The organism is Micromonospora qiuiae, from assembly GCF_016863555.1.
Classification (GTDB): Bacteria; Actinomycetota; Actinomycetes; order Mycobacteriales; family Micromonosporaceae; genus Micromonospora; species Micromonospora qiuiae.
In genome coordinates, this window is record NZ_BOPC01000015.1 from 56,796 (window position 1) to 108,206 (window position 51,411).

A 51,411-nucleotide genomic window follows, 5' to 3' on the forward strand; every position below is an offset into this window, starting at 1 on the left:
CGGCTTCGACACGTACGACTCGTGTGCCCGCGCCAAGCGGATCTTCGGGGTGGAGCGGGCGACCGTGGTAACCCAGCAGTTTCACCTGGCCCGTGCCGTCACGATCTGCCGGCACCTGGGCGTGGACGCCATCGGGGTGGGCGACGAGACGACCCGGGAGTACGGCCGGGCCTGGCAAATCGCCTCCGCCCGGGAGTACGGCGCCAGCGTGAAGGCCGCGCTGGACGTAATCTCCCACCGCGACCCGGTGCATCTCGGACGCCGCGAAACCGGCATCGACGACGCCCTCCGCAACGGCTGATCCGTCGCCGGCTGACGGCTGGTGCCGCGCCATGGACGTTGGTCGGGTCATCGTTTGGTGAGCCCGACTCGCCGTATTCGCCTGATTGATACAGAAAGTCTCCGTAGGCTCACTGCCAGACGTGCTGCCAAGGGTCTGGAAGGAGGTTGCGTCATGGCCGATGACCAGGTCGCCCGCAACCTGAAGGGCATGGACGAGCTCGACTTCAAGGGGTGGAACCCGGCGGACTGGAATGGGGTGTTCGCTCACTACCACACCGATGACGTGCTCGTGGACCTGAAGGGGCAGCCACCGACCCACGGCATCCAGGAGCACATCGACGCCATGAAGGCATTCGCCCAGCAAACCGGCGGCACACCCGTGCAAATCAAGTCCCACCCCATCGGTTTCGGGTCGGGCGAATGGACCTGCGTGGTGGGCGAGTTCGAAGACGGCAGCCGGATGGTGACGGTGGCGAAGTGGCGCGATGGCGCCATCGCTGAGGAGTACATCTGGATGTGACCACCCGGCTCCGGTGGGGTCGGCCAGCGAACAGCGGAGTGCCGAAAACAGGTGGGAAGCCGCCTCGGCTGATGGAGATCTTGGTGCGATAGCGCCCTCCCGGGGGCACTTTCGCACCAAGATCCCTGCTGCGGCTGGGTTCAGGTCACCACCACTGGCGGACTGTGACGAACGGGCCGCCGCCGTTGTCGTAGACGTTCGTGTCGTTGATGCCGAACTGCAGCTTCGGCGCGGTGATACCCCCGGGCACGTCGATGAAGCGGATGCCGAGGCAGCCGCTGTGGGCACCCACCGGGAACCACTCCTCCGGCTCGTAGTAGCGGTTCCGCACGTGATGCCACACATAGCCGGAGGTGAGTCTGGCCATCAGCATGTACTGCCGCTCGCCGGGCAGCGGCCACCCGGCGGGTGCAAGAGTCGGGTCGCCCTCGACATTCTTGTTGGTCCCCCAGTAGTCGATGCGCGTCGTACCCGTCGCGGTGATGCGCAGCCCGTCCCCGTCGCCGAGGCCGTACGGCGCCCGCCACACGTCGAAGTAGTTGCCCCTGGCCTGCCACGGGTCGACATCCACGTATTTCGGCCGGAGGTTGGTGAGGCAATCGTTCACGTGCGCCGGAGTCGCCGCGGCGGGCGAGGCGGGCAGCACGGCAAGAGCTGATGTGGTCAATGCGACGGTGGCGGCGGCGAGGGCCTTCATCAACGAGCGCCCGCGGCGCTTGGAAGTCGTGGCTGTCACGATGGTCTCCTTGTGCGGGATACGGGTTTGTCGGTTACCACCACTGGCGGACCGTGACGTACGGGCCGCCGCCGTTGTCGCCGATGTTCGGGTCGTTGATGCCGAGTTGCAGCTTCGGCGTGCCGCTCACCGAGAACCTGACGATGCCGAGGCAGCCGCTGTTGGCGCCCACCGGGAACCACTCCTCCGGCTCGTAGTAGCGGTTCCGCGCGTCGTGCCACACGTAGCCGGTGGTGAGCCGGCCCATCAGCATGTACTGCCGCTCGCCGGGCAGCGGCCACCCGGCGGGAGCCAGGTGAGGGTCGCCCTCGACGTTTTTGTTGGCGCCCCAGTAGTCGATGCGGGTGGTGCCGGTCGCGCTGATCTGGAGCGCGTCCCCGCTCCGGATGCCGTAGGGTGCCCGCCACGCGTCGGTGTAGTTGCCCCTGGCCAACCACGAGTTGACGTCCACGTAGCTCGCCCGGGCGTTGGTGCGGCAGTCGTTCAGGTGCGCCGGCTCGGCCGAGGCCGGCGACGCGGGCAGGATCGCAAGGGCTGATGCGGTCACCACGGCGGTGGCGGCGGCGAGGGCGGCTCTCGCGGGTCGGCGCCCGCTCCGTACGGAAGTCGTGGTCGTCAACCGGGGCCTCCTTGGAAGATGCGATACCGACAGAAGAGGCGGCCGGCGCTCGCGCTGCCGGCCGTCTCTCCGATGTGGACGCTAGGCCCTGGTGTCAATCTTGCATCAGGCCACTGGAATCGGCTGAAAGATCACCCGGCGAAAAGGGCTCCGAGCTCCTTGTACGCCAGGTCGAAGCGAGCCATCGCCTCCTTGATGCTGGTCTCCGGATGCACGTCGAGAAGCGACTTCTGCATCAGCCCTAGCCCGGCCACCAGGTGCTGCCCGCTCGCTTCCAGGCTCGGCTGCGGAGTCGGGTCAGCGTAGAACTTCCCGTTCTTCAGATCCGCCCAGCCGACCTGGGCGAGTTTCACCGCCGAGCCGTTCAACAGCTTCGCCGACGACAGGAAGCTCTCCGTCGCCAGCTTCCGCAGGGCCGCCGCCTTCCCGGGATCCCCGCACTGCGCCGCCTCCCCCAACAACGACAGCCCTCGACCCAACTGGTCCAGATACGCGACACGCTCCTTCGGGTGGATCTGGTCCCACAGGTCGAAGACCGGCGGACAGGACAGGCATCCGTCCGGTCCGATCGGCTTCGGCTTGAAGTCCGGCAGCACAATCGTGTGGCAGTCGAAGATCGGCATGCCGTTGAACTCGCCGACCCGGAAACAGATCGTCACCGGCTGGCCAGCGGCGCTGGCCGACGTCGCTGGCACCAGCAACGTCGCGGTGACGGCGAGCGCCATCGCGAGCAGTATCCGCCGAGCGATGCCCATGTGCCCCTCCTTGAATAGGAATCAATGGCTGCCATGGTTGCCGGTCGATGCAATCAGCGCCGCCTCTACCGCCTCGACTGATGCAGATCTTGCTGCGACAGACGGCTATCGGGCTACGATGCGGATGGCGACGGCTAGCAGGAAGAAGGCGGATATGGCCGCGATCAGGTACGCGCCACCGCCGAGGAGCAGCAGCGCACCACCGACGCCGGCCACAGTCGCCCGAAGGGCCGGACTCAGACGTTGAAGCGGAACTCCACGACGTCGCCGTCCTGCATGACGTACTCCTTGCCCTCGATGCGGACCTTGCCCGCCGCCTTCGCCGCCGCCATGCTGCCGGCCGCAACCAGGTCTTCGAAGGAGACCACTTCGGCCTTGATGAAACCGCGCTGGAAGTCGGAGTGGATCACCCCTGCGGCCTCCGGCGCGGTCGCGCCGATCGGGACGGTCCAGGCCCGCGCCTCCTTGGGCCCGGCGGTGAGGTACGTCTGGAGCCCGAGCGTGCGGAAGCCGACCCGCACCAACTGGTTCAGCCCCGGCTCGGACTGCCCGATCGATTCCAGCAGTTCGCGGGCCTCCTCCTCGGGCAGGTCCACCAGCTCGGATTCGATCTTGGCGTCCATGAAGATCGCCTCGGCCGGGGCGACCAGCGCCCGCAGCTCGTCAAGGAACTCGGCGTTGTTGAGCTCGGCCTCGTCGACGTTGAAGACGTACAGGAACGGCTTGGTGGTGAGCAGGTGCAGCTCCCGCAGGTGCTCCAGCTCGATCCTGGCGGCGGCGGCACCGGCGTACAGGGTGGTGCCGTTGTCGAGGACCTCGACGGCGGCCTTCGCGGCGGTCACGGCGGCGGCCCGGTCCTTGCGGAGCTTGGCCTCCTTCTCCAGCCGGGGCAGCGCCCTCTCCAGCGTCTGGAGGTCGGCGAGGATCAGCTCGGTGTTGATCGTCTCGATGTCGTCCGCCGGGGAGACCTTTCCGTCGACGTGCACCACGTTCGGATCGGAGAAGGCGCGTACGACCTGGCAGATCGCTGAGGCGTCACGGATGTTGGCGAGGAAGGCGTTGCCTCGCCCCTGCCCCTTGGAGGCGCCGCGCACCAGCCCGGCGATGTCGACGAACGACACCGGGGCGGGGAGCACCTTCTGCGAACCGAAGATCTCGGCGAGCTTGTCCAGCCGCTCGTCCGGCAGCCCGACCACGCCGACATTGGGCTCGATTGTCGCGAACGGGTAGTTCGCGGCGAGCACGTCGTTCTTGGTCAGCGCGTTGAACAGGGTGCTCTTGCCGACGTTGGGTAGGCCCACGATGCCGATGGTGAGACTCACGACGAGCCAGCTTACGCCGCTGCCCGACGCTGATGCCCAGCGGTGGGCGACTTCGCCGCCCACCCCGGCGTCCCTCCACCGGATCGGTGACGGCTGAGCTACTCGCTCGACGGCGTGTCGCGCGGCTGGGCCGTCAACGATCAGGGTTCGGGTGGGGTTTTCGGGGGGAAGGTATGCCGATGGGGAGTGCGGTGGGGGCCAGGTCGGTGGGGGCCAGCTCGGCGGCGGCGGCCAGCGGCAGTGTGAACCTGGCGTCGGCGGCGGAGCCGGCCGTGCGTGACTCGCGAAGCATCCAGTTGATCTCGTCGGCCGTCCACCCCAGCCCCGGTCGGCCGGCGATTTCCCGGAGCAGCCGGAGCCCGGCTCGGGTGTCGTCGTCGTAGAACCGCATGCACCAGTGGTGCACCCACATGCCCAGCGCCCGTACGCCGTCCCGGTCCAGCGAGCGCAGCAGCCGGCCGCAGGCGGTGTCGCCGAAGGCCCGGCCCGGGTCACCGGCGCGGTCCCGCTCGATGGCCCCGACGGCGGCGGGAGCGACCGCCCGCATCCGGTCGTAGAAACCTTGGACCACGGCTGTGTCCAGCGGTGGGTGCCCGTCTGTAGACGCCGCCGCCCGACCCGCCACGCTCACCATCGCCGTACCCCTTCTTGAGTTGATGGCCGCACGCTACCGACCACAACCGACACTTTCCCGTACGCCGCACACGTGTACCCCCCACCGCCCTGTCGAGCTGAACCGTTGGCGCCATCACGGAAGGGCTGCTCGTCGCTGCCGGTCACTGCCGGAACGCCCGCCGCACCGCACGCCGCACGGCGCACGCCGGTGCCGGTGCCGGTGCCGGTGCCCGTGCCCGTGCCCGTGCCGGTGCCCGTGCCGATGCCGATGCCCGTGCCCGTGCCGATGCCGGTGCCGGTTGTTAATACGGGGCCCTTCCTCTACACGAGGCGTTAATAAGGTGCCCTTCCTTACACAACGGCCAGGTCTGAAAGCCGCCAGATGCGGGTTCGGGGGTGGGCGCATGATCGGTGGTGTGGAGTTGGACTTTGAGCGGTGCTACCGGGCCGTCGACAGCCGTGACCAGCGGTTCGACGGCTGGTTCTACACCGGCGTGACCTCGACCGGGATCTACTGCCGGCCGTCCTGTCCGGCGATGACACCGAAGCGGCAGAATGTCCGATTCTTTCCCTCGGCGGCGGCGGCGCAGAGCGCAGGGCTGCGGGCCTGCCGGCGGTGTCGGCCGGACGCCTCCCCCGGCTCCCCGCAGTGGGACGTCCGCGCCGACGTGGTGGGGCGGGCGATGCGGCTGATCGCCGACGGGGTGGTCGACCGCGACGGGGTGCCGGGGCTGGCGGCTCGGCTCGGGTACACCGAACGGCACCTGCACCGGATGCTGCGGGCCGAACTCGGTGCCGGGCCGTTGGCGCTGGCCCGGGCCCAACGCGCACAGACCGCCCGTACGCTGATCGAGACCACCGGGCTGGGCCTGGCCGAGATCGCGTTCGCCGCCGGGTTCGGCAGCGTCCGGCAGTTCAACGACACGGTCCGCGAGGTCTACGGGGTGGCACCGTCGCAGTTGCGCGCTGGCCGTCGGGCGACGATCGGTGGGGCGGGCACGGTCACCCTGCGGTTGGCGTACCGTCCTCCGCTGCACGCCGCCGCGCTGCTGGATTTTCTCGCCCGACGCACGCTGCCCGGGGTGGACGAGGTACGCGACGGGACGTACCGCCGGGGGTTGCGGCTGCCGAACGGCACCGGCGAGGCGGCCCTGACCCCGGCGGACGGGTATGTCGCGGCCACGCTGCGCCTGACCGACCTGCGCGACCTGGCCCCCGCCGTGGCCCGTTGCCGGCGCCTGTTCGACCTCGACGCGGACCCGGTCGCCATCGACCAGACCCTCGCCACCGCCCCGGCCCTGACCCCGGCGGTGGCCGCCGAACCCGGCGTACGCGTTCCCCGCGCGGTCGACGGCTTCGAGATCGCCGTCCGCGCCATCGCCACCCAGCAGGTCTCCCTCACCTCAGCCCGCACCACCCTCACCCACCTCCTCGCCCACCTTCCCACCCCCCGGACCGCCGCCCAGGGCGTTGTTGATCAAGAGGATTGCGTTCAGAATCGCCGCGCCGATGACGCAAACCACTTGGTCAACAGCGGTGAGGGTGAGTCCATGCGGGGGTTTCCTGGTGCGGAGGAGGTGCTGCAGGTGCCGGACTCGGGGTTTCGGATGGCGGTGGGGCGGCGGGAGGCGATTCGGGGGGTGGCCCGGGCGGTGGTCGACGAGGGGCTCGATCTGGCGCCGGGCGGGGACCGGGAGGAGACGGTACGGCAGTTGCTGGCGATCCCCGGAATCGGGCCGTGGACAGTGGGCTACCTGGCGATGCGTGCGCTCGGCGACCCGGACGCGTTCCTCTCCACCGATCTTGCGGTGCGCCGGGGCGCCGCCGCCCTCAGCCTCCCCGACTACCCGAAGGCCCTTGACGCGTACGCCGCCCGTTGGCGTCCCTGGCGTTCGTACGCGGTGATTCGACTCTGGAGAGCAGCGTGAACACGACTTTGGAGGAAAGCGTGCGCAGCACGTTCATCGACAGCACCACCCTCGGCACTCCCGCCGGCCCGTTCACCATCCTCGCCGGCCCGGACGGCGCGGTACGGGCCGCCGGCTTCACCCCTGATCCGGCGGACCTGCTGCCGTTGATCCACGCGAGCCTGCGCGGCGAACTCCGCCAGCGCCCCGATCTCGGCCCGGTCACTGCGGCCGTCGCGGCGTACCTCGACGGTGAGCTGACCGCGATCGACGCGGTACCGGTCGAGCAGCACACGGGCGGGGCGTTCATGTCGCACGCCTGGGAGGTGCTGCGCGGGGTGAAGCCGGGCCAGCCGGTCACCTACACCGGGTACGCCGCACTGGCGGGCCGTCCGGCTGCGGTGCGTGCCGCCGCGGCGGCCTGCGCCCGCAACGCCGCCGCCCTCTTCGTCCCCTGTCACCGGGTGCTGCGCACCGACGGGACGCTGGGCGGCTACCGCTGGGGGCTGCCCGTGAAGGAATGGCTGCTCGCTCACGAAGGCCGCGACTAGCGCCACGCGGCCACCCGGCCACCCGGCCACGCGGCACCCCGCCACCCCGCCACCCCGCCACCCCGCCGCACGGCACCGCGCCGCCCCGCCACCCCGCCACCCCGCTACGCGGCCACCTCGCCACGCGGCCACGCCGGCCACGCGTCAACCATCCGGCTGAGGGCGTCACCCTCATGTTCTCGCTACCGTCGGATGGTGGCTGCGCGGAGCGACAGCGGCCCGGCCGACCGGGGCGAGGTCGGACGACATCCGCTGCGCAATCTCTGGCGGCTGCGGCACTACCTGCGCCCGCACGCCGTGCAGTTCGGCTGGCTGATGTGGGCCGGGTTCGCCGCCACCGGGGCGGGCATCGCTGTGCCTCTGGTGGCGCAGCAGGTGGTTGACGGGCCGGTGGCCCGGCGGGATCTGGCCGGACTGTTCCAGTTGGCCGGGCTCGCGCTGCTGTTCGGCCTGGCCGAAGCCCTGCTGATCTTCGTACGCCGGTGGGTGCAGTCGTCCTCCTCGGTGGCCATGGAGGCGGCCATCCGCGACGACGTCTACGCCCACCTGCAACGGCTGCCGGCCAGCTTCCACGACCGGTGGCCCTCCGGTCAGCTGCTCTCCCGGATCACCAGCGATCTGTCGGTGCTGCGCCGGTTTCTCTCCTTCGGCCTGCTCTTCCTCGTCCTGAACCTGGTCACCTACCTGGTCGTGGTGGTGCTGCTGATCCGGCTGCATCCGGTGCTGGGCCTGCTGGTGGCGGCCAGCGCGGCGCCGCTGTTCCTGATCGCCCGCCGCTTCGGCCGGCACTACCACACCGCCTCTCGGCGGATGCAGGACCAGCAGGGCGACGTGGCAACCCTGGTCGAGGAGACCGCGCAGGGGTTGCGCACCATGAAGGCGTACGGCCGGGGGCCACAGTTGATTGACCGGTTCGTCGCCGACACCCGGACGCTGCACGACATCGGGGTCGGCAAGGGTCGCCTGCTCGCCCGTACCTCCGCCCGGCTCGATCTGGTGCCCAACCTGACCCTGGGCATCGTGCTCGTGGCGGGCACTGCGGCGGTCGCCGACGGCCGGCTCACCGTCGGCCAACTGGTCGCCTTCGTCAGCCTCCAACTGATGCTGATCTGGCCGGTGCAGTCGCTGGGCTGGATCATCGCCAACGGTCAGGAGGCGGCCACCGCCGCCGACCGCATCCAGGAGGTGCTGGACAGCCCACCGGCCATCATGGACGCCCCGCACGCCGTCGCCCTGCCGCGCTGCGCGGTACGCGGCCGGCTTTGCTTCGAGGGCGTCACCTTTCGCTACCCGGGCACCACCGAGCCGGTGCTGCGCGGCATCGACCTGACCGTCGAACCCGGCGAGACCATCGCCGTGGTCGGTGCCACCGGCAGCGGCAAGAGCACTCTGCTGTCGCTGGTGCCCCGGCTGCACGACGTCGAGGCGGGCCGGCTCACCCTCGACGGGCACGACCTGCGCGACCTGCGGTTGGCCTCGCTGCGCCAGCTGGTCGCGATGGCCTTTGAGGAGCCGACGCTGTTCTCCATGTCGGTGTGGGAGAACCTCACTCTGGGCCGCCCCGACGCCGGCGAGGACGAGGTGCGGGCGGCGCTCGTGCTGGCCCGGGCCGAGTTTGCGTACGACCTGCCGTGGGGCCTGCGGACCCGGCTGGGCGAGCAGGGCCTGTCGCTCTCCGGAGGTCAGCGGCAGCGGCTGGCTCTGGCCCGGGCGGTGCTCGTCCGGCCCGCGGTGCTCGTGCTCGACGATCCGCTCTCCGCGCTCGACGTGCACACCGAGGCGGCGGTGGAGTCGGCGTTGAAGGGGGTGCTGCGGGACATGACCGCCCTGCTGGTGGTGCACCGGCCCTCCACCATCGGCCTCGCCGACCGGGTGGCGCTGCTGGATGACGGCCGGATCACCGCCGTCGGGCCACACACCGAACTGCTGGCCACCGTGCCGGCCTACCGCGCGCTGCTCACCGCCGAGCCGGCGTCCGCGCCACCTCCCCGGGCACCGGCCAAGCCGGCACCGGACGGTTGCCCGCTGGTGCGCTCATGACCGCCGCCCACTGGCGGGGGGTCGCCGCCGATCCGCACGCCGACCGCAGCCTGGCCGAGGAGACCTCCCCGGAGGCGGTGGCCCGGCTACGCGCCCGCAGCCGGGCGCTGCTGGCCGACGTGCTGCGCCCGCACCGCAGGCGGCTGGGCGCGGCCGTCGCGCTGCTGCTGACCCAGAACGCTGCGGCCATGTCCGGGCCGTACCTGGTGATGCTCGGCATCGACCGGGCGATCGAACCGCTGCGGGCCGGCCGTCCCGGCCCGCTGGTCGCCGTCGCCGCCGCGTTCGCCGCCGCGGCCGGAATCGAGTACGCGGCCCGCCGTGGCTTCCTCACCCTCTCCGCCCGGATCGGCCAGGCCGTCCTGCTCGACCTGCGCCATCGGGTGTACGCGCACTTCCTGCGCCTGCCGGTGGCTTTCCACGAGCGCTACACCTCGGGTCGGATGATCTCCCGGCTGACCAGCGACATCGAATCGATCGCCGAACTCGCCGACGGGGGCGTCGAGGGTCTGGTGATGGCCGTACTGACGATCGTCTCGGTGGCCGGCATCCTGCTCTGGCTGGACCTGCCGCTGGCTGCGGTCACTCTGCTCGCCTTCCCGCTGCTGTTCTGGCTGTCCCGCTGGTTCGCGCGGGCGTCGGCCGCCGCCTACCGGCGTACCCGCGAGGCGATGGCCCTGGTCATCGTGCACTTCGTCGAGTCGATGCGGGGTATCCGGGCCGTGCAGACGTACCGCCGGCAGGCCCGCAACCAGGAAATCTTCGCCTCGGTCAACGACGACTACCGCCGCTCCAGCCGGCACGCGTTCCGCCTGATCGCGACGTATTCGCCGGGGATCAAGCTGATCGGCAACGTCACCGTGGCGGTGGTGCTCTGCTACGGCGGCGCGCGGGTGCTGGACGGGCACATCGAGGTCGGCGTGCTCGCGGCGTTCCTGCTCTACCTGCGTCGGTTCTTCGACCCGATGCAGGAACTGAGCCAGTTCTACAACTCCCTGCAATCGGCCACGGCGGCGTTGGAGAAGCTCGCCGGGTTGCTCGACGAGCGCCCCGAGGTCGCCGAACCAACTCATCCTGTCCCGCTGCCCCGCCGCCCGGCGAGCGACGCAACCGGCAGCCCGACCGGCGACGCGACCGGCAGCCCGACCGGCGACCCGACTGGCGGCCCGAGCGGCGGCCCGGCCGGCGGCGCGGTCACCTTCCGGAAGGTCTCGTTCGGGTACCGGCCGGACGCACCGATCCTGACCGGGCTGGACCTCACCATCCCGGCCGGGCAGACCGTGGCGCTGATCGGGCCGACCGGCGCTGGCAAGTCCACCGTCGCCAAGCTGCTCGCCCGGTTCTACGACCCGCTCGACGGCACGGTCACGCTCGACGGTGTGGACCTGCGCCAGGTGGCCGACGCCGAGCTGCGCCGCGCGGTGGTGCTGGTCACCCAGGAGACGCACCTGTTCGGCGGCACCGTGGCGGAGAACATCCGGTTCGGCCGCCCGGACGCCGATGACGCCGCCGTGACGGCCGCCGCGCGGGCGATCGGTGCGCACGACTTCATCGCGGCGCTACCCGACGGGTACGCCACCGAAGTACGCCGGCGCGGCGGCCGGCTCTCCGCCGGGCAGCGCCAACTGGTCGCCTTCGCCCGTGCGTTCCTGGCCGATCCGGCAGTGCTGATCCTGGACGAGGCCACCTCGTCGTTGGACGTGCCGACCGAACGCCTGGTGCAGCGCGCGCTCGGCACCATCCTGCGGGACCGGACGGCGGTGGTGATCGCGCACCGGCTCTCCACGGTGGAGATCGCCGACCGGGTCCTCGTCCTCGACGGCGGGCGGATCGTCGAGGACGGCCCGCCCGCCGAGCTGATCGCCGACGGTGGCCGGTACGCCGCCCTGCACCACCAGTGGCGGCTGGGTATTTCCGTGCCCGACCAGGTGTGAGTTGTAAGGAAGGGCCCCCTTTTAACGCCTGGTGTAGAGAAAGGGCCCCCTTTTAACACGCGCTGCGCGGGATCGACCGCAGGCTGTTAATAGGGGGCCCCTCCTCTACCAGAGGCGTTAAAAGGGGACCCTTCCTTGCACCTCAGCTGGTTTCGCCGGCGACGGAGAAGGCGCGCAGCCGGTCGATCGCGAGCAGGCTGAAGCCGATGCTGACCAGCGCGATCATCACCGCCGCCAGCGGCATGGAGACCGTGGTGTGCAGCAGCTCGGTCGGGGCGAGCCGGTCGGCGAGGGCGATCACGTAGTGCTGGATGGAGAAGACCCGGCTGCCGGCGAGCACGTTGCTGAGCAGCCCCTCCCAGATCAGCACGTAGACCAGGCCGAGCAGCACCGGCCGCCGGGTGAGCAGGCTGGCTGCCACGAACAGCGCCGAGTACGCCAGCGCCCCGGCCGACGCGGCGACGGCCAGGGCCAGACCGAGGCGTACCGAATCGGCCAGCAGGCCCGCGGCGAACAGGGGCGCCGCCACGGTGGCCGCGGTGACACCGGCCGCCACCGCCAGCTTCGGCAGTACGATCTGCCAGCGCGGCAGCGGCGTGGTGAGCACGTGCACCACAGTGCCGTCGTCGATCTCGGCACCGAGCACGCCGGTGCCGACGATCAGCGCGACCACCGGCAGCACCACGGCCAGCCCGAGGCCGACCAGCACCGGCGGCCCCCAGTCCGACGGTGCCACCCCCAACCCGCGGGAGAGTACGGCCAGCACCACCAGCAACACCGGCAGGGGCAGCAGCAACAGGAACCGGCGGCGGCCGAAGAGCCCGCGGGCGGTGATCCAGGCGACAGTGGACATCAGGCCTCCACCAGGTAGGAGAAGACGCTCTCCAGGGACTCGTCCTCGGGGATCAGCTGGCGTACCCGTACGCCTCGGGCCAGGGCGACCTTCGGCAGCACCCGGGTGAAGGCGCCGTAGTCGCCGGCCCGTACGGTCAGGCCGTCGCGGCCCAGCTCGACTCCGCTGACCGAGGGCTCGGCCATCAGGGCCACCGCCAACGCCCGATCATCGGTGGAGCGGATGGCGAAGACGTGCGGCCGGTTGGTCATCAGCCGACGGATGGTCCGGAAGTCGCCGGAGGCGGCCAGTCGCCCGGCGACCATCACCTGCACGGTGCCGGAGACCTGCTCGACCTCCTCCAGGATGTGCGAGCTGAACAGGATGGTGCGGCCGGCGTCGCCGAGCGAGTGCAGCAACTCCATCATGTGCAGCCGCTGGCGCGGGTCCATGCCGTTGAACGGCTCGTCCAGCAGCAGCACCTGCGGGTCGTGCACCAGCGCCGCCGCCACCCGGGCCCGCTGCCGCATGCCCTTGGAGTACGTGCCGATCCGGCGGTCCTGCGCGCCCTCCAGCTCGACCATCGCCACCGCCCGCCGGGCCGCGGCCTGCGGGTCCGGCAGCTTGTGCAGCTTCGCGGTGGCCAGCACGAACTCGTACGCGGTGAGGAAGCTGTGCACCGCCTCCCGCTCGCTGACCAGCCCGAGTCGCCGGTAGACGGCCGGGTTGCGCCAGGTGGGCCGGCCGTCGAGGGTGACCGCGCCCCGGGAGGGGGCGAGGAAACCGGCCATCATGTGCAGCAGTGTGGTCTTGCCGGCGCCGTTCGGGCCGAGCAGGCCGGTCACCCCGGGGCCGAGGCTCATGCTCACGTCGTTGACCGCCACCACGTTGCCGTACCAGCGGGAGACCCCGGCGAGGTCGAGGGTGCTGGTGGCCGTGGCCGGCGCGGCGGCAGAGGTTGTCGTGGTCATCGTGCGGCCACCTTCCGGTAGCGGGCGAGCAGGAGGGCGACGCAGGCCGCCACGAGCGCGACGGCGACCAGCGCGTACACCGGGCCGAAGGGGCCGAGGTCCGGGCCGACGCCGTCCTGGTCGGTGATCAGCAGGTCGCGCATCGCCCAGAGGCCGACCCCCTGCACCAGGGTGGGCGGCGAGGCGACGCCGGCCAACTGGTTGGCGGTCTGCGAGGGCAGGATCGACAGGACGCCGACGATCGGCGTGGTCATCAGGAAGACGGCTACGATCCCGCCGGCGGCGAAGGCCCGCTTGCCGGTCAGCGAGGCGATCAGCAGGCCGACCGAGGCGAAGATCACCGCCCAGAGTCCGGCGTAGAGCAGCCCGGGCAGCAGGTCCAGCAGCTCGTCCCAGACCCCTCGCATTCCGTCGGCGGTGAACGCGCCGCCGAGGAACATCACCAGCTGCGGCGCACCGAGCAGCAGCCAGAGCCCGGTGACCAGCGCGAGCAGCTTGGCCAGCGGGTAGTCGGCGCGGGGCAGCGGCCGGGAGAAGTACAGCGGGAGCACCCCGCTGCGCAGGTCGCGGGAGACCAGTTCGGGCGCGGCCACCGCGACGAAGAAGATGACCAGCCAGCTCATCGCGTCGGCGAATTGGGCGTACGTCATGACCACTTCGCCGATCTGGGTGCGGATCGCGGTCACCGCGGCGGCCACCATCCCGACGATGCCGACCACCAGCCAGGGGAAGATCTTGGCCTTGGCGCTGCGCCCCAGCCCGAATACGGTGCGCACCCCGTGCAGGTAGAGCGCGCCGAAGACCTGCCGACGGCCGAGTCGGAGGCCGGTGTAACGCTGGTAGCCGATGTCGTGGATCACGCCCGTGGGCTCAGGCATGGCTGCTCTCCCTCCGGGCGAAGAGTTCGGCGACCCGGTGCCGGCGCTGGTCCAGCCGGTGCAGCGGCAGGTCCAGCTCGGCCACCGCGCCGAGGATCAGGTCGTACGTGCCCTGGTCGGCCAGCGGGACGAGCAGCAGCTGCCCTTCCCGGCTGACCGGCAGGTCGAGCGCGGCCAACCGGGCGGCCAGCGCCTCGGTGCCCTCGCTGACCTCGACGGCGAGCACGTCGGTGGCCGAGGTCATCGCGGCGATGTTGTCGGCACGCAGCAGCCGCCCGCCGTCGATGGCGACCAGGGTGTCGCAGATCCGCTCGACTTCGCCGAGCAGGTGCGAGCAGACCAGCACGGACATCCCGAACTCGGTGCCGATCCGGTGCACCAGGGCGAGCATGGCGTCCCGGCCGGCCGGGTCGAGGCCGTTGGTGGGTTCGTCGAGCAGCAGCAGGTCGGGGTCGTGCACCAGCGCCTGGGCGAGCTTGACCCGCTGCTTCATGCCGGTGGAGTAGCCGCCCACCGGGCGGTGCCGCTCCTCGTGCAGCCCCACGTGGCGCAGCGCCTCGGAGGCCCGTTCCCGGGCGACGGTACGCGGCAGGCCGCTCATTCGGCCGAGATGGGTGACCAGCTCGGCGGCGGACAGGTCGGGGGGCAGGCAGTCGTGCTCGGGCATGTAACCGACCCGGGCGCGCACCGACGCGGCGTCGGCGGTCGGGTCGAGCCCCAGCACCTGGATCCGGCCGGCGGTCGGGGTCAGCAGGCCGAGCAGCAGCTTGATCAGCGTGGACTTGCCGGCGCCGTTGGCGCCGACCAGGCCGACGATCCCTGGCTCGACCGCGACGGTCAGCTCCGACAGCGCGGTGACCCCGCCGCCGTAGACCTTCGTCAACGACTCGGTTGCGATCAGTGTCACGCCGACAGCCTAGAGAAATTCGGCAATGCTGCGGCCCGGGTAGCGGCCCTAGGTTTCCCTGATTCGCTCCGCCGGCCACCCCTAGAGGGCGCGGCAACGGTGGCGCTCTCGACCGATCGGCGGGCGGCTGCGAAACTGTGTGCCGGTCGCCGTGGTTGGGGGTTCGATGAGCAACGGGTGGGTGCTGCCCGACGAGGTGCTTCGGGACGCGCCGACGTACACGCCACGTCCCGGCGAGCTCGCGGATCTGGAGCTGTTGCTGACCGGTGCGTACGCGCCGCTGACCGGCTTCATGACCCGAGCCGATTTGGTCTCGGTGAGCCGGCGTGGCCGGTTGGCCGACGGCGCACCGTGGCCGGTGGCGGTGACGCTCCAGGTGCCCCCGGCGCTGCTCCAGCAGCTCGACCTCGACGACCCGGGCCGCCGCGCGATCGTGCTCACCGACGGTGAGGGCGCGCCGGTCGCGGCGCTGGACGTGACCGACGCGTGGCAGGTGCGCGAGGGGGTGGCGGGGGTCGGCGGTGGTCTCCGCCGGCTCGGTGACGGCGGGCACGGGCCGTTCCAACGGTTGCGGCGTACGCCCGAGGAGCTGCGCGCGCTGCTGCCACCGGGCCGGGTGCTCGGGGTGATCGCCGACCGGCCGCTGCACCGGCCGCAGCTGGCCCAGATCGCGCACGCCGTGCGTACCCTCAGCGCACACCTGCTGGTCATCATTCCGGTGGGTGAGGACGGCACCGGCGGACTGCCGCAGGAGGCGCTGGTGCGCAGCGTCTTCGCCGCCCGCGACCGGATGCCGCCGGCGACCCTGGTCGCCGTGCCGCTGGCCCGCCGGCCGGACGAGATCAGCGACGCGCTGCTGCGGGCCCGGGTCTGCGCCGCGTACGGCGTCACCCACCTGCTCTCCACCGGCGAGATGCTCTCCGGAGCCGGGCTGCGGGTGCTGGTGCCGCGCGAGCTGGCCTACGACAACCGGGACGGTCAGTGGCGCTGGCGGGAGGACATCCCGCCGCGTAACCGGCGGCTCGCCCTGACCCACCAGGAGATCGATGACCTGCTCGACCGGGGCTTCCCGTTGCCCGAGTGGCACACGCCGCCGGCGGTGGCGAAGGAGCTGAGCCGGGCCAGGCCGCCCCGGCGGCACCGGGGTCTGGTGGTCTTTTTCACCGGGCTCTCCGGCTCGGGCAAGTCGACCATCGCCCGCGGCCTCGCCGACGCACTGCGCGAGCAGGGCGAGCGTACGGTCACCCTGCTCGACGGCGACGTGGTGCGCCGCGAGCTGACCGCGGGGCTGGGGTTCAGCAAGGCGGACCGGGACACCAACGTGCGGCGGATCGGCTGGGTGGCCGCCGAGATCGGCCGGCACCGGGGGATCGCCATCTGCTGCCCGATCGCGCCGTACGCACAGGCCCGGGCGGCGGCCCGGGCGATGGCCGTCGCGGCGGGCGCCGGATTCCTTCTGGTGCACGTCGCCACGCCCCTTGAGGTCTGTGAGCGACGCGACCGCAAGGGCCTGTACGCGCGGGCGCGCGCCGGCCTGCTCACCGGCATGACCGGCGTCGACGACCCGTACGAGGAACCCACCGACGCCGAGCTGGTGCTCGACACCACGGACCTCGGCGTGGACGAGGCGGTTCAGGCGGTGTTGCACCACCTCAACGAGACCGGCTGGGTCGAGCCCCGCCTGCCGTCGCTCTGATCGGGGGTCGTAGCGGGATGAAGCGCACCGAGATGTGGTTGGCCGACGGCCGGGAGCTGATCTACTTCGACGAGCGGGACGACGCCGTCCGGGACCAGCCGGACCGCCGGGAGCTGCCTCCTCCTCCGCCCGCCTCCCAGCTGCGCTACGACCCGCTCACCGACGAGTGGGTGGCGCTCGCTGTGCACCGGCAGACGCGGACCTTCCTGCCGCCGGCCGACCAGTGCCCGCTCTGCCCCTCCACGGCGGATCGACTCAGCGAGATTCCCGCCCCGGACTACGCCGTCGTGGTCTTCGAGAACCGCTTCCCGGCACTGAGTGGGCGGGTGGTCGACGAGCCGGACGAGATCACCCCGTTCACCCCGGTCCGGCCGGGCCGGGGGCGCTGCGAGGTGGTCTGCTTCACCGACGACCACCACACCTGTTTCGCCGACCTGCCGCCGAGCCGGGTGCGGACCGTGCTCGACGCGCTCGCCGACCGGACTGCGGTGCTCGGCGAGTTGGACGGGGTCGAGCAGGTCTTCTGCTTCGAGAACCGGGGCGTGGAGATCGGGGTGACCCTGCACCACCCGCACGGGCAGATCTACGCGTACCCGTTCCTCCCGCCGCGTACCCGGTCACTGTTGGCCGCGGCCCGCCGGCACGCCGAGCGCACCGGCGGGCGCAACCTCTACGCCGACGTGCTGGCCGCCGAACGGGAGGCCGGCGAGCGGGTGGTGGCGGCGAACGAACACTGGACGGCGTACGTGCCGGCAGCGGCCCGCTGGCCGTTCGAGGTGCACCTCGCGCCGCACCGGCCGGTGCCCGACATTCCGGCGCTGACGGACGCCGAACGGGACGCCTTCGGACCGCTCTACCTGGACCTGCTGCGCCGCTTCGACGGGCTGTTCGGCACGCCCATGCCGTACATCGCCGCCTGGCATCAGGCGCCGGTACGCGTCGACCGCGAACTGGGCCATCTGCATCTGCAACTGTTCAGCATCCGACGGGCGGCGGACAAGCTGAAGTATCTGGCCGGGTCGGAGTCGGCGATGGGCGTCTTCATCAACGACGTCGCCCCGGAACGCGCTGCCGCCCTGCTGCGCGCCGCCTGACCATCCGCCGCTGGACCGACCGCCGATTTGCGGGCCCCTCGAAGCCCGCAAGCAGGGAGTTGGGGCCGTACGCAGGGCGCGGGGGGCCCGGGACAGGGCCCCCCGCAGGGAAGGGACGGCTGGCTGTGTAGGACAGCCGGGAAGGCTGGCTGCTCGGCATTCATGCCGGGCGGCGGTCACGGTCAACCTTCCGGGACGGGACTGGCATCTCGTCCAGCCAGTACAACGAGGTGCACAGGCCCGGGTGACGCGCCTTCGGCTGGGTCGCGCGGCCCGGCGTACCGGAAGCGTCGAGCCCGCCGGTGCTCGGATGCGTCGGCGGGCTCGACAGGGTGCTGCGGTGGCTCAGGCGGCCAGGCGGCGCGCCAGGTTCTCGTCGAGCGTGTTCATGAACTCGTCGGTGGTCTGCCAGGGGGCGTCCCGCGAGATCAGCAGCGCGAGGTCCTTGGTCATCTGGCCGCTCTCGACGGTGTCGACGATGACCTGCTCCAGGGTGTTCGCGAACTCGGTGACCGCCGGGGTGCCGTCCAGCTTGCCCCGATGGGCCAGGCCTCGGGTCCAGGCGTAGATCGAGGCGATCGGGTTGGTCGAGGTCTTCTCGCCCTTCTGCCACTGCCGGTAGTGCCGGGTGACGGTGCCGTGCGCGGCCTCGGCCTCGACGGTGCGGCCGTCGGGCGAGAGCAGGACGGACGTCATCAGGCCGAGCGAGCCGAAGCCCTGCGCGACGGTGTCGGACTGCACGTCACCGTCGTAGTTCTTGCACGCCCAGACGTACCCGCCCTCCCACTTCAGCGCGGCGGCGACCATGTCGTCGATGAGCCGGTGCTCGTAGGTGAGACCGGCGGCGTCGAACTCCGCCTTGAACTCGTTCTCGAACACCTCGGCGAAGATGTCCTTGAACCGGCCGTCGTACGCCTTGAGGATGGTGTTCTTGGTCGACATGTAGACCGGGTAGCCGCGGTCCAGGCCGTAGCGGAACGAGGCCCGGGCGAAGTCCCGGATCGAGTCGTCGTAGTTGTACATGCCCATCGCGATGCCGCTGCCCGGGAAGTTGGCGACCTCCATCTCGACCGGCTGCGAACCGTCGGCGGGGGTGTAGGTGATGGTCACCGTGCCCGGCCCGGGAACGACGAAGTCGGTGGCGCGGTACTGGTCGCCGTGGGCGTGCCGGCCGATGATGATCGGCTTGGTCCAGCCCGGGACGAGCCGCGGCACGTTCGACATGATGATCGGCTCACGGAAGACGACGCCGCCGAGGATGTTGCGGATGGTGCCGTTCGGCGACCGCCACATCTTCTTCAGCCCGAACTCCTCCACCCGGGCCTCGTCCGGGGTGATGGTGGCGCACTTGACGCCGACGCCGTGCTCCTTGATGGCGTTGGCGGCGTCGACGGTGACCTGGTCGTCGGTGGCGTCGCGGTGCTGGATCGACAGGTCGTAGTAGTGCAGGTCGACGTCGAGGTAGGGCAGGATCAGCTGCTCCCGGATCTGCTTCCAGATGATCCGGGTCATCTCGTCGCCGTCGAGCTCCACGACCGGGTTGTTTACCTTGATCTTCGCCATCGGCCGGCGCTCCTCTCGGGGGACACGTGCTCAAGCAGTACGAGCGTACTGGACCCGCCTCGACGGAGAACGCCGCGGCCACCAGTTCGCCCAACCCAGGTGTAAGGAAGGGCCCCTTGTTAACGCCTGCGGTATAGGAAGGGCCCCCTATTAACATCCGCGGCGGCGGGGTTGCAACGGCGAGCGCCCCGCGACCGGGGGGCGCGGGGCGCGGGGCGCTGTCAGCGAACTGGTCACATGCTGGAGATGTCGGCCTGCTTGGCGCGGACGGCTTCGGCGGCCTCCTTCAGGGCGGCCAACTCGTCGGCGTCCAGGTCGGTCTCGACGACCCGCCGGACACCCTGGCGGCCAATCTCGGCCTCCACGCCCAGGTACACCCCGGAGATGCCGTACTCGCCGTCGACCCAGGCGCAGACCGGCATGACCTCGCCGGAGTCCTCCACCACAGCCTTGGCCATCCGGGCGGCGGCGGCGGACGGGGCGTAGTACGCCGAGCCGGTCTTGAGCAGCGCCACCACCTCGGCACCACCGTTGCGGGTCCGGACCACCAGGTCCTCGATCTGCTCGGCCGGCATGACCTCGCGCAGCGGCTTGCCGTTCACGGTGCTCTTCGACGGCACCGGGACCATGGTGTCGCCGTGCGAACCGAGGGTCAGCGTCTTCACCGACTTCACCGGCACCTGCAGTGCCTCGGCCACGAAGTTGGTGAACCGGGCGGTGTCCAGCATGCCGGCCTGGCCGAGCACCCGGTTGCGCGGGAACTGGGTGGCGATCTGCGCCAACGCGGTCATCTCGTCCAGCGGGTTGGACACGACGATGACGACGGCGTTCGGGGCGTACTTCGCGACGTTCTCGGAGACCTGCCGGACGATCTTGGCGTTGGTCTCCAGCAGGTCCATCCGGCTCATGCCCGGCTTGCGGGGCAGACCGGCGGTGATGACGACCACGTCCGAACCCTCGATGGCCTCGTAGCCCTCACCGTTCGGGCCGGTGGTGACCCCGACCACCTTGGTCTCGAAGCCCTCCACCGGGCGGGACTGGTTGAGGTCGAGGGCGATGCCCGCGGGCTTGCCCTCGATGATGTCGGTGATCACGACGGTGTCGAAGACGTCGTACTCGGCCAGGCGCTGCACGGTGGTGGAGCCGTAGAAGCCGGCGCCGACGACAGTGACCTTCTTACCCATGGTCGTCCCACTCCCTGTAACCAGTCGGTTTTCCGGACGGTATCAGCCATCCTGGCACCGATCAGGCCAGGGGCGGAGGGTTATGACCCTTCCTTACACCTCAGCCGCGTTCGGCGCGTTCGACGACGTTGGTGAGGAGCATGGCGCGGGTCATCGGGCCGACGCCGCCGGGCATCGGCACCAGCTTGCCGGCCACCTCGGCCACCTCCGGGTCCACGTCGCCGGTGTAGCGGCCCTTGCCGTCCGGGCCGATCACCCGGGTGATGCCCACGTCGACCACGACCGCGCCCGGGGTGATCATGTCGGCGGTGAGCAGGCCGGGCACGCCGGCGGCGACGATGACGATGTCGGCGGAGCGGGTGTGCGCGGCGAGGTCGAGGGTGCCGGTGTGGCAGAGGGTCACGGTGGCGTTCTCGCTGCGCCGGGTGAGCAGCAACCCGAGCGGGCGGCCGACGGTGTTGCCCCGGCCCACCACCGCGACGTTGGCACCGCGCAGCGGCACCTCGTGCCGGCGGAGCAGTTCCACGATGCCGCGCGGGGTGCACGGCAACGGCGCGTCGTAGCCGAGGACCAGCCGACCCAGGTTGACCGGATGCAGACCGTCGGCGTCCTTGTCCGGGTCGATCAGCTCAAGCACCCGTTGCGTGTCCAGCTGTGCCGGCAGCGGCAGCTGCACGATGTAGCCGTGGCACGCCGGGTCGGCGTTCAGCTCGGCGAGGATCTCGTCGACCTGCTCCTGGGTGGCGTCGGCCGGCAGCTCCCGGCGGATCGAGGCGATGCCGACCTCGGCGCAGTCGCGGTGCTTGCCGTTGACGTACGCCTGTGAGCCGGGATCGGATCCGACCAGCACCGTGCCCAGCCCCGGCACGGCGCCCCGTTCCGCTAGCGCCTTGACCCGCGTCCGAAGCTCGTCCTTGATCTCCGCCGCGGTCGCCTTGCCGTCCAGAAGCGTCGCCGTCACGCCTCAGATCGTCTCACGCCCGGCTCCGTCGACCACGCCGGCCGGCAACCTCGAACCAAGACGCTACTTTCTGTGACGTGTTGATTGTCACTTTGAGTGACCTATTGCGTGGTCACTCAACCCCGGTCCGGACGGCCGGGCACGAATACCCCCAATCCGACAGCAGCATCGACCAGCCGCAGCTCAGTCCCATTTGGTCGACTCGCGGTGTACGACCTACCGTTGCCCGTCGTTGCGCAGAGTTACCCAGATGCCGGGCCTGACTGCGCAGCGTAATGAGATGAGGAGGTTCAATGCGTGTTCGTAGGCTCGCCGCCTGGACCGCCCTCCCGCTCGCGGTGACCCTGGGCCTGGTGGCCTGCGGCTCGGGCGGCGACGGCGGATCCGGCGAGAGCGACCCCAACGCCGCCGTGCGGATCGAGATCGCCGAGCCGCAGCACCTGGTGCCGAGCAACACCAACGAAACCGGCGGCTCCCAGGTGCTCGCCGCCCTGTTCAGCCCGCTCGTCGACTACGACGAGGCGCACAAGCCGTACGAGGTGGCGGCCGAGTCGATCACGTCCGAGGACAACACCACCTGGACGATCAGGCTCAAGGACGGCTACACCTTCCACAACGGCGAGGCCGTCACCGCCGACAACTACATCGACGCCTGGAACTATGGCGCGTACGGCCCCAACGGCCAGAACTCCAGCTACTTCTTCGAGAAGATCGCCGGGTACGACGACCTGCAGGGCGAGACCCCCGCGGCCCGGACGCTCAGCGGCCTGGAGAAGGTCGACGACCTCACCTTCACGGTCACGCTCTCCCAGCCGTACAGCGAGTTCAAGTCGATGCTCGGCTACATCGCCTTCTACCCGCTGCCGAAGGCCGCGTTCTCGGCGCCCGGCGAGCTGGCCGAAGGGTACGAGCAGGCGCCGATCGGCCAGGGCCCGTTCAAGATGAAGGGCACCTGGCAGCACGACGCCAAGGTCGAGGTCGAGCGCTACGACGCCTACCCCGGTGAGCAGCCGAAGGTGGCCGGCGTCGAGTTCCGCATCTACCAGCAGCTGACCGCCGCGTACGCGGACGTGCTGTCGGACAACCTCGACGTGATCAAGACCGTCCCGACCGAGAACCTCTCCACCGCCGCCGTCGACCTGGGCGACCGGTTCAAGCAGAGCCCCGCGTCGTCGCTGCACTTCCTCTCCTTCCCGACCTTCCAGGAGGAGTTCAGCAACCCGGACGTGCGCAAGGCGATCTCCATGGCGATCGACCGGGAGGAGATCACGCGGTCGATCTTCAAGGACTCGCAGCAGCCGGCCCGCTCGTTCGTCTCGCCGGTCGTCGCCGGATACCGGGGCAACACCATCGGTGCGGCGGGCGAGTTCGACCCGGCCAGGGCCAAGACGCTCTACCAGGCCGCAGGCGGCCCGTCGAAGATCACCCTGTCGTACAACGGCGACGGTGGCCACAAGGACTGGATCGACGCCACCTGCAACCAGCTCAAGGCCAACCTGGGTGTGGACTGCGTGGGCAACGCCGAGCCGAAGTTCGCCGACCTGTTGACCAAGGTCAAGGCCAAGGAGCCGGTCGGCCTGTTCCGGCTGGGCTGGGTCATGGACTACCCGTCCATGGAGAACTACCTGGGCCCGCTGTTCACCAGCAACGGCTCATCGAACTACTACGGCTACCGCAACCCGGAGTTCGACCGGCTGCTCGCCGAGGGCGTCAGCGCTCCCAGCGAGGACGAGGCGATCAAGAAGTACCAGGCCGCCGAGGATGTGCTGGCGGAGGATCTGCCGGTGATCCCGCTGCGGTACGGCCAGAACAACTTCGGGCACTCGACCAAGGTGAAGAACGTCGAAATGGACGTCTTCGACCGGATCGACCTGCTCCAGATCGAGGCCGTGAAGTAACACCGCGTACGACGGGTCGGGTCATCGCGAGGTGACCCGACCCGTCATGTGATTCGTCCTTTTCCAGAGAGATTGCCAAGTATGTTCCGCTTCATCGTGCGGCGTCTGCTCCAGATGATCGTGGCCTTCTTCGGCACCACGCTGATCGTCTACGCGCTGATGTTCGCCGGTCAGGGCGACCCGATTCAGGCCCTCGCCGGCGAACGGCCGGTCACCGAGGCACAGCGGGCATACCTCACCGAGAAGTACCACCTGGACGCCACCGGCGTCGGCGGCTTCTTCTACCGGTACTTCGACTACCTTTCCAACCTGCTCCGGGGCGACCTGGGTGAGTCGCTGACCGGGCGGTCGATCGGCGAGATCCTCGCCGCCGCCTGGCCGGTCACGATCAAGCTGGCGCTGATCGCCATCGCGGTCGCCGTCATCTTCGGCGTCACCGCGGGCGTACTCGCCGGCATCCGGCGGGCCAGCATCTTCGACAACGCCACCCTGCTGCTGACGCTGCTGGTGCTCGGCATCCCGACCATCGTGCTCGCCCCACTCGCGCAGTACCTCCTCGGCGTCAAGTGGCAACTCTTCCCGCCCACCGCCGGTGCCGACCCCGACTTCTACGCGCTGCTGCTGCCCGGCATCGTGCTCGGGTCGCTCTCCCTGGCCACCGCCCTGCGGCTGACCCGTACCTCGGTGGCCGAGAACCTGCGCGCCGACTACGTGCGGACCGCGCGCTCGAAGGGCCTGCCGCGCCGCCGGGTGGTCAGCGTGCACGTGCTGCGCAACTCGCTGATCCCGGTGATCACCTTCCTCGGCGTCGAACTCGGGAACCTGATGAGCGGCGCGATCATCACCGAGGGCGTGTTCAACATCCCGGGCGTCGGTTTCAACCTCTTCCGCGGCATCCGCACCGAAGACGGCCCGCTGGTGGTGGGCATCGTCAGCGTGCTCGTCGTGGTCTACCTCGTCGCCAACCTGGTGGTGGACATCCTGTACGCCGTTCTCGACCCGAGGATCCGCTATGAGTGAGCGCAGCACAGCGGTCAGGCTCCGCAAGCCGCGCAGCCTGGCCGGCGACGCCTGGCGCGACCTGCGCCGCAAGCCGATCTTCTGGATCAGCCTCGCGCTGGTGTTGCTGGTGACCGCGATGGCGGCCGTGCCTGGGCTATTCACCAGCAACGACCCGACCGACTGCGCGCTTTCCCGGCAGCACGCCGCACCGTCCGGCGGGGCCGTCTTCGGGTACGACTTCCAGGGCTGCGACACGTACGCCCGAGCGGTCTACGGGGCGCGCGCGTCGCTGCTGGTCGGTGCCCTTTCTGCGTTGCTGACCGGCGCGATCGCCCTGGTCGTCGGAATGCTGGCCGGGTACTTCGGCGGCTGGGTCGACGCGGTGCTCTCCCGGGTGATCGACATCGTGCTCGGCATCCCGCTGCTGCTCGCCGCGATCGTGCTGCTCAAGCGGGTCGCCGCCGACAGCGCCACGGTGCGCCTCGCCGCGGTCATCTTCGTGCTCGCGGTGCTCGGCTGGACCACCACCGCCCGGGTGGTGCGCTCCTCGGTGATCAGCGCCCGGCAGCAGGACTACGTGGCCGCGGCCCGGATGCTGGGCGCCGGCAACGGCCGGATCATGTGGCGGCACATCCTGCCGAACGCGCTCGCCCCGGCGGTCGTGGTGCTGACCATCGCGCTCGGCACCTTCATCGCCGCCGAGGCGACCCTGTCGTTCCTCGGCATCGGCCTGAGGGAGCCGACCATCTCCTGGGGCATCGACATCAACAGCGGGCGGGTGCACATGCGGGAGTCGGCGACCCCGCTGGTGGTCCCGTCCACCTTCCTCGCGCTGACCGTGTTGGCGTTCATCATGCTCGGCGACGCCATCCGGGACGCCTTCGACCCGAAACTGCGGTGACGACTCAGATGAGCCAACCCACACCGGCCTCCGCCACCCCGCCCGGTGGCCACCTGCTCGATCTGCGCGACCTGCACGTCGAGTTCCGCACCCAGGAGGGCGTGGCCAAGGTGATCAACGGGGTCAGCTACCACCTCGACCCCGGCGAGACGCTCGCCGTGCTCGGCGAATCCGGCTCCGGCAAGTCCGTCACCGCCCAGGCCATCATGGGCATCCTGGACAGCCCGCCGGCCCACATCACCGCCGGCCAGATCCGCTACCGGGGCCGGGACCTGCTGAGCCTGTCCGAGGAGCAGCGCCGGCAGGTGCGGGGCAGAGAGATCGCGATGATCTTCCAGGACGCCCTCTCCGCGCTGAACCCGGTCTTCCCGGTCGGTTGGCAGATCGGCGAGACGCTGCGCCAGCGGCTCGGCATGTCCCGCGCCGACGCCCGCCGCCGGGTCGTGGAGCTGATGGACCTGGTGCAGATCCCGGCCGCGAGCAAGCGCCTCGGTGACTACCCGCACCAGTTCTCCGGCGGCATGCGCCAGCGGGTGATGATCGCGATGGCGCTGGCCATGGAGCCGAAGGTGCTGATCGCCGACGAGCCCACCACCGCGCTCGACGTCACCGTGCAGGCCCAGATCATGGACCTCCTCGCCGACCTGCGGCGCGACCTGGACATGGCGATGATCCTGATCACCCACGACCTCGGCGTGGTCGCCGACGTCGCAGACCGGATCGCGGTCATGTACGCGGGCCGGATCGTCGAGCACGCCGACGTCCGCTCGCTGTATCGGGCACCCGCCCACCCGTACACCAAGGGGTTGCTGGATTCGATCCCGCGCCTGGATCAGCGCGGCGGGAAGCTCGCCACGATCCGGGGCCTGCCGCCCAACCTGATGCGCATCCCCAGCGGCTGTCCCTTCCACCCCCGGTGCCCGTACGCGCAGCAGGTCTGCGTGGACGTGGTGCCGCACGACCTGGTCCTCGGCGACGGCCGGACCAGCGCGTGCCACTTCGCACAGGAGGTACGTGATGACCGCACCCGCTAGCCCGACCAAGGTGCGGGGCGAGACGATCCTCTCCGTCGACCACCTGGTCAAGCACTTCCCGATCACCCAGGGGGTGCTGTTCAGGAAGAAGATCGGCGCGGTCAAGGCCGTCGACGGGGTCAGTTTCGAGCTGCGCCGGGGCGAGACGCTCGGCATCGTCGGTGAGTCGGGCTGCGGCAAGTCCACTCTGGCCCGGCTGCTGATGCGGCTGGAGCACCCGACCGCCGGCCGGGCCACCCTGGCCGGGCGTGACCTGTTCGCCGCGTCCGGGTCCGAGCTGCGCCGGATCCGGCGCAACATGCAGATGGTCATGCAGGACCCGTACACCTCGCTGAACCCGCGGATGACGGTGGGCGACATCATCGGCGAGCCGTTCGAGATCCACCCGGAGGCGGCCCCGAAGGGCAGCCGCCAGCGCCGGGTCCAGGAACTGCTCGACGTGGTCGGGTTGAACCCGGAACACATCAACCGCTACCCGCACCAGTTCTCCGGCGGCCAGCGGCAGCGCATCGGCATCGCCCGGGCGCTCGCGCTGCGGCCCGAGGTGATCGTCTGCGACGAGCCGGTCTCCGCGCTGGACGTCTCCATCCAGGCGCAGGTGATCAACCTGCTCGAGGAACTCCAGGACGAATTCGGGCTGTCGTACATCTTCATCGCCCACGACCTGTCGGTGGTGCGGCACATCTCGGACCGGGTCGCGGTGATGTACCTGGGCCGGATCGTGGAGATCGGCACCGAGGACGAGATCTACCAGCGGGCCACCCACCCGTACACCCAGGCGCTGCTCTCCGCGGCCCCCGTGCCGGACCCGGACGCTCGCGGGCGCCGCAGCGTCATCCGGCTGCACGGCGACGTGCCGTCGCCGGCCGACCCGCCGTCGGGCTGCCACTTCCGGACCCGCTGCTGGAAGGCCCAGGAAATCTGCGCGATCCAGGCCCCGCAGGCCGTGCCGCGCGCCGCCGACCCGCACCCCTCCGCCTGCCACTTCGCCGAGGTCCGGACGTAAGGAAGGGCCCCCTTTTAACGCCTCGTGTATTGAAAGGGGCCCCTCCTAACAACTCAGTGGAAGAAGTGCCGGGTGCCGGTGAAGTACATCGTGACGCCGGCCTGCTTGCAGGCGGCGATCACCTCCTCGTCGCGGATCGAGCCGCCGGGCTGCACGATCGCCCGGACGCCAGCCTCCAGGAGGATCTGCGGGCCGTCGGCGAACGGGAAGAACGCGTCCGAGGCCGCGACCGCGCCGCGCGCCCGGTCGGTGCCGGCCCGGCTGACCGCCAGCCGGGCCGAGTCCACCCGGTTGACCTGGCCCATTCCGACGCCGACCGTGGCGCCGTCGCGGGCCAGCAGGATCGCGTTGCTCTTCACCGCCCGCACCGCCCGCCAGGCGAAGGCCAGGTCGGCCAGGGTCGCGGCGTCGGCCGCCTCGCCGGTGGCCAACCGCCAGGTCGACGGAGCGTCGCCCTCGGCATCGATCGCGTCCCGCAACTGCACCAGTACGCCGCCGGTGACCTGCCGCCACTCGGCCGGCAACGGCTGGAACTCCGGCGCCCGCAGCAAGCGGATGTTCTTCTTGGCCTGGAGCACCTCGGCCGCACCGGGCTCGTACCCGGGCGCCACCACGACCTCGGTGAAGATCTCGGCGATCTGCCCGGCCAACTCGACCGAGACCGGCCGGTTCACCGCGATCACACCGCCGAACGCGGAGACCGGATCGCAGGCGTGCGCCTTGCGGTGCGCCTCGGCCACGTCCGCGCCGACCGCGATGCCGCACGGGTTGGCGTGCTTGATGATCGCCACCGCCGGCTGGTCGGCGAAGTCGTTCGCCGCCCGCCACGCGGCGTCCGCATCGACGTAGTTGTTGTACGACATCTCCTTGCCGTGCAGCTGCTCGGCCTGCGCGAGACCGGACGGGCTGGCCGGGTCGGCGTAGAGCGCGGCGGCCTGGTGCGGGTTCTCGCCGTAGCGCAGCACCGTCTGCCGGCGCAACGCCTGCCCGGCGAACTCCGGCCAGCCGTCGGCGGCCGGGGCGAGGGTGGCGGCGAACCAGTCGGCGACCGCCACGTCGTACTCGGCGATGTCCGCGAAGGCCCGGGCGGCCAGCGCCCGGCGCTGCTCCAGGGTGAAGCCGCCGGCATCGAGCGCGGCCAGCAGCATCGGGTACGCGGCCGGGTCGGTAACCACCGCCACCGAGGCGTGGTTCTTGGCGGCGGCGCGCACCATCGCCGGGCCGCCGATGTCGATCTGCTCGACGCACTCGTCCTGGCTCGCTCCGGAGGCGACGGTGGCCTGGAACGGGTACAGGTTGGACACCAGCAGGTCGATCCCGGCGATGCCGTGCTCGTCGAGCTGGGCGGCGTGGGCCTCCCGGCGCAGGTCGGCGAGGAGGCCGCCGTGGATGGCGGGATGCAGCGTCTTCACCCGGCCGTCGAGGATCTCCGGGAAGCCGGTCACCTGCTCCACGGCGGTCACCGGCACCCCGGCACCGGCGATCGTCGACGCGGTGCTGCCGGTGGAGACGATCTCGACGCCGGCGGCGTGCAGCGCCCGGGCCAGCTCGGCCAGGCCCTTCTTGTCGTAGACGCTGACCAGTGCCCGCCTGATCGGACGGCGCCCGTCCTGGATGGATCCCACTCCGATCGTGACCTTTCTCCCGGTGATCGTCCAGCCTTCGCGGACCAGCCGGCCCACGTGCTCGACGAGTTGCTGCCGCTCGGCTTCCTTGATGCGCTCGGTGAGCGTGTCGACGTCGTCGTCGTCGCGCACCGGCACGGTCGCCTGCGCGACGATCGGGCCGGTGTCCATTCCGGCGTCGACGAAGAAGAGGGTCGCCCCGGTGACCTTCACGCCGTATGCGAGGGCATCGCGCGGGCCGTGGATGCCGGGAAACGCCGGCAGCAGGGTGTTGTGCGTGTTGAGGTAGCGGTCGCCGAAGGCGGCGAGGAAATGCGGGCCGACCAGTTTCAGGAAACCGGCGGAGATGACCAGGTCGGGTCGGTGCTCGGCGACCCGCGCGGTGAGCGCGGCATCCCACCGCTCGCGCGTCGGATGGTCCTTGACCCGCTCCACGAAGGTGGGTACGCCTGCCGTGGCGGCCCGGTCCAGCCCGGCGATCCCGTCGCGGTCCGCGCCCACCGCGACCACCCGTGCGCCGTACGCCGGGTCGGCGGTCGCGTCCAGCAGGGCCTGTAGGTTGCTCCCGGAGCCGGAGACGAGGACGACGATGCGGGCGGGCTCGGTCACCGGCACACCCTATCCGGCGGACGGTGGACGTCCGGAGGCTGGGCCTGACCCCTTCGCTGACTACCGGAGTCGCGCGGACCGGGTACGCTGCCGGCGCCCGGACCGGCACATCTGCGGCCCGCACCCCTTTTGCGAACACACGTGAGGAGCTCTCGTCATGCAGCCCGGATACCCCTCTCAGCCGCCTCAGCAGGTCGACAACAACATGACGATGTCGATCGTCTCGATCTTCCTGTTCTGGCCGCTGGCCATCCCGGCGATCATCAACGCCTCGAAGGTCAACCCGCTGCTCCAGCAGGGAGACTACGCCGGCGCCCAGGCGGCGGCAGCCGAGTCGAAGAAGTGGTCCAAGTGGGCCCTGATCGTCGGCATCAGCCTGTGGGCTGTCAGCCTGCTGTGCTGCCTGGGCAGTGTCGTGCTCAGCGCGGCCAGCAACAGCGCCCTGGGCTACTGAGCCGGATGCAGTCCGACAACCCTGGTCAGGACCCGTACGGCCAGCAGCCGCCGTACGGGGACCCGACCGCTCCACCACCGGTCAACCCGTACGCGCCGCCGCCGGCCAACCCGTACGCCCCGCCGCCGGCCAACCCGTACGCTCCGCCGGCCGATCAGGGCACGCCGCCGGCCAACCCGTACGCTCCGCCGGCCGATCAGGGCACGCCGCCGGTCGACCCGTACGCGCCACCGGCCGATCAGGGCACGCCCCCGACCGATCCGTACGGCCAGCAGCCGCCCACCCCGGGGCAGCCGTACGACCCGTACGCGCCGCTGCCCGTCGGCCAGCCTCCGGCCTACGGGCAGCCCCACCCGCCCCCGTACGCCGGACAGCCGTACGGCGGCACGCCGATGTATCCACACGCCGGTTTCGCCGGGCCGAGCGGTCAGCAGAACACCCTCGGCCTGGTGGCGATGATCCTCGGCATCGCGTCGATCCCGTTGAACTGCTGCTACCTCGGCGTCCCGCTGGGATTGGCCGCGGTGATCACCGGGTGGCTCGGCAAGCAGAAGGCCGACCAGGGCCTGGCCAGCAACTCGGGACAGGCCCTCGCCGGTCTGATCTGCGGGGCGATCGGCATCCTGCTGACCCTGGGGTACTTCGGGCTGCTGGCGGTGAACTTCACCCTGCCGTGACAGCCCGGAGCAGGCTGGATTCGAGGGGCGCCCCGGAGCATCGGGGTGCCCCTCGGCCGTTTTTCCAGCCGCCGGACAGATCAGGTGGCGTGCCGGGTGAGCCAGCGGGTGACAGCGGCGCCGAGCAGTGCGCCGCCGCCGATGACCACGGTCGCCACGAGCGCCACCTGCCAGCCGACCGGGCCGACCTCGGCCAGCCGGCCCGTGCCGAGCGGTCCACCCGAAGCCTCGGCGACCGCGCCCATCAGCAGGCCGGCCACCGGCCCGGCGAGCGCGGCCGGGGACAGCAGCGAAACCCAGCCCACCCGCGCCCGCCCGGCGGCGGGCGCCCGGAGCAACCGGCGGGCGAGCAGCCAGCCGACGGCCATCCCCACCAGGGCCGGGAGTGCGAGGATCGCGGCTGACCAGAGGCCGTCGACCGGCCCGCTGGGAAGCCCGGCGAACAACGGCAGGGCCGGCAGTGCGCCGATCGCGACCTCGCTGGTGCGCACCGCCGTGTCGGTGCCCACGGCGAACCCTGGGCCGAGCAAATAGCTGGTCGACCAGACAGTGGCGTTGGGCACGTAGGCCAGGCTCACCAGGGTGATACCGGCCTGCCCGGCCACGCCGGTGCGGTAGGCGCCGATCAAATCGGCCGCGTCGCCGCCGCCGGTCGCCACGGCCAGGCCCGCCACGGCCGCGCCCGCACCGAGCAACGCCAGCCCGGCCACCAGTCCGGCCCGCACCCCCTCCCGTACCGGCACCGGCGCTGAAGCGGCGAGCACGTCGGCCACCCGGCTGGTGCGGGCCGCACCGACGCCGGCGGCGAGCGTGCCGAGGGCGGCGAGCGTCAGCCCGGCCCGCACCGCCGACGCGCTGGGCCCGCCGGTGCGGAGCAGCATCGCGGCAAGCACACCCAGCAGGGCGTACGCGACACCGACCGCCACCGCGGCGACGGCCGTGCGGCTCGGTGACCGGCTGCCGCGGGCCCCGATCGCGCGGGTGACGTGCACCCCGGCGCGGGTGAGCCGCCACAGCGCCAGCGCGGTCACCGCGAGCGGTGTCAGGGCCAGCGGGCCGCTCTCCGTGACCAGCGGCACCCCGTGCCCGAGCAACCAGCCGGCCGCCCCGGCGCGCACCGCGCCAAACAGGCTGGCGCTGCCCTCGCTGAGCTGGAACAGCCAGAGTACGAGGGCCACCGGCAGCCAGGAGGTGAGGGCGGCCCCACCGGCGGCGACCAGCGCGGCGACCACGAGCGGCGCGTGGCTGCGACCGGTGGGCTCGCGCGGCAGGGGCACTCGACGCGGCGGACCGGCGCGGCCGGGCGGTCGGGCGCCGGCTCCCCGGCCGTCGGTGGCCCGGCGAGGCTGGTCAGGGGTGACAAAGGACATCGGCTCTACTCTGGCATGCCGCGTCGGCGTCGGCTGTCCGACACGGGCCCACCCGGGGTTTGGCGAGACCGGCAACCGGGCGCTGCGGGCAAGGCGGGGCAGGTGGAGTGGCCCGGCCAGGCGCTCTTATTCGGGCTGATCGGGTGTGGCATCGCACGGACCGGTCTAGCCTCGGCAGGAGGGGCCGTGACCCACTGATGTCCGGAGGGAAGTCGTGAACGCTCCGTATCCACCACCTCCACCGCCGCCTGCGGGCCGGGACCGCACCACACTCTGGGGCGTGCTGGGCATCGTGACCGGGCTGCTCTGCTGCGGCATCCTCGGCATCGTCTTCGGCTGGCTGTCGATCCGCGACGCGCGACGTTACGGAAAGTCGCCGGTGCTGGGCTGGGTGGCGATCGCCGTGGGTGTGCTCAACATCGTCGGCAGCCTGATCCTGCGGGCGGCCGGCTACCACCCGTACTGGAACCGCTGAGGGGCCGACCGCGCGGCCGGCCCCTCAGCGACACGTCGAGCTCAATCAGCCGGCGGACATGATCTCGCGCATCAGCTTCGCGGTCTCGGTCGGCGTCTTGCCGACCTTGACACCGACCGCCTCCAGCGCCGCCTTCTTGGCGTCGGCGGTACCCGCCGAGCCGGAGATGATGGCACCGGCGTGGCCCATGGTCTTGCCGGGCGGGGCGGTGAAGCCGGCGATGTAGCCGACCACCGGCTTGGTGACGTTGGCCTTGATGAACTCGGCGGCCCGCTCCTCGGCGTCGCCACCGATCTCACCGATCATCACGATGGCGTCGGTGTCCGGGTCGGCCTCGAACGCGGCCAGCGCGTCGATGTGAGTGGTCCCGATGATCGGGTCACCGCCGATGCCGACGCAGGTCGAGAAACCGATGTCGCGCAGCTCGTACATCATCTGGTAGGTCAGCGTGCCGCTTTTGCTGACCAGGCCGATCCGGCCGGCGCCGGTGATGTCGGCCGGGATGATGCCCGCGTTGGAGGCGCCCGGGGAGGCGATGCCGGGGCAGTTCGGGCCGATGATCCGGGTCCGCTCCCCCTTGGCCACGTTGTACGCCCAGAAGGCGGCCGTGTCGTGCACCGGCACACCCTCGGTGATCACCACGGCCAGCGGAATCCCGGCGTCGATCGCCTCGACGACCGCCCCCTTGGTGAACTGCGGCGGTACGAAGATGACGGTCACGTCGGCGCCGGTGTCCTTCATCGCGTCGGCGACGCTGGCGAAGACGGGCAGCTCGGTGCCGTCGAAGTCGATCGTGGTCCCCGCCTTGCGCGGGTTGACGCCACCGACGACGTTGGTGCCGGCGGCGAGCATCCGCCGGGTGTGCTTGGAACCCTCGGAGCCGGTCATCCCCTGGACGATGACCCTCGAGTCCTTGGTCAGCCAGATAGCCATGTCGTCAGACCCCCGCAGCCGCCAGCTCGGCGGCCCGCTCGGCCGCGCCGTCCATGGTGTCGACCCGCTCGATCAGCGGGTTGTTCGCGCCGTCGAGGATCGCTCGACCGGCCTCGGCGTTGTTGCCGTCGAGGCGCACGACGAGCGGCTTGGTCACCTGCTCGCCGCGCTCCTCCAGCAGGGCCAGCGCCTGCACGATGCCGTTGGCGACCGCGTCGCAGGAGGTGATGCCGCCGAAGACGTTGACGAAGACGCTCTTGACCGACGGGTCGGAGAGCACGATCTCCAGGCCGTTGGCCATCACCGCGGCGCTCGCGCCGCCGCCGATGTCCAGGAAGTTGGCCGGCTTGACGTTGCCGTGCCGCTCGCCGGCGTAGGCGACCACGTCGAGCGTCGACATGACCAGGCCCGCGCCGTTGCCGATGATGCCGACCTCGCCGTCAAGCTTGACGTAGTTGAGGTCCTTCTCCTTGGCGGCCTGCTCCAGCGGATCCACGGTCGCCTGGTCGACCAGAGCCTCGTGGTCCGGGTGCCGGAAGCCGGCGTTCTCGTCCAGCGAGACCTTGGCGTCCAGCAGCAGCAGCTTGCCGTCCTTGGTCTTCGCCAGCGGGTTCACCTCTACCAGCGTGGCGTCCTCGGCGACGAACGCCTTCCACAGACCGACGGCGATCTCGACGACCTGGTCGGCGAGCTCGGTCGGGAAGCCGGCGGCGGTGACGATCTCCCGGGCCTTGGCCTCGTCCACGCCCTCGACCGCGTCGATCGGGGCCTTGACGACCTTCTCCGGGGTCTCGGCGGCGACCTGCTCGATGTCCATGCCGCCGGCCACGCTGGCGATGCAGAGGAAGGTGCGGTTCGCCCGGTCGAGCAGGTACGAGAAGTAGTACTCCTCGGCCACGTCGGCGGTCACCGTGATCATGACCTTGTGGACCGTGTGGCCCTTGATGTCCATGCCGAGGATGTCGGTGGCGCGGGCCACCGTCTCCTCCGCGCCCTCGGCCAGCTTGACGCCGCCGGCCTTGCCTCGCCCGCCGACCTTCACCTGCGCCTTGACGACCACCCGGCCGCCGAGGCGCTCGGCGATCGCGCGGGCCTCCTCCGGGGTCGTGGCGACGCCGCCGGCGAGCACGGGCAACCCGTGCCGCTCGAACAGGTCCCGCCCCTGGTACTCGTACAGGTCCACGATTGCGCGTCCCGTCCCGTCTCTGCGGCGCACCGTCGCGCCGCCACCAAGCGTATGGAAAGAAAACAGTGCAACGCCTGACATCAGTTGAAGTTGAAGCAGGCCGGTGAATCCCGCACAACCCGAGCCGCGCGACCGCGTCTCGACCCTACGGCCCCCCGAAGCGTAAGGAAGGTTGGAAAGGATTCATTGGGCGCAGCCTAGCGATGCGGGCACGGTCGGCAGCCGATCGGGTGCGCGGTGTGCGGTAATCCACAACCTCAGCCCACGCTGCGTCACCGAGCCGCAGCGGGAGTCGACCGACTCACCCGTTCGGGCAGTCTTGCCTGGCCGACATCGCATGTCGGGTGCTGTGCGTAACCCTCGGCCGAGGGCGTCGTTGAGTCAGGTGTCGGCGCGCTGAACAGCGCGAAGACGCGAGAAACGGCCGATGCCCTGTCGGTCGAGGGGTGGCGGCGGGGCATCGTGCATAGAGGGGCCGGGCGTGTGAGGGGTGCGTCCGGCCCCTCCCCTTTTGGCAATCCGGTTCGCGGACGGTCGGTCAACCGACCGGCTGGGTGACGTTCTCCCGGACCCACTCCACGATGGACTGGGTCGTCGTGCCCGGCGTGAAGATCTTGGCCACGCCGAGCTGCTCCAGCTCCGGAATGTCGGCGTCGGGAATGATGCCTCCGCCGAAGACCACGATGTCCCGGGCATCCCGTTCGTCGAGCAGCTCCAGCACTCGACGGAACAGCGTCAGGTGCGCGCCGGAGAGCACGGACAGACCGACCGCGTCGGCGTCCTCCTGGATCGCGGTCTCCACGATCTGCTCCGGCGTCTGGTGCAGGCCGGTGTAGATGACCTCCATGCCGGCGTCCCGGAGCGCGCGTGCCACCACCTTGGCGCCACGGTCGTGGCCGTCCAGGCCCGGCTTGGCGACGACGACCCGAACACGAGAGCTCATCTGCGCATCCCTTTCACCGGCTCTACGGGACTCAGCTGAACGAACGGTAACGCGCCAGGCCGGGGCGCGGGAACGGGGCGGCCACCGGCCGGACCCCAGAACCAGGCACGGAACCGGCCGCGTACGGGGCGGGAAGGGGTGGCACGCGAGGACGGCGAAACCGGGCGCCACCATCACCTCACGCATAGATACAAGCGACGCGGGCCGCGTCAAGCCGGACGACTCCGCCGTTCGGTCACGGTGTGCGACGAACGGCGGATAACCAGGGCACCTCTCCAGCCTCCCGGACCATGACAATAACGGACGGAATCGGACAGAACGGAGCGGCGAATTCGGCGTTCCGGCTTGTGACTCGACTGACGGTTGGCTAACGTGTGCACGGTTGTCATCAGGCCTACGGACGGGTGACGACGTGGTCAGCCGCCGTTCGGTCCCTGATCTGGACGCCGGTCGAACCGCCTCGGAACCCCGACAACGGAGGGTATGCGTGCGCCAGCGCCTGTCGTCTGAGCCGGATCGATATCGCGGTCGCCGCCGCGTACCCACCCCCCCACGCAGCCGCTACGCCGCGGTCGTCACCACCGCCTTCGTCGGTGCCGGTGTGGTGGCCCTGGGGGCCGGCGCACTGCCGGACGCCAAGGACGTCAGCCCGTCGGTGCTCGACGAGCTGCGGCAGGCATCGATCAGCAGCCAGGGCGCGGCGGACCGCGTCGACGCCTCCGAGCGGGCGTCCCGCGACAGCCGAGGAGGTCCGCAGAGCGAGACCGACTCCGGAGTCTGGTTGCTGCCCCTACAGGGCTACGACTTCAACTCCCCGTACGGCATCCGCTGGGGCAAGCTGCACACGGGCGTCGACCTGGTCGCCCCGGAGGGAACCCCGTACGTCGCGATCCACGCTGGCACGGTCACCAAGGCCGGCTGGTTCGGCGGGTACGGCTACGCGGTCATCGTCCAGCACGCGGACGGCAGCGAGGCGATCTACGGCCACTCCAACGAGTTGAGCGTCCGCGAAGGCCAGCAGGTCAAGGCCGGCGACCAGCTTGGCCTGGTCGGCAACACGGGTCACTCGTACGGCTCTCACCTGCACCTGGAGATCCATGTCAAGGGCGAGCCGCTCGACCCGGTGCCGTGGCTGCAGGAACGCGGAGTGGACATCAAGCTACAAGTCGAGGCAATCTACAGCGAGGTAGTCGAGGACTGACGCCTGGTAACGCCCGCTGACCGCCCGGATCGATCGACCCGGGCGGTTTTGTTATGCCATCGAACCGAGAAAGTATCTCACGTCACAGGCGGGACTGTGGCGAAGGTCACGGCTCCCCGCCATCTCCGATCCGGTCAGTCGACCTCAGCGGCGGACAGACCCGGACGGGGCACGACGTCCAGCACCGACACCGGCACCACCCCGATACCCAGGGCGTGCCGGACCGACACCAGGATTTCGAGGTCACGTACCACTCGATCCAGTGAGGTCCCGTCGTGCAGGACAACAGCTCCACCCCGCACCGAAAGAATCCCGACGCCCCGGCCCGGCACCGGCGCCGTATCGGCTCGCGTGGCCGCTACCTGGTCATCGGTGCGGTCGCCCTGGTCGGGCTGGGCCTTGGCGGTGTCGCCATGGCCAGCCGCGATGACCGTCCCGCCCCCAGCCCGGTCGCCCTCGACACGCAGGCTCGCGCCGAGGCCGCCGAGCGGGCCGACCGGTCGGCCCGCGAACCGGCCGTCCCCGCCACGCCGGTCAGCCCGACACAGACCCCGTCGGCGAGTCCGACCGCCAGCGCGCGCCCGAGCACCAAGCCCAGCCCGAAGGCCACCGGGACCGCCAAGGCCACGCCGAAGCCGACCAAGAGCAAGGCCCCGAAGGCGTCCTGGGTGATCCCGATGGCCGGTGCCACCATCACCTCGTGCTACGGCCCTCGCTGGGGCACCCTGCACGCCGGCATCGACTTCGCGTTGCCCGCCGGCACCCCGGTCCGCGCCGCCTTCGGCGGCACCGTGACAAAGGCTGGCGACGTCGGTGACGGGTACGGCATCTCCGTCTTCGTCGACCACGGCAACGGCTACTTCACCCACTACGCCCACCTGAGCACGGCCAGGGTGAGCGTGGGCGACAAGGTCAGCACCGGGCAGACCATCGGCCTGGAGGGCTCCACGGGCGACTCGACCGGCCCGCACCTGCATTTCGAGGTGCACCAGGGGCAGATGTGGAACCAGATCGACCCGGCGCCTTTCCTGCGCGCCCGGGGCATCGACGTGGCCTGCTGACCATCGTTCCAGATCAGGCGAGCTTCGCGAGGTAGCTGGCCAGCGCGTCGTACGACTGGCGGGCGCCGTCGGCCATGCCGGAGGACACCAGGTCGGACGGCAGGGTCACCGTCGCGTCAAGCCCTCCAGGAAATGACCGTGTCAGAGTTTCTCGATCGGGGCGTGCCGCAGCACCAGCCACAGTGTCTGATCGCCGAAGTCGATCTGCGCCCGCGCGCCGGGGCCGTGGCCCTCCACCGCCACCACCCGGCCCAGTCCGTACCGCTGGTGGTTCACCCGATCCCCGGCCGTCACCTTCGGGCCCTGGGGCAGTTCGCTGGCGGTGGCCAGCCGGCTGCCGTCCACGCCGAGCTTCCGCGCCAGCTGCGCAGCCCTGGGCGTGCCGCCGCTGAAGCCGCTCGCCCGCTCGGCGCGACCACCCACGCCGCCACCGGCACCACCCCATGAGGTGTACGACCCCTCGGTCCGCTCCCAGCGAACCAGCTCGGGCGGCAACTCCTCGACGAACCGGGACGGCGGATTGTAGGCCGGCTGCCCCCAGGCCGAACGGGTCACCGCCCGGGAGAGGTAGAGCCGCTGCCGAGCCCGGGTGATGCCGACGTACGCCAGCCGCCGCTCCTCCTCCAACTCCCGGCTGTCGCCCAGAGAGCGCAGATGCGGGAAGACGCCGTCCTCGAGGCCGGTCAGGAAGACCACCGGGAACTCCAGCCCCTTCGCGGTGTGCAGCGTCATCAGGGTGACCACGCCCTGGTGCTCCGGGTCGTCCGAGGGGATCTGGTCGGCGTCGGCGACCAGCGCGACCTGCTCCAGGAAGCCGGCCACGGTCGCCCGCTCCCCCTCCGCGCCGGTCGCCTCGATCCGCTCGGTGTACTCGCGGGCGACGCTGACCAGTTCCTGGAGGTTGTCCAGCCGCCCGGCGTCCTGCGGGTCGAGGCTCTCCTCCAACTCGGTCAGGTACCCCGAGCGGGTCAGCACCGCCTCCAGCACCTCCTCCGGAGTGCCCTCGGCGGCCAACTCCCGCGCCGAGTCGAGCAGCGCGACGAACTCGGCGATGCCGTTGGCCGCCCGGGTGGAGATGCCCGGCGCGTCCCTGGCCCGCCGCAGCGCCGCGCCGAAGGAGATCCGATCGCGGCTGGCCAGCGCCTCCACGCACGCCTCGGCGCGCTCGCCGATGCCTCGCCGCGGCGTGTTCAGGATCCGCCGGAGGCTGACCGTGTCGTCGTCGTTGACCACCGCGCGCAGGTAGGCCAGCGCGTCGCGGACCTCCTTGCGCTCGTAGAAGCGCACCCCACCGACGACCTTGTACGGCAGGCCGACCCGGATGAACACCTCCTCGAAGACCCGGGACTGCGCGTTGGTGCGGTAGAAGACCGCCACGTCACCCGGGCGGGCCTCCCCCGCGTCGACCAGCCGGTCGATCTCCCGGGTCACCCAGTCCGCCTCTGCGTGCTCGGTGTCGGCCACGTACGCGACGATCGGCTCGCCGGCCCCGGCGTCACTCCACAGCCGCTTCGGCTTGCGGGAGGTGTTGCGGTCGATCACCGCGTTCGCCGCGTTCAGGATGGTCTGGGTGGAGCGGTAGTTCTGCTCCAGCAGGATGGTGCGGGCGTCGGTGAAGTCGCGCTCGAACTCGAGGATGTTGCGGATCGTCGCGCCCCGGAAAGCGTAGATCGACTGGTCGGCGTCGCCGACCACGCACAGCTCCGCCGGTTCGAGCCCTTCGGTGCCGGAGACCAGCTCCTTGATCAGGACGTACTGCGCGTGGTTGGTGTCCTGGTACTCGTCGACCAGCACGTGGCGGAATCGGCGGCGGTAGGTCTCGGCGACGTGCGGGTGCGACTGGAGCAGGTGCACCGTCATCATGATCAGATCGTCGAAGTCGAGCGCGTGCGCCTCGCGCAGCCGTCGCTGGTAGAGCGCGTACGCCTCGGCCAGCGCCCGCTCGTTGGGCCCGCTGGCCCGGGCGGCGAAGGTCTCCGGGTCGACCAGCTCGTTCTTCAGGTTGGAGACCTGGGCGGCCAGGCCGCGCGCCGGGTAGCGCTTCGGGTCCAGGTCGAGTTCCCGGGCGACCATCTGCATCAGCCGGCGGGAGTCGTCGGCGTCGTAGATCGAGAAGGTGGACTTCAGGCCGGCGTGCTCGTGTTCGGCCCGCAGGATCCGTACGCAGGCGGAGTGGAAGGTGGAGACCCACATCAGCCGGGCGCGCGGACCGACCAGGGCGGCGACCCGGTCCTTCATCTCGCCGGCGGCCTTGTTGGTGAAGGTGATCGCGATGATCTCGCCCGGGTGCACGTCCCGCGCGGCGAGCAGGTACGCGATCCGGTGGGTCAGCACCCGGGTCTTGCCGGAACCGGCGCCGGCGACGATCAGCAGCGGCGAACCGGCGTGGGTGACCGCGTCCCGCTGCGGGCCGTTGAGGCCCTCGACCAACTGCAGCGGGTCGAGACGGCCGGGCACGGCCCGGTGAGCCGGGGCGGGCTCGGACGAGGGAATTTCAAAGAGAGGACGCATCGCCAGCCGAGTCTATGCCGTAAGGAAGGGCACCTTATTAACGCCTCCGGTAGAGGAAGGGCCCCTTCTTAACGTTTCCCTTGCGCGCCACCCGGCCGGGCGGCATACTCAACGGCGTGTTCGACCAGCGCTTCTACTTTTTCTACGGCACCGGGAGTCCGGCTGCCGTGGGTCGCGCCTGATCGACAAGACCTGCCAAAGCCCTGGGCTCCTCGGAGTCCGGGGCTTTGCTCGTCCCGGGATCCGGGCACCGGGCACCAGACCGTGAGAGGTACCCGAAGATGACAGACGTGATGGAGCAGAGTGGCGCCCGGGCCGGATCCGGTGTGACCTCGAATGGCAACGGCCCGGCCGGTGGCCCCGGACCCGAGCCGGCCAACCCGGGCACCGGCACCACGGAGCCGGGCGCTGCCGCCCGGATCGCCGAGATCCGGGTACGTATCGACGAGATCGATCGCACCCTCATCGAGCTGTGGCAGGAGCGGGCCGAGCTGTCCCGCGAGGTCGGTACGACCCGGATGGCCTCCGGCGGGACCCGGCTCGTGCTCTCCCGCGAGCAGGAGATCCTGGAACGCTTCCGCTCCGCTCTCGGTGCCGACGGCACGCAACTCGCCCTGCTGCTCCTGCGGGCCGGCCGCGGCCCGCTCTGAGCACCGCATTGCGGCCCGCTCTGAGCACCGCACCGCGGCCCGCTCCGGGCAGCATGCCGTCGCCCGCACCGGCCGGCTCCGGACGCCAGCCAGCCGCGCCAGGCAAAGCACAGGACCGGGGCGCCGGCCGTTCATGACGGCCGACGCCCCGGATCATTGAGGAGGCACTACCTTCACCGCCGATCCCGGTACGGATGGTCGGGCTCGACGGCGTCTGTGTGGCTACTCCGTCGCGTGCACCACGTCGCGTACCTCGGCGAAGTGGCAGGCGCTCGGGTGGCCGGATTTTTCCCGGATCTGAAGGAGCGGCTCCTGCTCGGCGCAGATGTCCTGGGCTTTCCAGCAGCGGGTGCGGAATCGGCAGCCCGACGGCGGATCGGCCGGCGACGGCACATCGCCGGTCAGCACGATCTGGTCCCGCTGCCCGCGCAACTTCGGGTCGGGCACCGGCACCGCTGACAACAGCGCCTGGGTGTACGGGTGGGTGGGGGTCTCGTAGATCTCGTCCTCGGTCCCGATCTCCACGATCTTCCCGAGGTACATGACCGCGACCCGGTCGGCGATGTGCCGGACCACCGACAGGTCGTGGGCGATGAAGATGTACGACAGGCCCAGCTCGTCCTGGAGCTTCTCCAACAGGTTGATCACCTGCGCCTGAATGGAGACGTCCAGCGCGGAGACCGGCTCGTCACAGAGAATGATCTCCGGGTTGAGCGCCAGCGCCCGGGCGATGCCGATGCGCTGCCGCTGACCGCCGGAGAACTGGTGCGGGTAGCGGTTGATGTGATCGGGGTTGAGACCGACCAGCTCCAACAGCTCCTGCACCTTGGCCCGCCGCTTGGCCTTGGGCACCACGTCCGGGTGCACCTCGAACGGCTCACCGATGATGTCGCCGACGGTCATCCGCGGGTTCAGCGAGGTGTACGGGTCCTGCATCACCAGCTGGATGTTGCGCCGACCCCGGCGCCGCTCCTCGGCACCGACCCTGGACATGTTCTTACCCTGCACGAACAGGTCGCCGGAGGTCGGCGTCTCCAACCCGACCAGCATCCGGGCCAACGTCGACTTGCCGCAGCCGGACTCGCCCACGATGCCGAGCGTCTCGCCCCGGCGCAGTTCCAGGTTGATCCCGTCGACCGCACGCACCGCGCCGTACTGCTTCTTGAAGACGACTCCCCGGGTCAGCGGGAAGTGCTTGACCAGGTTCCTGGTCTCCAGCACCAGATCACTCATCGCCCTTGACCTCCTTCCAGAAGTGGCAGGCGGCCGTCCGGCTCGGCGACACCTGGTACAGCGGCGGCGCCGGCTCCTCGCGGCAGACCTCCTGGGCGTACCGGCACCGGGGGTTGAACGCGCAACCCTGCGGGATGTTGGTCAGTGCCGGCGGCAGGCCCTTGATCGCGCTGAGTTCCTGGCCCTTGAGGTCCAGGCGCGGGATCGACTCCAGCAGACCCTTGGTGTACGGGTGAGCCGGGCTGGCGTAGATGTCGTCCACGCTGGCTTCCTCGATGACCCGGCCGGCGTACATGACTGAGATGCGGTCCGCCACGTCCGCCACCACACCCATGTCATGGGTGATCAGCACCAGGCCCATGTTCCGTTCCCGCTGCAGCTCGGCCAGCAGCGCCATGATCTGGGCCTGCACGGTCACGTCCAGCGCGGTGGTCGGCTCGTCGGCGATCAGCACCTCGGGGTCGAGGGCCAGCGCCATCGCGATCATGACCCGCTGCCGCATACCGCCGGAGAACTGGTGCGGGTAGTCGTTCACCCGCTGCCTGGCCGCCGGAATCTTGACCAGGTCGAGCAGTTCGACGGCGCGCGCCTTGGCGTCCTGGCGGGACATTCCGCGATGCATGCGGAACAGCTCGGCCAGTTGGAAGCCGACGGTGAAGACCGGATTCAGCGCGGAGAGCGCATCCTGGAAGATCATCGCGATCCGGTTCGCCCGCACCTTGCGGCGTTCGGACTCCGGCAGCTTCAGCAGGTCGACGCCGCGGTAGAGGATCTCCCCACCGGTGACGAAGCCGGGCGGGCTGTCCAGGATGCCCATGATCGCCTGCGCGGTCACGCTCTTGCCGCAGCCGGACTCGCCGAGGATCGCCCGGGTCTCGCCGGCCCGCAGGTCGAAGCTCACCCCGTTGACGGCGTGGGCGATTCCGTTGCGGGTACGGAACTCCACGTGCAGGTTCTTGACCTGCAGCGGCAGCGCGTTCGGGTCGACGCCCGCCAGCGCGTCCAGCTTGACGTTCACATCAGTCATGACGCTCACCGGAACTTCGGGTCGAGGGCGTCACGCAGGGCGTCACCCATGAGGATGAAGGACAGCACGGTGCCCACCAGCAGACCACAGGGGAAGAGCAACAGCCACGGGTCCTCCAGGAAGTAGACCTGGTGGGTGCTGATCATGATGCCCCAGGACTGCGCAGGCGGCTGCAACCCGACGCCGAGGTAGGTCAGCGTTGCCTCTGCGGCGACGAACGAGCCGAGCACGATGGTGGCGTAGACCAGCATCGGGGCGATCGCGTTGGGCAGGATGTGCCGGAACATCACCCGTCCGTTGCGGGCACCGACCGCCTTCGCGGCGTGCACGTAGTCCAGATCCTTCGAGGAGATCACGCTGCCTCGGATGATCCGGGCGATCACCGGCCAGGTCAGCAGGAACAGCACCATGGCGATGGTGAACTCGTTCTGCCGCTTGATGACGGTGAGGAAGACGATCGCGCCGAGCAGGAACGGCAGCGAGAGGAAGACGTCCATCACCCGGGAGATGATCGTGTCGACCCATCCACCGTAGTAGCCGGCGAGCAGTCCGAGGGTGCCACCAATGACGATCATCGTACCGGTGGCCATGATCGCGATGATCATCGAAGGCCGGGCACCGTAGATGGCGTGCGAGTAGTAGTCGCACCCGAGGATGTCGGTGCCGAACACGTGCTCGGCGCTCGGGGACAGCCGGGACCGGTCGGTGGTGCAGTCCCGGGGGTCCTGGCTGGTCCACAACTTCGGGAAGGCCGCCATCGAGCCGACCGCGAGGATGTAGAGAAGCGCGATCACGAAGGTCGGGTCGCGCATCAACTGCCGGCGGGCGTCCGCCCACAGGCTGCCGCTGCGCTGCTTCCCGCCGGTGGCCGGTTGGTCCGGCAGCGGGCCGTCGCCGGAGACCGGTCCGCCACCGACGGCGGTGCCTGCGCTCGTCAGATCGCTCATGCCGGCACCCCACTTCGCTCCGTGCCGCCATGAGGCAGCGCCGCACTGAGCCTGACGATTCGCTCGCTCCGCTCGCTCATGTCCACACCTCGTTTCGCTCTGCCCTGCCGTGGGCGGGGGTCTCCCGCCGGGTCACTCGCTACGACGCCGTCACTCATAGCGGATCCTCGGGTCGAGTACGGCGTACAGAATGTCAACCAGCAGGTTGGCGAGCAGGACGACCAGCACCAGCATGGTCACCACGCCGATCACCACCGACGATTCGCCGGTTCGGGCGGACATCGTCACCAGCCGACCGATGCCGGGCACGTTGAAGATCGTCTCGGTGACCACCGCGCCGGCCATCGCCGCGCCGATGTCGACACCGAGGAAGGTGATCACCGGGATCAGCGAGTTGCGCAGCGTGTGCACGCCGATGACCCGCTTGTTGGTCAGCCCCTTGGCCTTGGCCGTGCGCACGTAGTCGGCCCGGACGTTCTCCATGATGCTGGTCCGGGTGAGCCGGGCGGTGGTGGCAAGCGAAACCGAGCCGAGCACCATGCCGGGGATGATCAGGCTGGCGAAGGGGTAGTCGGGCTTGAACACGGGGCTGAACACCCCGACGGAGATCAGGTCGGGGATCCAGTCCTGTCCCCGCAGCACGTTGCCGAACTTGACCCCGACGAACTCCCGCACCACCAGGCCGAGCACGAAGATCGGCACCGAGATGACGAAGACCGTGCTGATCTTCACCATGTAGTCGAGGAAGCTGCCGCCGCGCAGACCCGCCAGCACACCCGCCGCGATGCCGACGACCGCCTCGAAGACGATCGCGATCACCAGCAGCTTGAGGGTGAACGGAATGGCGTTCGAGACCAGGTCGGTGACTTCCTGCTGGCGCAGGTTGATGCCGAAGTCGAAGTTGAAGAAGATGCCGTGGAGACGGTCGAAGAAGAGGCCGGGCTCGTAGCCCGTGCCCAACCAACCTCCGCCGTCCTCCGCTGCCCGCCACAGGCATGGGTCGCCTTTACGGTCCAGGCAGGGGTCACCGTAGCCGAGCCGCTCGGTGATGGCTTGCAGCAGCGCAGGCGGCGGGGTCCGGTCACCGAAGAGCGCCCGCACCGGGTTTCCGCTGAACTGAACCGCCAGCGAGGTGATGTAGTGAAGCAGAAACATGGTGCCCAGCACAGTTGGGATGAACTGGAGCAACCGTCGGATGACGTAGCGCCCCATCTCGGGGTCTCCTCTCGGCGCTGACGTGGCGGCAACGATCACCCTGGTGGGGTGATCGTTGCCGCCACGTCGTGTTACGGCTGGATCAGGACTTCTGCTTCAGCGAGGTCGCACCGTAGTCGGCGTCCGAGACCTTGTTCCAGACGAACTGGTCCACGTTCTCGCTGTAGATCGCCCCTTCCTTGCGCCACCACATCGGGATGACCGGCAGTTCCTCGCCCAGGATGTCCTCCGCCTTCTGGTACGACGGGATGGCAGCCTGCATCGACTCGGCCGCGTCGCCTTCCTTCAGCAGGGCGTCGACCTCGGCGTTGCTGTAGCCCGAGTTGTTGCTGCCCGCGCCCGTGCCGTACAGCGGGTACAGGAAGGTCTCCAGGAACGGGTAGTCCGGGCCCCAGCCGAGACGGAACGGACCGGTGAACTTCTTCTTGTCCGCGGTCTCGAGGTACTCGGCGAACTGCAGGTTGACCTTCAGCTCGTAGTCGATGCCCAGCGCGGCCTTGATCTGGTCACCGACCGCCTGCAGCCACTGGTCGTGGCCGGCGCCCGCGTTGGCCCACAGGGTCAGCTTCTTGCCGGCCGGCCAGCCGCCGGCCTCGGCGAGCAGCTGCTTCGCCTTCTCGACGTCCTTGGTGCAGTACTGGCACACGTTCTCCCGGGCGCCCTCGAAGCTCGGGGCGACGAAGCCGGTGGCCGGCGCGTTCCGGCCGTCGAAGACGGCGTCGATGATGGACTGGCGGTCGATCGACAGGGAGAGGGCCTGGCGGATCCGCTTATCCTTGAAGTCGTCGTTGTAGATCGGGAAGCCGACGTAGGTGAAGCTGTCACCGGCCAGCTCGAACATCCGGTCGCCGTACTGCTGCTTGGCCTCCTTGTAGCGGGCCGGCGGCAGGGTGTACATCACGTCCAGCTCACCGGCCTGGAAGGCGGCGTAGCCGGCGTCGACGTCGGCGAAGATGCGGTACTCGATGCGGTCCGGCTTGCCGGGCTCGCCCTTCCAGCTGTCGCTGCGGACCAGGTTGATCGCAACGTTGTGCTGCCAGCTGCCGTCCATCTTGTACGGGCCGTTGCCGATCGGGGTCTCGTTGCACTTGGCGATGTCCTCGACGCACGCCTGGGCCATCGGGAAGAAGCCCGGGTAGCCGATCGTAGTCGGGAAGCCGGAGAAGGGGGCGTCCAGCTCGACGGTGAAGGTGAGATCGTCGACCTTCTTCAGGCCGGCGAGTTCCTTGGTCGCCGGCTCCGGGGCCTTCTTCGGGCCGTCGCCGTCCGGGTCCTCGGGCTGGAGGTCCTTGACGCCGGCGATCCGCTTCATGAAGTAGCCGTTGTTCTGGGCGTTTGGCCCGTAAGCGGCGTAGTTCCACGAGCGGATGAAGGCGTCGGCGTTGACCGGCTCACCGTTGTCGAAGGTGTAGCCGCTCTTGATCTTGATCGTCCAGACCTTCTGGTCGTCCGACTCGACCGACTCGGCCAGGTCCAGCTCGACCGCGGAGGTGTCTGCGTTGTACTTGACCAGACCGCGATACAGCTGGCGGATCACATACAGCGACGGCTCGTCGTCACCGCCGGAAGGCGTCAGGAACGCCGGCTCCGCATTGTAGACGCGCAGCGTACCGCCGGCCTGGCCGGCGTCGTCGCTGTCGCCACCGCTGCCACAGGCGGTGGCCAACATGGCGGTGGCGGTCGCTACGACCGCCACCTTCAGGAATTTCCCGCGCATGGGAGTGCCTCCTCAGGGCGCTCGGCTCACGAGGGGGTGTGAGTGCCTGCCACTGTGACACCCGATGCGCCCAAGCCGAAAGGCGTGTTATCAAGCCGATACCCGCCCGGGACGGGGTCGACATCCACCAGGAGTCGCTTTCAGCGCCCGCCGGACGAAGCTATGAGCTGGCCGTCAAGGCATTTTTGCGCCTGAACGGACGATTGGCAGGACGACGTCGGCGGCCATCCGGACAACCCGGAACCATGACGTGAATCGCGCCACTTATGCCCAGCATGCTACCCGAACGGATGACATCAACTCCAGCCGGGCGGCCGAGCTGGCTGCCCGGCTGATCAGCCCCCGGCGCGGTCCGGAGTCACACCAACCGTCGATCCGCAGCCCACCGGGACAGTTCGTACCGGTTGGACATCTGAAGCTTGCGGAGCACGTTGGAGACGTGCGTCTCGACCGTCTTGATCGAGATGTACAGCTCCCGGGCGATCTCCTTGTACGCGTACCCCCGGGCGAGCAACCGCAGCACCTCGCGTTCCCGGTTGGTCAACTGGTCCAGCTCGGGATCGGCGACCGGAGCGTCCGGACGGGCGGCGAAGGCATCCAGCACGAACCCGGCCAGCCGCGGACTGAACACGGCGTCACCGTCGGCCACCCGACGGATCGCGGCGGCCAGTTCGTCCGGCGAGATGGTCTTGGTGACGTAACCCCGGGCACCGGCCCGGATCAGCCCGATCACGTCCTCGGCGGCGTCGGAGACACTGAGCGCCAGGAAGCGCACCTGGGGGTGGCTGCGCCGCATCGCCTCCAGCACCGCCCGGCCGCCGCCGTCGGGCATGTGCACGTCGAGCAGGACGACGTCCGGTTCGGTGGCCGCGATCCGGCTGACCGCCTCAGCGACCGTGCTCGCCTCGCCCACCACCTCGACGTGCGCTCCCAGCTCGGCGCGGACGCCCGCGCGGAACATGGCGTGGTCGTCGACCAGGAACACCCGCAGCCGCTCCGGCCCGGTACCCGCCGGCTCGACCGGTCGCGTGGACTGCTCGGCCATCATCTGTCCCTTTCCGCCGTGGCCGAGTCCCGGCTGATCGGCAGGATCAACCGGACCTCGGTCCCCTCCCCCGGCCGAGAGCGGATCTCCGCTCGGCCGCCGTGCCGCTTCATCCGCCCGACGATCGAGCCCCGCACGCCGTGCCGGTGATGTTCCACGGTATCCGGGTCGAATCCCGCGCCTCGGTCCCGTACGAAGACACTCACCTGCTCGGGCTCGACCTCGGCGTACAACGAGACGGTCTGCACCCCGGCGTGCCGCGCGGCGTTGACCAACGCCTCACGGGCAGCGGCGACCAGGGCGCCGACCCGCTCGTCGGTCTCCCGGTCGCCGACCACCACGGCCTCAACGGTGATCGCGAAAGTGTCCTCGACCTCGGCGGCGGCCTGCTCCAGCGCCGCCGCGAAGCGTTCGGTCGGCGACGCGGTCGGCTTGTAGAGCCAGTTGCGCAGCGACCGTTCCTGGCCACGGGCGAGTCGCTGCACGGTCTTCACGTCGTTGGCGTTGCGTTGGATCAACGCGAGGGTGTGCAGCACCTGGTCGTGCACCATCGCCGCCAGTTCGGCCCGCTCCTGCTCGCGGATGCGCCCCTCGCGCTCCGAACGGAGCTGGTTCCACGTCCGCCAGAGCACCGGCGCGGCCACCACGCCGACGCCCGCCAACCCGACCAGCGCGAAGATGATCCCGTTGACCACGGCATCCAGGTTCTGCGCCGGGGAGTAGACGGCGGCGACCCCGATGATGCCGACCGCGACCAGCACCCCGCCGCCGACGAAGCGGAGCACGAAGGCGCGACGGTCGCTCTCCTCTATCACCGCGCCGAGCCAGGGCACCGGCATCGACTCACCCCACTGGCGCCGCCGCTCCGGCGCCGACTGGTGCCAGATCACCCCGGCGCCGACCGCGATGATGGCGACCAGCCAGCCCGCGGTGCCGGCCGCGCCGATCGAGTCGAAGACCAGGACCTGAAGCAGGAGTACGCCGAGCCCTATCGCGACGAACGGAAGCAGTTGCCCGATGTCCCGGCGGGGCGGTACGGCGGTGTCGCCGGGGCGCACCGGTACCACGGCCCAGAAGGCCGCGTAGAGCAGCAGGCCGAGCCCGCTCAGCCCGAGCAACACCATGAAGGCGACCCGAACCCGGATCACCGGGACGCCAAGATGCTCGGCGATGCCGGCGGCCACCCCGGCCGCCATCCGATGCTCCGGAGCGCGGTAGAGGCGGGGTGGTTGGCTGACGGCGCTGATCGTGGACTCCCTGGTCAGGACGGGTCGGGGACAGCGGTCGAGGAGACGGCTCGTCCCGATCGTCACACGTGGCGTGGCCGCCCGACCACGGGGACGCCCCGGACATTCCGGCAGGCCGGATCTCAGGGTGGGGTCAGGGTCACCTCCGGAGGTCGTTCGGGCGCCCGGCACAGCAGGATCGGAGACATGACCGACGACGCTGCTCAGCGGCCGGGTCCGACGGAACCGGAGCGGACTCCGGAGACGCCCGCCGAGCCGGCCGCGCCCGGATCGCCCGGTGCCCCGGAGGGCCTCGGGGCGCCGACCACCACCGCACCCTCCGGCGCCCCGCCGCCACGAGCGGACGGCCCGCCACCACGAGCGGACGGCCCGCCACCACGAGCGGACGACCCGCCGTCGGGGCGCGGACCGGGCACCGCCTTCGGTGGTGCCGGCTTCACCTCGCGGTACGGGCTCATCCGCCCCCGTGACGGCCGATACCTGGCTGGCGTGTGCGCCGCCGTCGGCCGGGCCACCAACACCGATCCGGTGCTCTGGCGGGTGTTGCTCGCGGTGCTGGGCTTCTTCGGCGGCGTCGGTGTCCTGGTCTACGTCGCCGCCTGGCTGATCATCCCGAATGAGGGCGACAGCGCCTCGCCGGTCGAGTCCATGCTGGGCCGCGGCCGCTCCAGCATGTCCCCGGTCACCGTGATCGTGCTCAGCATCCTGGTGGCGGTGGGGTTCGGCTACATCGTCACCGACGCGTTCCGCGCGGTGCTGCTCGGCGCGGCGATCCTGGTCGGCGGCGCGCTGCTGCTCAACCGCCAGCAAGGGGAACCACGGCCCGGCGAGCCGCCGACCGCGACAGCGGGTGCAGCGACCGGCCCCGTGCCGCCGCGCACACCGACCGGCCCGGTGCCGCCGATCAGCCATCCCGCCCCGACCGGGTACCCGCCGCCGTACCCCGGGTTCGTCACCACCCCGCCCGCGCCCGCTTTCCCGCCGTACACCCCGACCCCGCACGTCCCGCCGCCCGGAGCCCCGGTTGCCGGCCAGTCCGAGGAGCCCACCCTGAACCTGCCCCCGGCACCGTGGCCGTCGGCCGGCGCCCCGACCGCGCCACCCGGGCCACCGACCTACCGCCCCCCATTCGCCCCGTACGGCCCGTACGCCAGCCAGGGCATGCCGGTCCCACCGCCGGCCAGACCCAAGCCGCCCAAGCCGCCCAAGAAGCCCCGCGAGCGCTCCGCCCTCGGCGCGGTGACCTTCTCGTTGATCTTCGTCGCCCTGGGTGTGGTCGGCATCCTCGACCTGCTCGACGTGTTCGGGGTCGGCGCCTCCGCCTACTTCGCCGCGGCGCTCGCCGTGATCGGTCTCGGCCTGCTGGTGGGCACCTGGTTCGGCCGGGCCCGCTGGCTGATCGCCCTCGGCCTGGTGACCGCCGCCGCGTTGGGCGTGGCCACCATCGCCGAGTCGTACGACCGGGTCCGCGGGGTGGACGGCACCGTGACGTGGGCGCCGAGCAACCACCGGGAACTGGCCGTGCGGTACGAGCAGAGCTTCGCCGACGCGGTGCTCGACCTGCGCGCGATCGACTTCGACCAGCAGGACATCGAGATCAGCGTCGTCATCAACTTCGGCGAGGCGACCGTGGTGGTGCCGCCGAACGTGGACGTCACCACCGTGGCGCACATCGCCGCCGGTGACGTCAAGATTTTCGGCCACCGCGCCAGCGGCCTGGACAATCGGCTCGCGGAAATCGTCGACCTCGGAGCGGACGGGGCCGGCGGCGGAAAGCTACGCCTGGACCTGCACGTCAACGCTGGACACATGGAGGTGACCCGGTGAGGCTCCACCGCACCGATCTGGTGTCGTTCGCCTTCGGGCTGCTCTTCCTCGCGTTCGCCGCCTGGTGGCTGCTCGCCCAGATGCTCGGCCTCGTCCTGCCGCCGGTCGGCTGGTTCCTGGCCGGAGGGTTGATCCTGATCGGCGGGCTCGGCCTGGTCGGCGCACTGCGCTCCGGCCGTCACGCCGCCCCGCCGGAAACGCCCGAGCCGCACATCGGCACCGCCGGCACGTCCGGCACCGCCGGCACGTC

The 51,411-nt window shown here is 70.4% G+C and carries 45 protein-coding genes and 2 pseudogenes (1 of these 47 cut by a window edge); 21 read left to right on the plus strand and 26 right to left on the minus strand.

Annotated elements, in window-relative coordinates; genetic code table 11:
- Both Vqi01_RS06265 and Vqi01_RS06270 read left to right on the plus strand, forming a co-directional pair.
- Nucleotides 1-301, plus strand: partial view of a SanA/YdcF family protein gene (locus tag Vqi01_RS06265; protein WP_204033589.1) — the end only. 419 nt of this gene lie to the left of the window's left edge; 301 of the gene's 720 nt are visible here — the last part of the coding sequence; its start codon lies off the left edge, out of view; it ends in the stop codon at nt 299-301.
- Between the two features lie 153 nt (nt 302-454).
- Entirely contained in the window at nt 455-802 is a 348-nt protein-coding gene (locus tag Vqi01_RS06270) for a hypothetical protein (protein ID WP_204033590.1), read from the plus strand.
- Between the two features lie 145 nt (nt 803-947).
- Here Vqi01_RS06270 and Vqi01_RS06275 read toward each other — a convergent pair whose 3' ends face one another.
- The 5 genes from Vqi01_RS06275 to Vqi01_RS06295 form a co-directional block, all read right to left on the minus strand.
- Nucleotides 948-1,538 carry a hypothetical protein gene (locus Vqi01_RS06275; RefSeq protein ID WP_204033591.1) on the minus strand — a complete coding sequence of 197 codons (591 nt, stop codon included), beginning with the start codon at nt 1,536-1,538 and terminating at the stop codon, nt 948-950.
- Between the two features lie 34 nt (nt 1,539-1,572).
- Nucleotides 1,573-2,157, minus strand: a complete 585-nt coding sequence (locus Vqi01_RS06280) for a hypothetical protein (RefSeq protein ID WP_204033592.1) — start codon at nt 2,155-2,157, stop codon at nt 1,573-1,575.
- 131 nt (nt 2,158-2,288) lie between these two features.
- Nucleotides 2,289-2,912 carry a hypothetical protein gene (locus Vqi01_RS06285; RefSeq protein WP_204033593.1) on the minus strand — a complete coding sequence of 208 codons (624 nt, stop codon included), beginning with the start codon at nt 2,910-2,912 and terminating at the stop codon, nt 2,289-2,291.
- Between the two features lie 236 nt (nt 2,913-3,148).
- Nucleotides 3,149-4,234: a redox-regulated ATPase YchF gene (ychF, locus tag Vqi01_RS06290; RefSeq protein WP_204033594.1), complete on the minus strand. Its 1,086-nt coding sequence runs from the start codon at nt 4,232-4,234 to the stop codon at nt 3,149-3,151.
- A 133-nt stretch (nt 4,235-4,367) separates the two neighbouring features.
- The gene (locus Vqi01_RS06295; protein ID WP_239098223.1) at nt 4,368-4,868 is read right to left on the minus strand and encodes a hypothetical protein; all 501 of its coding nucleotides are present in this window, start codon (nt 4,866-4,868) and stop codon (nt 4,368-4,370) included.
- Between the two features lie 397 nt (nt 4,869-5,265).
- On the opposite strand from Vqi01_RS06295, the gene Vqi01_RS06300 reads away from it, so the two are divergent.
- The 4 genes from Vqi01_RS06300 to Vqi01_RS06315 all read left to right on the plus strand — a co-directional run bounded on the left by Vqi01_RS06300 (nt 5,266) and on the right by Vqi01_RS06315 (nt 11,281).
- Nucleotides 5,266-6,777: a DNA-3-methyladenine glycosylase 2 family protein gene (locus Vqi01_RS06300; protein WP_204033642.1), complete on the plus strand. Its 1,512-nt coding sequence runs from the start codon at nt 5,266-5,268 to the stop codon at nt 6,775-6,777.
- 35 nt (nt 6,778-6,812) lie between these two features.
- A complete protein-coding gene (locus Vqi01_RS06305) occupies nt 6,813-7,307 on the plus strand; it encodes a methylated-DNA--[protein]-cysteine S-methyltransferase (RefSeq protein ID WP_372444321.1) in 495 nt (164 codons plus the stop codon).
- A 192-nt stretch (nt 7,308-7,499) separates the two neighbouring features.
- Complete coding sequence (locus tag Vqi01_RS06310) at nt 7,500-9,347, plus strand: ABC transporter ATP-binding protein (RefSeq protein WP_204033595.1); 1,848 nt, start codon at nt 7,500-7,502, stop codon at nt 9,345-9,347.
- On the plus strand, nt 9,344-11,281 hold the full coding sequence (locus Vqi01_RS06315; RefSeq protein ID WP_204033597.1) for an ABC transporter ATP-binding protein: 1,938 nt from the start codon (nt 9,344-9,346) through the stop codon (nt 11,279-11,281). Before Vqi01_RS06310 ends, Vqi01_RS06315 begins: the two co-directional genes overlap by 4 nt.
- A gap of 142 nt (nt 11,282-11,423) precedes the next feature.
- Here Vqi01_RS06315 and Vqi01_RS06320 read toward each other — a convergent pair whose 3' ends face one another.
- The 4 genes from Vqi01_RS06320 to Vqi01_RS06335 are packed head-to-tail and all read right to left on the minus strand — an operon-like array spanning nt 11,424 to nt 14,869.
- On the minus strand, nt 11,424-12,134 hold the full coding sequence (locus tag Vqi01_RS06320) for an ABC transporter permease (RefSeq protein WP_204033599.1): 711 nt from the start codon (nt 12,132-12,134) through the stop codon (nt 11,424-11,426).
- Nucleotides 12,134-13,084: an ABC transporter ATP-binding protein gene (locus Vqi01_RS06325; RefSeq protein ID WP_204033600.1), complete on the minus strand. Its 951-nt coding sequence runs from the start codon at nt 13,082-13,084 to the stop codon at nt 12,134-12,136. The genes Vqi01_RS06320 and Vqi01_RS06325 overlap by 1 nt, the downstream gene beginning before the upstream one ends.
- Nucleotides 13,081-13,962 (minus strand): ABC transporter permease, encoded by an 882-nt coding sequence (locus Vqi01_RS06330; RefSeq protein ID WP_204033601.1) that lies wholly within the window; start codon nt 13,960-13,962, stop codon nt 13,081-13,083. The genes Vqi01_RS06325 and Vqi01_RS06330 overlap by 4 nt, the downstream gene beginning before the upstream one ends.
- Nucleotides 13,955-14,869, minus strand: coding sequence for an ABC transporter ATP-binding protein (locus Vqi01_RS06335; protein ID WP_204033602.1), 915 nt, complete (start codon nt 14,867-14,869; stop codon nt 13,955-13,957). The genes Vqi01_RS06330 and Vqi01_RS06335 overlap by 8 nt, the downstream gene beginning before the upstream one ends.
- Nucleotides 14,870-15,035: 166 nt before the next feature.
- Between Vqi01_RS06335 and cysC the strand changes: the two genes are divergently transcribed.
- Both cysC and galT read left to right on the plus strand, forming a co-directional pair.
- Complete coding sequence (cysC, locus tag Vqi01_RS06340; RefSeq protein WP_204033603.1) at nt 15,036-16,565, plus strand: adenylyl-sulfate kinase; 1,530 nt, start codon at nt 15,036-15,038, stop codon at nt 16,563-16,565.
- A 17-nt stretch (nt 16,566-16,582) separates the two neighbouring features.
- On the plus strand, nt 16,583-17,659 hold the full coding sequence (gene galT / locus Vqi01_RS06345; RefSeq protein ID WP_204033604.1) for a galactose-1-phosphate uridylyltransferase: 1,077 nt from the start codon (nt 16,583-16,585) through the stop codon (nt 17,657-17,659).
- A 345-nt stretch (nt 17,660-18,004) separates the two neighbouring features.
- Here galT and Vqi01_RS06350 read toward each other — a convergent pair whose 3' ends face one another.
- The 3 genes from Vqi01_RS06350 to Vqi01_RS06360 form a co-directional block, all read right to left on the minus strand.
- On the minus strand, nt 18,005-19,222 hold the full coding sequence (locus Vqi01_RS06350) for an NADP-dependent isocitrate dehydrogenase (RefSeq protein ID WP_204033605.1): 1,218 nt from the start codon (nt 19,220-19,222) through the stop codon (nt 18,005-18,007).
- 233 nt (nt 19,223-19,455) lie between these two features.
- Nucleotides 19,456-20,406, minus strand: a complete 951-nt coding sequence (gene mdh, locus Vqi01_RS06355; RefSeq protein ID WP_204033607.1) for a malate dehydrogenase — start codon at nt 20,404-20,406, stop codon at nt 19,456-19,458.
- A 100-nt stretch (nt 20,407-20,506) separates the two neighbouring features.
- Nucleotides 20,507-21,367: a bifunctional methylenetetrahydrofolate dehydrogenase/methenyltetrahydrofolate cyclohydrolase gene (locus tag Vqi01_RS06360; RefSeq protein ID WP_204033609.1), complete on the minus strand. Its 861-nt coding sequence runs from the start codon at nt 21,365-21,367 to the stop codon at nt 20,507-20,509.
- Between the two features lie 293 nt (nt 21,368-21,660).
- Between Vqi01_RS06360 and Vqi01_RS06365 the strand changes: the two genes are divergently transcribed.
- From Vqi01_RS06365 to Vqi01_RS06385, 5 genes are all read left to right on the plus strand, one after another.
- Complete coding sequence (locus Vqi01_RS06365; RefSeq protein WP_204033610.1) at nt 21,661-23,265, plus strand: peptide ABC transporter substrate-binding protein; 1,605 nt, start codon at nt 21,661-21,663, stop codon at nt 23,263-23,265.
- An 81-nt stretch (nt 23,266-23,346) separates the two neighbouring features.
- On the plus strand, nt 23,347-24,285 hold the full coding sequence (locus Vqi01_RS06370; protein WP_204033611.1) for an ABC transporter permease: 939 nt from the start codon (nt 23,347-23,349) through the stop codon (nt 24,283-24,285).
- The gene (locus Vqi01_RS06375; RefSeq protein WP_204033612.1) at nt 24,278-25,168 is read left to right on the plus strand and encodes an ABC transporter permease; all 891 of its coding nucleotides are present in this window, start codon (nt 24,278-24,280) and stop codon (nt 25,166-25,168) included. Before Vqi01_RS06370 ends, Vqi01_RS06375 begins: the two co-directional genes overlap by 8 nt.
- A gap of 8 nt (nt 25,169-25,176) precedes the next feature.
- Nucleotides 25,177-26,202: an ABC transporter ATP-binding protein gene (locus tag Vqi01_RS06380; RefSeq protein WP_204033613.1), complete on the plus strand. Its 1,026-nt coding sequence runs from the start codon at nt 25,177-25,179 to the stop codon at nt 26,200-26,202.
- Nucleotides 26,186-27,208: an ABC transporter ATP-binding protein gene (locus Vqi01_RS06385; protein ID WP_204033615.1), complete on the plus strand. Its 1,023-nt coding sequence runs from the start codon at nt 26,186-26,188 to the stop codon at nt 27,206-27,208. The genes Vqi01_RS06380 and Vqi01_RS06385 overlap by 17 nt, the downstream gene beginning before the upstream one ends.
- 53 nt (nt 27,209-27,261) lie before the next feature.
- On the opposite strand, the gene purH is transcribed toward Vqi01_RS06385, so the two are convergent.
- Nucleotides 27,262-28,833, minus strand: coding sequence for a bifunctional phosphoribosylaminoimidazolecarboxamide formyltransferase/IMP cyclohydrolase (gene purH / locus Vqi01_RS06390; protein WP_204033644.1), 1,572 nt, complete (start codon nt 28,831-28,833; stop codon nt 27,262-27,264).
- Nucleotides 28,834-28,836: 3 nt separating this feature from the next.
- A pseudogene (gene purN / locus Vqi01_RS06395) lies at nt 28,837-29,442 on the minus strand (phosphoribosylglycinamide formyltransferase); the annotation flags it as partial.
- A gap of 157 nt (nt 29,443-29,599) precedes the next feature.
- On the opposite strand from purN, the gene Vqi01_RS06400 reads away from it, so the two are divergent.
- Both Vqi01_RS06400 and Vqi01_RS06405 read left to right on the plus strand, forming a co-directional pair.
- Nucleotides 29,600-29,896: a CD225/dispanin family protein gene (locus tag Vqi01_RS06400; protein WP_204033616.1), complete on the plus strand. Its 297-nt coding sequence runs from the start codon at nt 29,600-29,602 to the stop codon at nt 29,894-29,896.
- Nucleotides 29,897-29,901: 5 nt separating this feature from the next.
- Entirely contained in the window at nt 29,902-30,573 is a 672-nt protein-coding gene (locus Vqi01_RS06405) for a DUF4190 domain-containing protein (protein ID WP_204033617.1), read from the plus strand.
- An 80-nt stretch (nt 30,574-30,653) separates the two neighbouring features.
- Here the strand turns inward: Vqi01_RS06405 and Vqi01_RS06410 are convergent, their stop codons facing one another.
- Entirely contained in the window at nt 30,654-31,943 is a 1,290-nt protein-coding gene (locus Vqi01_RS06410; protein WP_204033619.1) for a cell division protein PerM, read from the minus strand.
- Between the two features lie 214 nt (nt 31,944-32,157).
- Between Vqi01_RS06410 and Vqi01_RS06415 the strand changes: the two genes are divergently transcribed.
- The gene (locus tag Vqi01_RS06415; RefSeq protein WP_204033620.1) at nt 32,158-32,418 is read left to right on the plus strand and encodes a DUF4190 domain-containing protein; all 261 of its coding nucleotides are present in this window, start codon (nt 32,158-32,160) and stop codon (nt 32,416-32,418) included.
- Between the two features lie 45 nt (nt 32,419-32,463).
- Here Vqi01_RS06415 and sucD read toward each other — a convergent pair whose 3' ends face one another.
- The 3 genes from sucD to icmB form a co-directional block, all read right to left on the minus strand.
- On the minus strand, nt 32,464-33,351 hold the full coding sequence (gene sucD / locus Vqi01_RS06420; RefSeq protein WP_204033621.1) for a succinate--CoA ligase subunit alpha: 888 nt from the start codon (nt 33,349-33,351) through the stop codon (nt 32,464-32,466).
- Between the two features lie 4 nt (nt 33,352-33,355).
- Nucleotides 33,356-34,534 carry an ADP-forming succinate--CoA ligase subunit beta gene (sucC, locus tag Vqi01_RS06425; RefSeq protein ID WP_204033622.1) on the minus strand — a complete coding sequence of 393 codons (1,179 nt, stop codon included), beginning with the start codon at nt 34,532-34,534 and terminating at the stop codon, nt 33,356-33,358.
- Nucleotides 34,535-35,075: 541 nt separating this feature from the next.
- The gene (icmB, locus tag Vqi01_RS06430) at nt 35,076-35,480 is read right to left on the minus strand and encodes a coenzyme B12-dependent isobutyryl CoA mutase small subunit (RefSeq protein WP_204033623.1); all 405 of its coding nucleotides are present in this window, start codon (nt 35,478-35,480) and stop codon (nt 35,076-35,078) included.
- Nucleotides 35,481-35,967: 487 nt separating this feature from the next.
- On the opposite strand from icmB, the gene Vqi01_RS06435 reads away from it, so the two are divergent.
- Both Vqi01_RS06435 and Vqi01_RS06440 read left to right on the plus strand, forming a co-directional pair.
- A complete protein-coding gene (locus Vqi01_RS06435; protein ID WP_204033625.1) occupies nt 35,968-36,681 on the plus strand; it encodes a M23 family metallopeptidase in 714 nt (237 codons plus the stop codon).
- A 275-nt stretch (nt 36,682-36,956) separates the two neighbouring features.
- On the plus strand, nt 36,957-37,742 hold the full coding sequence (locus Vqi01_RS06440) for a M23 family metallopeptidase (protein WP_204033626.1): 786 nt from the start codon (nt 36,957-36,959) through the stop codon (nt 37,740-37,742).
- Between the two features lie 141 nt (nt 37,743-37,883).
- On the opposite strand, the gene pcrA is transcribed toward Vqi01_RS06440, so the two are convergent.
- Nucleotides 37,884-40,253 (minus strand): DNA helicase PcrA, encoded by a 2,370-nt coding sequence (gene pcrA / locus Vqi01_RS06445; RefSeq protein ID WP_204033627.1) that lies wholly within the window; start codon nt 40,251-40,253, stop codon nt 37,884-37,886.
- A gap of 290 nt (nt 40,254-40,543) precedes the next feature.
- Between pcrA and Vqi01_RS06450 the strand changes: the two genes are divergently transcribed.
- The gene (locus tag Vqi01_RS06450; RefSeq protein ID WP_372444323.1) at nt 40,544-40,903 is read left to right on the plus strand and encodes a chorismate mutase; all 360 of its coding nucleotides are present in this window, start codon (nt 40,544-40,546) and stop codon (nt 40,901-40,903) included.
- A gap of 222 nt (nt 40,904-41,125) precedes the next feature.
- Here the strand turns inward: Vqi01_RS06450 and Vqi01_RS06455 are convergent, their stop codons facing one another.
- The 7 genes from Vqi01_RS06455 to Vqi01_RS06485 form a co-directional block, all read right to left on the minus strand.
- Entirely contained in the window at nt 41,126-42,136 is a 1,011-nt protein-coding gene (locus tag Vqi01_RS06455; RefSeq protein ID WP_204033628.1) for an ABC transporter ATP-binding protein, read from the minus strand.
- Complete coding sequence (locus Vqi01_RS06460) at nt 42,129-43,163, minus strand: ABC transporter ATP-binding protein (protein ID WP_204033629.1); 1,035 nt, start codon at nt 43,161-43,163, stop codon at nt 42,129-42,131. Before Vqi01_RS06460 ends, Vqi01_RS06455 begins: the two co-directional genes overlap by 8 nt.
- A gap of 5 nt (nt 43,164-43,168) precedes the next feature.
- Nucleotides 43,169-44,110 (minus strand): ABC transporter permease, encoded by a 942-nt coding sequence (locus Vqi01_RS06465; RefSeq protein ID WP_204033631.1) that lies wholly within the window; start codon nt 44,108-44,110, stop codon nt 43,169-43,171.
- A 150-nt stretch (nt 44,111-44,260) separates the two neighbouring features.
- Nucleotides 44,261-45,322, minus strand: a complete 1,062-nt coding sequence (locus Vqi01_RS06470; protein WP_204033632.1) for an ABC transporter permease — start codon at nt 45,320-45,322, stop codon at nt 44,261-44,263.
- Nucleotides 45,323-45,407: 85 nt separating this feature from the next.
- Nucleotides 45,408-47,042 (minus strand): peptide ABC transporter substrate-binding protein, encoded by a 1,635-nt coding sequence (locus Vqi01_RS06475; protein ID WP_204033633.1) that lies wholly within the window; start codon nt 47,040-47,042, stop codon nt 45,408-45,410.
- 358 nt (nt 47,043-47,400) lie between these two features.
- Nucleotides 47,401-48,087, minus strand: coding sequence for a response regulator (locus Vqi01_RS06480; protein ID WP_204033634.1), 687 nt, complete (start codon nt 48,085-48,087; stop codon nt 47,401-47,403).
- On the minus strand, nt 48,087-49,352 hold the full coding sequence (locus Vqi01_RS06485; RefSeq protein WP_204033647.1) for an ATP-binding protein: 1,266 nt from the start codon (nt 49,350-49,352) through the stop codon (nt 48,087-48,089). Before Vqi01_RS06485 ends, Vqi01_RS06480 begins: the two co-directional genes overlap by 1 nt.
- A gap of 168 nt (nt 49,353-49,520) precedes the next feature.
- Between Vqi01_RS06485 and Vqi01_RS06490 the strand changes: the two genes are divergently transcribed.
- A complete protein-coding gene (locus Vqi01_RS06490) occupies nt 49,521-51,161 on the plus strand; it encodes a PspC domain-containing protein (RefSeq protein WP_204033635.1) in 1,641 nt (546 codons plus the stop codon).
- Nucleotides 51,158-51,411: pseudogene (locus tag Vqi01_RS06495) on the plus strand (hypothetical protein); the annotation flags it as partial. The gene Vqi01_RS06490 and the pseudogene Vqi01_RS06495, both read left to right, overlap by 4 nt.

Excerpts from the sequence above, each read along its gene's own strand:
- Vqi01_RS06270 (WP_204033590.1), top strand. The coding sequence starts at position 455 with ATGGCCGATGACCAGGTCGCCCGCAACCTGAAGGGCATGGACGAGCTC.
- Vqi01_RS06285 (WP_204033593.1), bottom strand. The coding sequence starts at position 2,912 with ATGGGCATCGCTCGGCGGATACTGCTCGCGATGGCGCTCGCCGTCACC.
- Vqi01_RS06295 (WP_239098223.1), bottom strand. The coding sequence starts at position 4,868 with ATGGTGAGCGTGGCGGGTCGGGCGGCGGCGTCTACAGACGGGCACCCA.
- Vqi01_RS06310 (WP_204033595.1), top strand. The coding sequence starts at position 7,500 with ATGGTGGCTGCGCGGAGCGACAGCGGCCCGGCCGACCGGGGCGAGGTC.
- Vqi01_RS06315 (WP_204033597.1), top strand. The coding sequence starts at position 9,344 with ATGACCGCCGCCCACTGGCGGGGGGTCGCCGCCGATCCGCACGCCGAC.
- Vqi01_RS06320 (WP_204033599.1), bottom strand. The coding sequence starts at position 12,134 with ATGTCCACTGTCGCCTGGATCACCGCCCGCGGGCTCTTCGGCCGCCGC.
- Vqi01_RS06325 (WP_204033600.1), bottom strand. The coding sequence starts at position 13,084 with ATGACCACGACAACCTCTGCCGCCGCGCCGGCCACGGCCACCAGCACC.
- Vqi01_RS06330 (WP_204033601.1), bottom strand. The coding sequence starts at position 13,962 with ATGCCTGAGCCCACGGGCGTGATCCACGACATCGGCTACCAGCGTTAC.
- cysC (WP_204033603.1), top strand. The coding sequence starts at position 15,036 with ATGAGCAACGGGTGGGTGCTGCCCGACGAGGTGCTTCGGGACGCGCCG.
- galT (WP_204033604.1), top strand. The coding sequence starts at position 16,583 with ATGAAGCGCACCGAGATGTGGTTGGCCGACGGCCGGGAGCTGATCTAC.
- Vqi01_RS06350 (WP_204033605.1), bottom strand. The coding sequence starts at position 19,222 with ATGGCGAAGATCAAGGTAAACAACCCGGTCGTGGAGCTCGACGGCGAC.
- mdh (WP_204033607.1), bottom strand. The coding sequence starts at position 20,406 with ATGGGTAAGAAGGTCACTGTCGTCGGCGCCGGCTTCTACGGCTCCACC.
- Vqi01_RS06365 (WP_204033610.1), top strand. The coding sequence starts at position 21,661 with ATGCGTGTTCGTAGGCTCGCCGCCTGGACCGCCCTCCCGCTCGCGGTG.
- Vqi01_RS06370 (WP_204033611.1), top strand. The coding sequence starts at position 23,347 with ATGTTCCGCTTCATCGTGCGGCGTCTGCTCCAGATGATCGTGGCCTTC.
- Vqi01_RS06375 (WP_204033612.1), top strand. The coding sequence starts at position 24,278 with ATGAGTGAGCGCAGCACAGCGGTCAGGCTCCGCAAGCCGCGCAGCCTG.
- Vqi01_RS06380 (WP_204033613.1), top strand. The coding sequence starts at position 25,177 with ATGAGCCAACCCACACCGGCCTCCGCCACCCCGCCCGGTGGCCACCTG.
- Vqi01_RS06385 (WP_204033615.1), top strand. The coding sequence starts at position 26,186 with ATGACCGCACCCGCTAGCCCGACCAAGGTGCGGGGCGAGACGATCCTC.
- Vqi01_RS06400 (WP_204033616.1), top strand. The coding sequence starts at position 29,600 with ATGCAGCCCGGATACCCCTCTCAGCCGCCTCAGCAGGTCGACAACAAC.
- Vqi01_RS06405 (WP_204033617.1), top strand. The coding sequence starts at position 29,902 with ATGCAGTCCGACAACCCTGGTCAGGACCCGTACGGCCAGCAGCCGCCG.
- Vqi01_RS06410 (WP_204033619.1), bottom strand. The coding sequence starts at position 31,943 with ATGTCCTTTGTCACCCCTGACCAGCCTCGCCGGGCCACCGACGGCCGG.
- sucD (WP_204033621.1), bottom strand. The coding sequence starts at position 33,351 with ATGGCTATCTGGCTGACCAAGGACTCGAGGGTCATCGTCCAGGGGATG.
- icmB (WP_204033623.1), bottom strand. The coding sequence starts at position 35,480 with ATGAGCTCTCGTGTTCGGGTCGTCGTCGCCAAGCCGGGCCTGGACGGC.
- pcrA (WP_204033627.1), bottom strand. The coding sequence starts at position 40,253 with ATGCGTCCTCTCTTTGAAATTCCCTCGTCCGAGCCCGCCCCGGCTCAC.
- Vqi01_RS06455 (WP_204033628.1), bottom strand. The coding sequence starts at position 42,136 with ATGAGTGATCTGGTGCTGGAGACCAGGAACCTGGTCAAGCACTTCCCG.
- Vqi01_RS06460 (WP_204033629.1), bottom strand. The coding sequence starts at position 43,163 with ATGACTGATGTGAACGTCAAGCTGGACGCGCTGGCGGGCGTCGACCCG.
- Vqi01_RS06465 (WP_204033631.1), bottom strand. The coding sequence starts at position 44,110 with ATGAGCGATCTGACGAGCGCAGGCACCGCCGTCGGTGGCGGACCGGTC.
- Vqi01_RS06470 (WP_204033632.1), bottom strand. The coding sequence starts at position 45,322 with ATGGGGCGCTACGTCATCCGACGGTTGCTCCAGTTCATCCCAACTGTG.
- Vqi01_RS06475 (WP_204033633.1), bottom strand. The coding sequence starts at position 47,042 with ATGCGCGGGAAATTCCTGAAGGTGGCGGTCGTAGCGACCGCCACCGCC.
- Vqi01_RS06480 (WP_204033634.1), bottom strand. The coding sequence starts at position 48,087 with ATGGCCGAGCAGTCCACGCGACCGGTCGAGCCGGCGGGTACCGGGCCG.
- Vqi01_RS06490 (WP_204033635.1), top strand. The coding sequence starts at position 49,521 with ATGACCGACGACGCTGCTCAGCGGCCGGGTCCGACGGAACCGGAGCGG.